This is a genomic window from Streptomyces sp. a15 (genome assembly GCF_059026085.1).
On the sequence record NZ_JBWLKM010000018.1, the window covers coordinates 57672 to 112794 of the forward strand.

The following is a 55123-nucleotide window of genomic DNA, read 5'->3' on the forward strand; positions in this document are numbered from 1 at the left end:
GCCGGCGTCGGACGGATCGGCGCCGACGCCGACAGCATCGACCATTCCGGCCGCCTCCTCGACGTACGTCATCAGCGGCGCCCCGGCCGCCACGAGGCCGAGGCCGCGCTCGACACCGCCGCCGCGATGGGTTTCCGCCCGCGCCCCGGGGACGACGGCCGTCTGCGCGTTCTGCCGCCTCCCGACACGATCGCCCTGACCGGCAACGGCCCGTACGTCGTCGTCCACCCCGGAGCCGACGCGCCCGACCGGGCCTGGAGTCCCGGCCGCTGGGCCGAGGCCGTGGCCCTGCTCGTCGAGGCTGGTCATCGTGTCGTCGTCACCGGCGGCCCCGGCGAGGCGGATCTCACCCGGCGGGTGAGCGGGGACGTGGCGGTGAACCTCGGCGGCAGGACCGCGCTGCGCACCCTGGCGGGCGTCCTGCGCTCGGCCGACGTCGTTTCGAGCGGCGCCACCGGCCCCGCCCACCTGGCCGCGGCCGTCAGAACACCGGTCGTGTCCCTGTGCACGCCCGTCGTTCCGGCGGAGCGGTGGGGGCCGTACGGCGTCCCGAGCCTGCCTCTCGGTGATCGGACCGTGCCCGGTGCGGACAGCCGGGCCCGGCACAGCTCCGTCCCCGGTCGTCCGGGCCTCGACGAGGTCACCGGCCAGGACGTGGTGTGCGCGGTGCAGAAACTCCTCACCGAGCATGACTGACCCGCCGGACGCCTTGCCCTCAACCTGACTTCAGGTTCTACGGTGCTGTCATCAGCGATCACCGACACGAGGGACCGCAGATGACAACACAGCACATCTCCGACGCCGACCTGGCCGCGCAGCCCGCTGCGTACTGGACCGGAGTGGCCCATGAAGCCCTCATCGCGTTCACCCGGACTCGGCAGGCTGAGCACGGCTTCACCCAGCCTCAGTACTGGCTGCTGCGCAACCTGTCGAAGAACGACCTCTCCCCCGACGGCCACGGTATGACCGTTCCCGAACTCCAGCAGGCCATGAGCTCCTACCTCAGACCCGAGGACGATCTGCACGCCGAGGCGGAAGTGCTGCTGGAGCGCGGCTGGCTCACTCGTGACGACGAGGGACGGCTGTGCATCACCGCGGCGGGAGACGAGGCTCGTGCACGCCTCAAGCAGCACGCTCCGGCCATCCGCGACCGCATCCACCAGGGCATCGACGACGCCGACTACGTCACCACTCTGAAGGTGCTCCAGCAGATGATCCGGAACACCGGCAAAACCATGAGCTGAGAGCACGGAGTAGGTTGGCCACCGTGGTGGTGGGCGCGGAAGAGACCCGGCTGATCGTCCTGCGGGGCAACAGCGCTTCGGGCAAGTCGAGCGTGGCGGCCGGCATCCGGGACCGTTTCGGCCGCGGCCTTGCCATCGTCGGCCTTTCCGAGCGCCCCGGTGACTCCATGGCGCTTGACCTGGGGTAATACGTCGCGAACATGTCCACGACGTGAGCGAGCGATGACGGTCCTGCAGTGAGCATCGGCATCACTCTGTCGATCACTGGAGTCCACTGTCATGTCGTTGCCGCGTATCGGGGTTGTCATCGTGACCATGGGCACTCGCCCGCGGGAGCTGGAAGCCCTGCTCGCCTCCGTGGAGAAGCAGGATGTGCCTGCGACGAAGGCGGTGCTGATCGGCAACGCGACGCCCCTCACCGACGTCTCCTCCGCCGTGACAAGGTTCCGCTGGAGGAGAATCTTGGCTGCCCTGGTGGCCGCAACGTAGGGCTGAGAATTCTTAGTGAATCGGGCGAAGTCGACGTCGTCGTCGAGCTGGACGACGACGGACTGCAGCCACGGAGCGTCACGGAGTCCACGTATTTCCGAAGCTCGATCGCCGATTACCGAAAAGTCATATTCGGCGCGGTACGGCCCCGTCCTGCCAGCGGTAGAGGTCGCGCAGCAGGGAAATCTCGGCGCCGTGATGGATCAGCTCCCTGTTGACGTGCAGGACCCTGTTCTCCATGGGAAACCGCTCGGGACCCACCGTGGGCGGATTCTCCAGGTCAGCGTCCGAGAGTTCGCGGACCCCCGCGTTCCATCTCCCATACATCTCATCGAGCTGCTTTAGCGCCTCGTCAGCGGTCCCCGCGTAGGCGAATGTCTCGGAGTCGACGTCCTGGCCGCCGAAGTACCATCCGACCCGATAGCCCAGGCACGACACGATGATGTGCGCCAGCCGCCAGGCAATCGTGGTCACCGGCGCCGGCACCGGATCAGGGGACGCGGAGTCCACCGTCCACTCTCCCGAACCTGCCGACATCGGTGCGGCCGACGTGCCACGGGGGCGGATGCTCCAGCAGCCGCGCACCGGCTCCCAGAAGTACTCCTCATCGGTAAGACCGTCCAGCCGCGGCCGCAGGTTTTTGTGCCAGTACCAGTCCAACTGCTCCGCGAGCCGCTCGCTTCTTGTCATTTCCGCACACTACATACAACGGAGACCTGGCTGCGGCCCTCGCGGACGCCGTCGCCGGCCGTGGGCCGCGAGAGCGTACCGCACCGGGAGATGACGCTGGGGGCTGATGTGCCCTTCGGGCGGTGCCGCCGCGAGCGGTTGTTTGACATGAACAACCCGGCTGGCTGGGTTGGGTTCAATGACCCAAATGTAACAGCCTCGACCGATGACATGACGGATGATCAAGACCGCAGACTCCCGCCCGTGATCAGCGTGAGTACCCCGAGCGAGCGCCACGCCAGAGCCTCCGACCTGCATGTTCGAAGATGGCGAAGCTCCGTGTGGAGAGCGCAAGTCGATGAGTTGGCGCACTGTGGGGCGGATGGCGCGGCTGGGCCGGCCTCCGATCATTTGAGTTCTGTCTGCTGGAGCTCGAGCAGTTGGGCTTCCAAGTCGGCAACGCGCTTTGCCGAGCCGGACTTCCTGGACGCGGAGTATGCCCACGATTCGCATGCGTCCCACAGCCAACTCCCTCGCCACAGTCACGTACGTGCTGAGCATGGGAAGTTACACAGTGCAAGGGAGCAACAACCGCCACGCTGGCTGGACGTCACGTACACGAGAAAGGCCAGTCGGAAAGGTCGGCCAGGACAACCTCCGCCGGACCGTGCTGAGGGAGAGGGACCTGCCGGGCGCGGCGAACATCGGCCTCATCGACACCGTCGCGCGATACGCCCTGGACGCCGGATATCACGTCGTCCTGGAGGGGATCCTGTACGCCGACCGCTACGGCGAGATGCTCGCGCGGCTGCGCGCCGACCACCGCGGCCCGACCCACGGCTACTACCTGCACGTGCCGTTCGGTGAAACCCTCGTACGCCACGCCACCAAGCCGATTGCCGAAGAGGTCGGCGAGAGGGACCTGCGCGACTGGTACCGGGAACTCGATCTGCTGCCCGGCGACGTCGAGACCGTCATCGGCACCGACAGCACCCTGCCCGAGACCGTCGACCGCCTCATGCTCGACACCGGCCTGGCCGGCCGTCCCGCACTCGATCGATGAACTCCCCGGCCCGGCACCGGTGGAGAGCCGAACACAGGTCGATCAGGAGGCGGCTCGGGGCAGTACGCCGACACGGGCGAGTCCGCCGAGCCAGGCCGCGGAGGGCTTGGGGGTGCGTTCGAAGGTGTCGGGGTCGACGGAGATGAGGCCGAAGGTGGGTTTGTAGGAGCCCCATTCGTAGTTGTCGAGTGCGCTCCAGTGGAGGTAGCCGCGTACGTCGAGGCCGTCCTCCAGGGCGGCGGAGACTTCCTGGAGCGCGCCGGTGGTGTAGTCGATGCGGCGTGTGTCGTCGTCGGTGGCGATGCCGTTCTCGGTGACGATCAGGGGGACGTCGCCGACGATCTCGGCGGTGTGGCGCAGGGCGTATCCGATGGCTTGCGGGTAGTACTCCCAGCCGGTGAGGGTGCGTTCGGCGTCGTCGGGCGCCGGGATGGGGCCGTCGGTGGTGATCCTGGTGCGGGTGTAGGACTGGACGCCGATCCAGTCGTCGTCGCGGGCGGCTTCGATGAAGACGTCTTCGCGGGGGTGGCTGTAGGCGGCGGTGGCGGCTTCGGCGCCGGGGAGGGCCTGGTAGACCTGGTTGGCGACGGACCAGCCGACCTGGATGTCGGCGGAGATCGCCTTGACGGCGGCCGTGGCGCGGTGGTGGGCCTGGATCAGGGCGTCGGTGGTGGCCTTGTCGGGCAGCGGGAGGCCCGCCGCGGGGGGTGCTTCGGTGCCCAGTTCACGGACGGCGCCGGCGACGGCGATCATGTTGGGTTCGTTGATGGTGCACACGTGCCGTACGCCGGTGCCGATGACCGGCGCGGTGGCGCGCACGTACCGCTCGAACAGGTCCACCGCCGCGTCCGCGGTCCAGCCGCCGCGCTCCGCGAACCAGCGCGGGACGGTGAAGTGGTGGAGGGTGACCATCGGGCGCAGGCCGCGTTCGATCGCCCCGTCGACCATGCGCCGGTAGTGGGCGATCTCGGCCTTGGAGAAGTGGCCGGGGGCGGGCTCGATGCGGGCCCATTCGATGCTGAAGCGGTAGTCGGTGAAGCCGAGTTCGGCGAGCAGGTCCATGTCCTCGCGCCACCGGTGGTAGCTGTCGGCGGCGTCACCGCTGGGCTCGGCGATGGAGCCGCCGCTGTGTTCCGTCTGCCACCAGTCGCTGTTGACGTTGTTGCCCTCGATCTGGTGGGCGGCGGTGGAGGCCCCCCACAGGAAGCCGTCGGGGAAGCGGAGACCGTCGGCGGTGACGTTCACGGCGGGCATGGCTGGGCCTTTCCGGATGGGAGTTCGGGTCAGCGCGGTGACGGGCCGGGCCAGATGGCGGAGGCGTCGTCGCGGTGCGGGTCGGGCAGCCGGATCGGGCGGACGGGGATGGTGCGTTCGCGTCCTTCGGTGACGGCCGTCCACGGGGCGGGGTGCCCGGAGTAGCACAGGGTCGTGAGGGCGAAGACGTTGTCGGCGTAGACCTCGACGTACTCGCCGACGGTGAGGATGCGCAGCGTGGCGGCGGGGTCCGTCAGGACGGTCTCGCCGAGCCGGGTCCCGTCGGGGCCGATGACCCAGAGGTTCTTGCCGTCGCAGCCCACGGCGAGGGCGGGACGGTCACCGTCCGGGGCGTCGGTGCGCAGGGTGATCTCGACCGGCCCGGTGATACCGATGTCGCCGACCGCGTGCAGGGCGGGGCGGTCCGTCTCCTCGCCGAGCCAGGCGTTCAGACCGGGCCACCATTCGAGGCGGGGGGCCGAATCGCCCTGCACCACAAGTGACTTCGGCTGGGTGAGCATGCCGCGGCAGCGCTCCCCGGTGTCGCTGAGCCCGACCTGGCGGGGCGTGGTGTGCAGCACGACGCGGGTGCCGTCGGGCGCGGCGATCACGCGGGGGGCGTAGGCGCCGGTCGGGCCGAGAGGGCCGCGCCGGGTCCAGGGGCCGCGCAGGCTCGGGGCCGTCCACGCCTCGAAGCCGCGGGTGGCGCCGATGGAGCCGAGCAGCAGCCAGCTGCCGTCGTCGAGGCGTTCCAGGACCGGGCACTCCAGCTCGTCGATGTCGCCGGGTGAGATGAGCGGCGGGTGGACGGTCCAGTGCTCCAGGTCGTCGGAGGTGGCCCAGGCGACGCAGCCGCCGACCTCCACCGGGAGGGAGGCATCGCTGGCGCAGACGGCCATGACCCAGCCGTCCGACGCGTCGTCGCGTACGACGAACGGGTCTCGCCAGCCCATGAGTTCACCGGTGCGGTACCAGCGCGGGTCCGCCTCGACGACCGGCGCGGTGCCATGGCGCCGCCAGCCCGTGCCGTCGGTGCGGTCGGAGTACGCCAGTCCGACCGACTGGAGCGGCCAGCCGCCCGGTGTGAGACCGGAGACGCCCGTGTAGAACATCGCCATTCCGTCGCCGTGCCGGAGGGGGTGCATGGTCCACACCGCCTGCTGGTCGAAGCGACCGGGCAGTCCGTTGCCGAAGGCGGTGCCCTGGGGCTGCCAGTGGACCAGGTCGGTGGAGGTGGCCCGGCCGTAGGAGGTCTCCATCCGCAGATGGTCGAACTCCGGTGTCCAGGGGCCCTGCAGGTGCAGCACCGCGTACGTGCCGTCCTCGTCGCGCAGGAGGGCGAAGTCGTTCACGCAGAGGCCGGGCGGGGCGTATCGCATGCACAGGTCCTGTCGGCTCCACAGCGCCCAAACGTGTGCGCTGACGCTTGATAACAAAGAGGTCTCTTGCGAATCGGCCCCAGTAAATATGAACGCAAACGCTTGCGCAACAAGGTGGTCGGGTTTACGGTCACGTCACTCACAGATCACACCGACGTGAAATCCACGGGAGGAATGCGCCGTGACGGCCAGCATCACCGATGTCGCCCGCGCCGCCGGAGTCTCGGCGTCCACCGTCTCCCGCGCCCTGCGCGGCCGGCCGGGGGTGTCCGAGGAGGTGCGGGCGCAGATCGCCGCTGTCGCCGCCCGGCTCGGCTACACCGCCTCGCGTTCCGCGTCGAGCCTGGCCAGCGGGCGCACCTTCACCATCGGGGTCGCGGTGCCGTACGTGGGCCGCTGGTTCTTCGGCACCGTGGTGGACGCCGCCGAGAAGGTGTTCAGCGCCGCCGGGTACGACGTGCTGCTGTACAACCTGGGTTCGCCGGAGACACGCAAGCGTTTCTTCACCAGACTGCCGGTCCGCAAGCGGGTGGACGCGGTGCTGTCGCTGCTCATCCCTGACGAGGAGGAGTCGGCCGCGCTGCGCTCACTGGGGGTGCCGCTGGCCACCACGGTCGGCGGCACCCGGCCCGGCTTCACCGTCGTCGGCATCGACGACCGGGCCGGCACCGAGAGCGCCGTACGGCATCTGGTCAATCTCGGCCACCGCCGGATCGGCATGATCAGCGGAACCAGCGGGCCGCTGCACTGGACCACCCCCATCGAGCGGCGCAACGCCTACCTGGACGTGCTGAGCGACGCCGGCATCGAGCACGACGCGGCCCTGGAGGCGGACGGCGACTACACCGTCGAGGGCGGCGAGCGGGCCATGACCGAACTGCTGGCCGTCTCCCGTCCGCCGACCGCCGTGTTCGCGCAGTCCGACGAGATGGCGATGGGCGCCCTGCGGGCCCTGCGGCGGCACCGGCTGAGGGTGCCGCAGGACGTGTCCGTCGTCGGCTTCGACGACCATGAACTCGCCGACGTGGTCGGTCTGACCACGGTCGCCCAGCCGGTCGCCGAGCAGGGTGCCGAGGCCGCCCGGCTGCTGCTGCGTCAGCTGGACGAGCCCGACGCCGAACCACCCGCCGAGCAGGTGCAGATGCCCATCCGCCTCGTCCTGCGCGAGACCACCGCCCCGCCGCAGCCGCGCGGACCGCAGTAACTCCCCGAGCCCCACATCCGCATGTCCGGACAGCACGTCAGCACGCCGAACCCTCGCCACAGCACGGAGGCACAGCCATGAGCTCGACCAGCAGAAAGTACCGCCGCACCGCCTGTACGGGCCTGGCCCTCCTCCCCCTGGTGGCGCTGGCCGCCTGCGGCGGGGGTGGCGGTACCGATGCCTCCGCCGAGGCCGGGAGCGGCAAGGGCGCCATCAGTGTCTGGGCCCACCAGGGCCAGAAGAACGAGACCAGCGCGCTGCAGAACGCGGTGAAGTCCTTCAACTCCTCGCAGAGCGAGATCAAGGTCGACCTGAAGCTGATACCCGAGGCCGACTACACCAAGACCATCACCGCCACCAGCGCCTCCGAGCTGCCGGACGTGATGGAGTTCGACGGTCCGACCATGGCGAACTTCGTCTACAACAAGAAGCTCGCTCCCATAGACACCTACGTCTCCGCCAAGACCATGACCAACGCCACCGACGCGAGCAAGGCGCAGGGCGAGGTCGACGGCAAGCACTACGGCCTGGGCATGTTCGACTCCGGGCTCGGGATCTACGGCAACAAGAAGCTGCTGGACGCGGCCGGGGTGAAGTATCCGACCAGTCTGTCCGACGACTGGACGGCCGCTCAGTTCACCGCCGCGCTCGAGGCGCTGAAGGCCAAGGACTCCGACGGCAAGACCCTCGACCTCCAGGAGACCGGCGGCTTCGCCAACGAGTGGGGCACCTACGGCTTCGCCCCGATCGTCTGGTCCGCCGGAGGCTCCCTCCTCAAGGACGGCAAGGCGGAGGGCGCCCTGGACACCCCGGCCGTGGTCTCGGCCATGAAGACCTTCCAGTCCTGGAAGACGTACGTCGACCCCAACACCGACGGCAACGCCTTCGCCAAGGGCCGCGTCGCCCTGAGCTGGGTCGGCCACTGGATGTACCCCGCGTACAGCGAGGCCCTCGGTGACGACCTCGTCGTGCTGCCGCTGCCCGACTTCGGCAACGGCCCCAAGACCGGTCAGGGCTCCTGGGCCTGGGGCATCGGCGCCGACACCAAGAACGCCAAGGCCGCCGGCACGTTCCTGGACACCCTCCTGGACGACACCAACGTCACCGCCATGACGACGGCCAACGGGGCGGTGCCCGCCACCAGGACGGCGCTCGCCAAGAGCAGCCTCTACAAGCAGGGCGGCCCGCTCCAGCTCTTCGCCGACCAGCTCGCCAAGCCGTGCGGCGACAAGGACATCACCAAGTCCTGCGTCGCCGTCACCCGCCCGGTGACCGCCGGCTACCCCGTGGTCACCTCGAAGTTCAGCGAGGCCCTGAGCTCCATCTACGGCGGCGCCGACCCGAAGAGCGCTCTGGAGAAGGCCGCCCGCGCCATCGACCAGGACTTCTCCGACAACGCCGGCTACCAGATCCCGTAGGACACATCGGCCGGGGCGGGAGCGCGCACGCCGCGCCCGCCCCGCCGGGAACAGGACCCTCCCGTGACATCCGTGGAACCCGCGCACACCGCGCCGCCCGGCCCGGAGCAGGCCCCATCCACATCCGTGAAACCCGCGCCGTCGACGCGATCAACACGGCCGGGCCGCAAGAACCGCGACTGGCTGCACGGACTGCTCATGTCCGCCCCGGCAGTCGTCGGACTCATCGCCTTCGTCGGCGTCCCGTTCGGCTACGCCGTCGTCCTCTCCTTCTACAACGTCCGCCTCGGCTCCCCGCTGGAACCGACCTGGTTCGGGATCGAGCAGTACCGGCGGCTGTTCACCGACCCGGACCTGTCCGGCCCGTTCCTCCGGGCGCTGCTCAACAACCTGACCTTCGCCGTGGTCGTCGTACCCGTGCAGACGGCCCTGGCGCTGGCTCTGGCGATCCTGCTCAACCGCAAGCTCAAGGCCATCGGCTTGTTCCGATCCCTCTTCTTCATGCCGGTCGTCTTCCCGATGGCGCTGGTCGCCGTGATCTGGCGCCTCATCCTCGCCCGCAGCGACCAGGGCATGCTCAACTCCGCGCTGGACGCGGTGAGTTTCGGCAACTGGGGGGCCTTCGACTGGCTCGGCGACGGCGCCACCGCGATGGCCTCGATCATCGTGCTGTCCATCTGGCAGGGCGTCGGCTTCCAGATGGTGATCCTGCTGGCCGGCCTCCAGCAGATCCCGGGTGAGCTCTACGAGGCCGCCGAACTCGACCGCGCCTCCCGCTGGCAGCAGTTCCGCCACGTCACCCTGCCCGGCATCCGCGGCACCCTGGTCTTCGTCGCGATGCTCACCTCGGTGCTCTCTTTCCGGGTCTTCGACCAGGTGTACGTCCTCGTCCGCGGCGGCGGCCTCGACGAGGACGCCACCCGCACCGTGATGTACCAGGCCGTCACCACCGCCTTCGACCAGAACAACATCGGCCAGGCGTCCGCGATCACCGTCGTCTTCTTCCTGATCGTCGTCGTCCTGACGCTCATCCAGCGCCGCGTCGTCCGGCCCGAGAACCCCGAGAACGAGGCCTGACCCATGGGCACGACCCCTACGCCCCTGCGCCGCTTCCTGGACTACGCCGTACTCAGCGTGCTGGCCTTCGTCTTCGTACTGCCGGTGATCTACCTGTTCCTGGGCAGCCTCAAGCCGTCCGACGAGGTCCTGAACGGCCTGTCCGGTTTCCTCCCGACCAACCTCTCCTTCGACAACTACACGGCCGTCCTCGACAGCCTCAACTCCGACAGCACCGGCTACTTCTGGCGCTTCATGGGCGTCTCACTGCTGCTGGCGTTCGTGGTGGTGACAGGGGGCCTGTTCGTCAACTCCATGGCGGCGTACGGACTTTCACGGCTGAAGTGGCGCGGCCGGAACGCCGTCTTCACGCTGGTCCTGCTGCTGATGCTGGTCCCGTTCGAGTCGGTGGCCGTACCGCTCTTCTACATGTTCAACGACCAGCGCAACACCCTCTACATCCTGGCTCTCCCGTTCATCGCCAACGCCTTCTCGGTCTACCAGTTCCACACGTTCTTCCGCTCGATCCCGCCGAGCATCGAGGAAGCGGCCCGGATCGACGGCGCCGGCCCCTGGCGCACCTTCTTCGCGATCATCGTCCCCATGTCGAAGCCGGCCTTCGCCTCGGTCGCGATCCTCACCTTCCTCATCCAGTGGGGATCGTTCCTGTGGCCGGTGCTGATGGTCTCCGACCCGTCGGTCCGCCCGCTCCCTCTGGAGATGAGCGTCTTCCAGGGCCAACAGCCCCCGGACTGGGGCCAGATCCTCGCCTTCGGCGTCCTCCTGGTCCTGCCCGTCCTGATCGTCTTCGCCTTCTTCCAGCGGTGGTTCGTCCAGGGCGTCGCCAGCTCCGCCGTCAAGGGCTGAGCGAGAGCCGGCGACGTGCGCGCCTCGGCAGGACCGCATCGGTGTGTGGTCCGGACGGGCTCCGACGCGCCGGGCAACTCCTCGACCCGGGATTCGTGGAGGTCGGCGAGTCTGGACAGCGGTGGACGTACGAAGCGATGCTCGCCGGACTGCCCGGTCATCCGGGCAGTCCGCTGGACACTCCCCGCTTCGAACCCTCAGACATCTCGGGTGCTGCTCGCCCCGGGGATGGTGCATCTGGCGTTCGAGACCACGCTCGGCGAGCGCAGGACCAGACACAGTTCGATCCGGCGCAGGGGGGACGGAGCCATCCCAGTGCGGGGAGACCAGTCAGCCGGCGGTCAGGGCGTCCGCGTAGAAGTGCTGCGGAGCGGCGGCCAGGGACGCCTTGACGTGGGCGCTCCACTCGTCCGCGACCACCTCCAGGTCACCGGCCTCCACCCCGTCCAGACCAGCGCGCGCGATGTCGGCCGGGTCGGCCTTCTCACCCGTGTAGGAGGCGGTGAGGTCGGTGTCCGCGGCGCCCAGGTGCAGCCCGGTCACCAGTGTCTTCTGGCCGGCCAGTTCCAGCCGCACCCCGTTGGTGAGGCTCCACTCGGCTGCTTTCGCCGCGGCGTAGGCGTTCGCCCCGTCATGTGAGAACCAGGACAGCGCGGAGAGGACGTTGAGGATCGCGCCGCCGCCGTTGGCGGCCAGGACCGGCGCGAAGGACCGCACCACGTTGAGCGTGCCGTAGAAATGGGTGTCCATCTCCCGGCGGATGGAGTCGAGTTCACCCTCGACCAGATTGGTGTACGTACTGATGCCCGCGTTGTTGACCACGAGGTCCACGTCCTGCGCGGCCAGTGCGGCGGCAGTCACCGAGGCGGGGTCGGTGATGTCGAGACGCAGCACCTCCACACCCGGAAGGGTCACGGCCTCGGGGCGCCTCGCCGTGGCGTAGACCTTCTTCGCTCCCCGGGCCAGCAGCTGCTCCGCGAAGTGGCGGCCGATGCCACGGTTCGCTCCGGTCACCAGGGCGGTTGATCCTGCGATCTGCATGGTCTGCTTCTTTCATATGGGCCGAGGCGGAGTTGTGGCGCAGTTGTTCGCCTCACCGCTCGGACACGGCTACGCTAAAACCTCACGTTGACGTGAGATGCAAGTCTTGGCAGAGGGGAAATTCAGGCCATGCGAATCGGGGAACTCGCCAAGCGCTCCGGGGTGAGCGTCCGCGCCCTGCGCTACTACGAGGAACAGAGGCTCCTGGACGCGGACCGGACCTCCGGAGGGCAGCGCGATTACGCGGACGGGGCCGTGGACCGCGTTCAGCTCATTCAGCAGCTCTACGCGGCCGGGCTGTCCAGTAAGACGATCGTGGAGCTTCTGCCGTGCGTGGACACCGGCAGGGCGACGGAGAGCATGCTCGACCGCCTCCTGACCGAGCGCGACAGCATTGGCGTCCGCATGGACGAGCTGGCGCAGGCCAAGGCGAAGTTGGACCGGGTGATCGAACACGTCATGGCCGCCGGGCTGATCCGAGACCAGGCCGACAGCGCCGCAACCGCACTGGTCGGCCCCTGACTCGGAGCCGTCCGTTCCGCACGTCCCCGACAGCAATGCCACCTCGCGACAGGGGCACGCCCCCGGCGTCGCCCCTCGCGCGGTGGCGCACTGGCGGCGCGCGGTCGCGGTCGCAGCCGGCCGCTCACGTCGACGCCAGCGCCTCCGTAGGAGGAAGGCGTGCCGCGCGGACCGACGGATAGACGCCGGCCGCCATGCCGATCGGCACGGCGCCGAGGCAGCCGCCCGTGACCGACAGCAGGGGGATCACCGTTGGCCAGCCCTGGTAGGCCGCATAGCCGACGTTGGCGAGGACGCCGAACAGGGTTCCGGTGATGGCGCCGAGCAGCGACAGTCCTATGGACTCGGTGAGGAACTGGACGCGTATCTGACCGCGGGTCGCGCCCAACGCCCGGCGGAGCCCGATGTCCCTTCGGCGCTCCAGGACCGAGATGACCATGTTGGCCACGCCGATCCCGCCGACCAGCAGGGCGACCCCGGCCAGGCCGAGGAAGAGGGAGGAGAAGGTGTTCTGCGTGGCGCGCTTGGCCGCCAGGGCGTCGGACGGGCGGTTGACCTGGACCTGTCCGGGCTGCTCCGGGAACACGGTGGCGGCGAGTACGTTCCGTACGTCCTCCAGATGGGCCTCCCGCGCCTTGCCGCGCGGCGTCAATCGCCGTATGGACGCCCTCGCCTCCGCGGCGACGACACGTCAGACCGGTGTGGCCTGAGAGAAAACGCGCAGGTCAACCGGGAACTGGCGGTGGCCGTCCGCTTCCACGGAGCCCACCGCTCCCGTCGTCAATCGAACGTCAACTCGGCGTGGAACCCCGCTCGCAAGACTCCCCCACGCATCGAGGCCGCTGAGCCCGGCCCCGAGACCTGGCCCCACCAGGTCGTGGAACGAAGGAGTACGAACGTGAGCTGGACCGTAATGGGCTCCTCGGGCGCGGTCAGCGCCAGGGAACGCGCAATGCGCACTCTTTACGACGAACGCTGCGCTGCTGGCGCACTCAGGACGTGGGTGGCAGCGAGCCTCTGCGGGGGTGGCTGTTCCGCCCGCAACATCGTGATCGACGAGTACCGGCTGCGCATGGCCCGTCCGCAGGAGGTCGACGGCACCGCCTGGCTGAACGAGTTGCTGGCGAAGCCCGACGACGTCGACCGAATATTGTCGTCAATGATCCTCAAGGGCGCGATCCAGGGGCTGTCGCCCAAGCACCGGGAGGTGCTGTGCGAGACCTACTACACCGGCAGGTCGACGCGCGAGGTGGCCCTCGTGCTCGGCGTCCCGCCCGGCACCGTCAAGTCGCGCCTGTACCACGCGGTGCGGTCGCTGCGCACGGCCCTGAGCATCGTGGAGACCGCTGATGAGGAGGTCGGGAGTAGGCCCGTCTGGTGGTACCCGTCCGCGGCATGACACGTGCCCGGCCCGTGGGCTCAAGTCCCCGCCGGGGTGTCCTGCGCGGGCCGCTGTCAGCCGTACCTGGTGTTCCGGTACGGCGCTGAGCGCGTCGCCGGTCTCGCCCGGGGGCTGGTTGCGCAGCCGGACCGCGGCGATCCCGGCGGACAGCGCCGTGTCCACGTCTGTGATCGCCATCCGGGCGAACAGGCCACGTTGGTGGTCACCAACGTGAGATCGAATGCAGCACGCACAGCGTGGTGCTGCATGCCTGTCAGGCGTCGAAACGGCCGCGCGCGCCCTCGATGTGACCGAGGTACTGGTGGGTCCAGCCGCATATGGCATCGACCGTGGCGCGCAGGGCCTGGCCCGGCTCGGTGAGGGTGTACTCGACCCGCGGCGGCACGGTGGGGTACACCTTCCGGTCGACCAGGCCGTTGCGCTCCAGCATGCGCAGGTTCTGGGTGAGCATCTTGTGGCTGACGCCCTCGACCTCGTTCCGCAACTCGCTGAAGCGCAGGGTGCGCTCGCCGAGCGCCTCGATGATCAGGAGCGCCCACTTGTTCGCGACGTCCGAGAAGATCTCCCGCGCCAGGGAGTCCGCGCGCCTCAGGTCCGCGTCCTCGGGCAGGCCCTTGAGCAGTTGCTTGGTCACCATCAGGTTCCCCAGTCACCGAAAAGTGCGTTCTTCCAGGTCAGCGTTCACTCTCCTACAGTTTCCGAGTAACCACAAGAGAGCAAACCGGAAGGGCGAGCACCATGGCCACCATTGATGTCTTCAACCACAACGTGCCGGCCGAGAGCGACTTCGGCTACTCACAGGCGATCAGGTCCGGCGAGCTGATCCACATCTCCGGACAGCTCGCGTTCGACGAGGCGGGCGAGTTCCTCTACGCGGGCGACTTCGCCGCCCAGCTCAAGCAGACCTACGCCAATACGGACAAGATCCTGGACCACTACGGCGTCACCCGGAACCAGGTCGTCTCGCAGACCCTGTACGTGGTGAACCTGCGGCAGAACGCCGCGGCGACGGCGGAGGGCAACCTGGCGTACTTCGGCGACCACCGCCCGGCCAGCACGGTCTTGGGCGTCACCGAACTGACCTTGCCCGGCCAGGTCATTGAGATCAGCTTCGTCGTCGACACGAGGCTGCCCGCCTGAGCTCGCCCGCAGCACGCGGCCCGGCTTGGTCGCCCTCCGGGATTTCCGTTCGTGGAACGGTCACAGTGACCGTTCCACGAGCGCTCCCACAACTCTCGCTTTGTGGGCCGGCCTTGGCGCGTTCCTCGGCTGGGGCCCGGGTAGGAGCGAGACGGTAGACATCTGATGCGTTTGATGCGTTTGATGCGTTTGATGCGTTCTGATGCGTCAAGCAGCGGCGCAGCGCGGGTCTTGCCCGAGGCGCGGGTCACCGGCGCGGACCCGGCATACGCAATCCCGGTCACACCGACGGCAAAGGCACCCGGTTCACGAGGTCTTCCACCGCCCTCATGTCGAGGTACGCGCTGACCTCGACCACCTGTCGTGCCTGAACCTTCATTATCCAGGCGAAGGTATTCACGTACGGGCGAAGGTATTCACTTACGGCTGACCGTCCTTGGCGGTCGCCCTTCCGTCCCACACCACGACTACGGTGTCGTGCTCGGCGTAGATCCCCTGAACGGTCGGCCACAGCGGAGTGGCCAAGCGATCCAGAACGGGACTCGATCCCTCTTTGAGAATGTCGTAGAAGTCGCCTGTGCCGCTCAGGGTTCCCTCGCGTGCGGCCCGGTCGAACGCCGCTTTGCGGTAACGGCGGCGGCCGCCGCGGTCGTACCGACGCCGAGCAAAAACTTCCGGCGATTGCGCGCGTAGCTGACCTGGCTCATGCTCAGCTCCCTCTGATTACCTGTCTCGTTCCGTGATGCTGATGTGCGGTCCGAGCACGAACCAGGGTGCAACACTCCCAGCCTCAGCCCGTTGACTGCCGGCCCGGCAGCGGTATGCGGTATGCGGTACGGCGTCGGATGCGGACCGTGGAAACGGGCGCTCCCCTGCATCCGGGGCAGCCCGCTATGCCTCCGCCTCGGCCTTCACGCCGGCCAGGGTCTGTTCGATGCCCGTGCGCAGCAGGGCGAGGCGGCCGTCGATGATCTGCTCCTCGCGGTCCGGGTACCGCTTGACGACCTCGTGCATGGGGCCGCGGGCCGAGCCGAAGCACATGCCGTGCCGCAGGCGGGTGCCGGAGCCGTCCGCGAGCGGTTCCAGGGTGTAGGTCCAGACGGCCAGCGGCTCGCCGTGGCGCCGGTCGTTGTAGTGGACGACCTCCCACTGCAAGACGCGCTCCTCCGATATCTGCGCGACACGGCTGACCGTGCGCCACTCCCCCAGCCCGCTGTTGCGGTTGCGGCCGGCGAAGGAGGCGCCGACCGCGGGTCCCTCTGCCCCGTCGAGCCACTCCACCTCCTGCAGTTCCGGGCTGTGCCGGGCCGAGGTGGCGATGTCCGAGATCAGCTCCCACACACGCTGCGGCGCGGCGGCGATCTCGGTCACGCACTCCACGCGGGCATCGGCGAGACGCATCGTTTCTTCCTCCTGGACTTGGTTGACTGCTGTGGGAATCAGGGGTGGATCGGGTGTGGCGCCGGAAGTGGTCGCGGGGATCAGGCCGCGGGGTGTTCGCCCGGTGGCGCGGCGCGGGAGGGGTGCTGTCCAGGCTGTCCAGACCTCCAGGACGCGGCCGCCTCCGCCACGACCGCGGTCGCGATCACGCCATCGGCGACGCGCCACCGGCCTGAGACCGCGGCGAACGGACCCGGCCGCCGCACCTCGGCCGTGACACCCCCGAAGAAGCCGTCGCCGTCCACCTGGAGCGCCACTTCCGCCTCCAGGAAACCGAGTTCGGTGCAGGCCAGCGGGTACCACGCCTTGAAGACCGCCTCCTTCACGCAGAACAGGACGCGCCCCCAGTGCACGCGCGGCCGGCCACCGGCCAGCATCGCCACATGGGCCCGCTCGGCGGGGCTCGCGACCATCTCCAGCACGTCCGGCGAGAGCGGGGCGTGCGGCTCTGCGTCGATGCCGAGCCCGGCCAGGCCCGCCTCCGGACAGGCGACCACCGCCGCCCGGTAGCCCGCGCAGTGCGTCATCGAGCCCACGACGCCCGCCGGCCAGCGCGGTTCTCCGCGCGGCCCCGGCAGCACGGGCACCGGCGCGAAGCCGAGAACCCGCAGCGCGCGCCGGGCGCACACCCGCACCCCGGCGAAGTCCCGCCGCCGTTTGTCCCCCGCGCCCGCCATGAGCCGCGCCTCGGCGGGCAGCAGCGCTCCCCACCAGTCCTCGTCCCCGGGCCCGAACACCTCCGCGGCCACCACCCATGGCGGGAGCAGCGAGGCCATCAACCCCCCTGTGTCGTAAGGGTGTTGCGGACCGGTCGACACCGGGCGCAGCAGCGCGCCTGTCTGCCGACGCCTCCCGTACGTCTGATACACCTCGTACGGCTCGTACGGCTCGTACGTCGTCATCGCTCACCCCCTGATCGCGCAGATCGCGGCGTCGGCGGTGAGCGCCGCGCCGGGCAGGACCAGGAGATCGGCGACCGTGCCTGCCTTGTGGGCGGTGATGGGCTGCTCCATCTTCATCGCCTCCAGGACGACCTTCATCGCCTCCAGGACGACGACGAGGTCGCCCGCGGCGACCGTCGCGCCCTCCTCGACGGCGACCTTGACGATCGTGCCCTGCATCGGGGAGGTCAGCGTGTCGCCCGAGACGGCGGAGCCGGCCCTGCGGCCGCCGGGGCGGCGTCTGATCTGGCGCGCGCCTCCCGGTGCCGTACGCGCCCGCGGCACGCCCAGCGACGCGGGAACCCTGACCTCGATCCGCCTGCCACCGACCTCGACCGCCAGGGTCTCGCGGCCGTCCGGCCCTTCCTCCCCGCCCTCAGTCGCGGGGACGAACGGCTCGATGGTGTTGTGGAACTCCGTCTCGATCCACCGGGTGTGGACCGTGAAGGGGGCTTGTGAGCCGGTCAGTTCGGGGGCGAACGCCAGGTCCTCGACCACCGCGCGGTGGAATGGGATGGCCGTTGCCATGCCCTCGACCCGGAACTCGGCGAGCGCACGGCGAGCCCGCTCCAGGGCCTCCTTGCGGGTGCGGCCCGTCACGATCAGCTTGGCCAGCAGGGAATCCCACGCCGGGCCGATGACGCTGCCGGCCTCGACGCCGGCGTCCAGGCGGACGCCGGGTCCCGTCGGCGGATCCCACCGGGTGACCGTGCCGGGGGCCGGGAGGAAGTTGCGGCCCGGATCCTCGCCGTTGACGCGGAACGCGCGGACGTGCAGCGCGTCCCGGTCGGGCTCGGCGTACACCGCCACGCTCGCGATCCCGGCGTCCCGGCAGGCCCGGGCCACGCGGACAGCGATTTCGCCACGGTTGGCGATCAGCACCTTGCGGACCGCGCCGAACCGCTCGCCCGCCGTGGGCACGGTCTCAGTCGATTCCGCGCTGGATGTGGGGCTCGTCACCACCGTCCTCCTCCCCTGCCAACAGCGCCCGCGGCGGTGCGGGCCGCTCCGTGGGCTGGATCCGTCGTCCGGCGCGGGGCGAGTCTTCGCGGGGTGTACCGACCATGTCCATCTCCTCCAACTCCACTTCTGTGTCGCTTCCTTGTGGCTTCCTCGACTCTCCCCGCTACCGTCGCCAGCTGACGGGGCGGTACGACGCGTGGCGCTCCGGGCGGTCCCACATGGGGACGGGCGGGGCGGCGGGCCGGGTCTCGGTGGCGGTGGCGGTGGCGGTGGCGCGGGAGAGCAGTGCCACGGTCAGGGCCGCGAGTTCGTCGTCGGACGGCAGGCCGCGTTCGACGCGGACCAGGAGGGATGGGGCGGTGCGCTCGGTGGCTGTGGTCACCTGGATCAGCTCCGTTCGGATGGGGGCGGGTGGGTGCGAGGTCACTGGGGCGGGTTGCCGTGCTTGCGCGAGGGCAGGTCGGCGTGCTTGGTCCGCAGCATCTGCAGGGAGCGGATCAGCACCTCGCGGGTCTCGGCGGGGTCGATCACGTCGTCCACCAGGCCCCGCTCGGCCGCGTAGTAGGGGTGCATCAGCTCGGTCTTGTACTCCTTGACCATGCGGGCCCGCATCGCCTCGGGGTCGTCGGCGCCGGCGATCCGGCGCCGGAAGATGACGTTGGCGGCACCCTCGGCGCCCATCACCGCGATCTCGTTGGTGGGCCAGGCATACGACAGGTCGGCGCCCACGGAACGGGAGTCCATGACGATGTAGGCGCCGCCGTACGCCTTGCGCAGGATGACCTGGATGCGCGGGACGGTGGCGTTGCAGTAGGCGTACAGCAGCTTGGCGCCGTGCCGGATGATGCCGCCGTGTTCCTGGTCGACGCCCGGCAGGAAGCCGGGGACGTCGAGGAGCGTCACGAGCGGGATGTTGAAGGCGTCGCACATCTGGACGAAGCGAGCGGCCTTCTCGGACGCGTTGATGTCGAGGACACCGGCCAGCGACTGGGGCTGGTTGGCCACGATGCCGACGGTCTGGCCATCCATGCGGGCCAGGGCGACGATGACGTTGCCGGCCCAGCGCTCGTGGATCTCCAGGTACTCGCCGTCGTCGACGAGGGACTCGATCACCGCGCGCATGTCGTAGGGGCGGTTGCCGTCGGCGGGGACCAGGCCGAGGAGTTCCTCGCAGCGGCGGTCGGCCGGGTCGTCGGCCGCTGCGGCCGGGGACCTCTCCCGGTTGTTCTGCGGCAGCAGCGACAGCAGATACCGGACCTCTGCGAGGCAGGTCTCCTCGTCGTCGTACGCGAAGTGGCACACGCCGGACGTCTCGGCATGTACGTCCGCGCCGCCTAGCCCGTTCTGGCTGATCTCCTCCCCCGTCACCGCCTTGACCACGTCCGGGCCGGTGATGAACATCTGGGATGTCTCGCGGACCATGAACACGAAGTCCGTCAGGGCCGGCGAGTAGGCCGCACCGCCCGCGCACGGGCCGAGCATCACGCTGATCTGCGGGATGACCCCGGACGCCTTGGTGTTGCGCTGGAAGATGCCGCCGTAGCCGGCGAGGGCGGTGACGCCCTCCTGGATGCGGGCGCCGGCACCGTCGTTGAGCGACACCAGGGGCGCGCCGGCCGCGATGGCCATGTCCATGATCTTGTGGATCTTCTCGGCGTGGGCCTCGCCCAGGGCGCCGCCGAAGATCCGGAAGTCGTGCGCGTAGACGAAGACCGTACGGCCCTCGACCGTGCCCCAGCCGGTGATCACACCGTCGGTGTGCGGTTTCTTCGCCTCAAGGCCGAACCCGGTTGCCCGGTGCCGGCGCAGTTGCTCGACCTCCTGGAAGGACCCGGGGTCCAGGAGCAGTTCGATCCGCTCCCGGGCCGTCAGCTTGCCCTTGTCGCGCTGCCGCCTGGTGGCGGCCGGGTCCGGGCCCTCGGCGATCTCGCGTCTGAGGCTCGCCAGCGCCTCGACAGCAGTGCGCATCAGATCCTCCCCCATCGTTCTTCTCCAGGGTGTTCGCCCCACCCAAGGCCGTTGTCGTCAGCACAGGCCGCTGTCGTCATCGCGCGTCCACCAGCGAGTGCTCCTCGGGCCTGCCCGCCACCACGGGCTCACCGCCCGCCGCGGCCTCGGCCAGTACGAGGTCGAGGTCCTGCGGGACGCCCAGGGCGACTGCGCGTGCCTCGGGGCGGGTGCGCTGGAGCAGCCGGGTGAGCGGTCCCGCCGGTGCCAGCTCGATGTGCAGGGCGCCGGGGGCCCGGTGGGCGATCGTCCGCGCGCACAGGTCCCAGCGGACCGGCGAGGTGATCTGGGTGATCAGCCGGCGCCGCAGCTCCTCCGGGCCGGCGACCGGCGCGCCGTCGCCGTTGCCCAGCAGCGCCGAGGCCGGCTCGATGATCCGCACATCCTCGATCGCGCGGGCGAACTCCGCCACCGCCGGCGCCATGGCCTCGGTGTGGAAGGCGCCGGCGACGGCGAGGGGCGAGACCCGGGTGCCCGGCGGCGGCGCGTCGGCAAGGGCCTCGACCCGGTCGGCCGGTCCCGCCGCTACGAACTGATGGCTGCCGTTGAAGTTGGCCACCGTCAGGCCCGCCGCGGCGACCGCGGCGACGATCTCCTCGTCCGAGGCGGGGCTCCGCTTGGACGGCATCACCGCGGCCATGCCGGTCGGCGCCATCGCGCACGCCGCCGACATGGCCGCGCCGCGCACCCGGGCGAGGGCGACCGCGTCGCGGGGGCTGAGGCAGCCCGCGCCCGCAGCGGCGGCCAGTTCGCCGACCGAGTGGCCCGCGAAGAGCACCTCGCCCGCGGCCGACGGCAGCCTGTCGTGCAGCAGTCGGTGGGCCAGCAGGGACGCGGCGACGATCAGGGGCTGTGCGTAGGCCGTGTCGGCCAGCAGCGCCTCGTCACGGCCGGCCTCGACCAGGTCGAAGCCCGCGGCCCGCGACCAGTCGTCGACCAGGGCGGGTGCCCCGGGGACGGTGTCCAGCCAGGGATCGAGCATCCCGGGCCGCTGGACTCCCTGTCCCGGGGCGGTCACGACATAGTGGTACACCACCGAACCTCCGTTTCGGACATCAGAAAGGGAAAGAGGAAATCTCAGCTCCCGCTGCCCGGGCCCTCGAACGAGTCGGTGGGGCGCAGCAGGGTGATGGCACGTTCGACTTCGAGGACGGTGCGGCCGTCCCCGGCCCGGGACACACCGGAGAACGTGGCCGTCTCCTCGTCCCGGTCGATCAACTCCACCGAGTGCACGAGCAGTTCACCGGCACGCACCGCATCGGTCACCCGCACCCCGCGCGCCGACCCGAAGATCAGCAGCCGGCGGTCGTCCGGGGCGGACTCCCGCATCAGAAGCAGTCCGCACGCCTGGAGGAACGACTCCAGGGTGAGAGTGGCGGGGAACCGGCCCGGCCGGGCGCCGCCCAGGTGGGCGTCCAGCTCGTGGTAGGTCACGGCCTTCGTGGCCTCAAGGGCGCCCGGTGTGTGCCGGACGATCCGGTCGACCTGGAGCGCCGGGTAGCCGTAGGGCAGCAGGTCGCCGGGGTCGGGAAGGGATTCGGGAAGGGTCTCGGAAAGAGAGTCGGGCTGGATCTGGGGCTGGGTCTGGGGCTGGGTCGTCATGCCCGGCTCCTCCAGGTCGCGGTGATGCGGGCGAGGCGCCGGCCGCCGCTGCTGCACGTCGCCTTGGTGACCAGGCGCGTACGGTCGCCGCTGACCGCGACCTCGAACATCACCGCGTCCCCGGCCAGCGCCGGCCGGCTGAACCGGACCGAGCCGATCTCCACCAACTCGACCCCGCCGAGCGCTCCATCGAGGTGCAGCTCGACCATCTGCTGAAGGCTCTCGATCAGGAACACCCCCGGATACACCGTCAGGGACGGGAAGTGCCCGGCGAGATAGGGGTCGTCGGCGACGACCGTCTTGCGGCCGATGAAGCCTCCGTCGACCGCCTCGACGTCGTCCACGGCCACCAGTGGCATCCTGCGCGCGTCGGCTCGTACGGGGAACGCCTTGGCGCGTACGGCGGACGCCTCGGCCGGTACGGGAAACGTCGTCGCGCTCATCAGACGCCCATGCCGACGCCGCCGCCGATCGGGATCGAGGCGCCGGTGATGAACCCGGCGTCCTCGGAGACGAGGAAGGAGACCAGTGCGGCCACCTCCTCGGGCCGTCCGGTGCGGCGCAGCGCCGTCTGGGAGACGATCTCCTTCCGCCGCCGGTCCGACAGCTCGGCGATCATGTCGGTCTCGATCAGACCCGGCAGTACGACGTTGGAGGTGATCCCGGCACGCCCCAGTTCCCAGGCGAGGGAGCGGGCGACGCCGATCAGGCCGCTCTTGGAGGCCGAGTAGTTGACCTGACCGGGCGATCCCCAGAGGGCGACGATGGAGGAGACGAAGACCATGCGGCCCCACTTGTTGGCCATCATGTCCGGCACGGTCTCGCGCGCCACGTTGATGGAGCCGGTGAGGTTGGTGTCGAGGACCTCCTGGACGCCCTCCTGCGTCTGGGTGAGCAGCAGGCCGTCGTTCATGATGCCGGCGCAGTTCACGACGATGTCGATCTCGCCGAGGATCTCGCGGGCCTGCTCCACCGCCGTGCGCACCGACTCCGGGTCGCGCACGTCGCACTGGACGAAGGAGACGCCTTCGAGTTCGGGCCGGGTGGTGCGGGCGGTGCCGACCACGCGGTAGCCCTGCTTGTTCAGATCGCCCGCGATCGCCGCGCCGATGCCCCGGCTGGCTCCCGTGACGAACACCGATCGACTGGTCATCGTTTGGCTCCTTGTCCTTGGTGTGCAGGCATTTCGGGGAGTGCGCCGGAGCGCACGATCGAGTCGATCCGCTCGATGGCGGCACGCGTGGACCCTCCGCCACCGATCACGCCGACCCAGCCCGCCCGCCGCGCACCGGCGACGTTGTCGTCCAGGTCGTCGACGAGGACGTTGGACTCGGGGGGAAGGCCGGAGCGCGACTCGGCGTGGCGGAACATGCCGGCGTCGGGTTTGCGGGTCTCGAGGTCGCAGGAGAGCAGGACCTCGTCGAACTGCTCGTCCCAGTCCAGGAATTCTGCGAAGTGGTCCTTCCAGTCGACGGGGAGGTTGGAGATCACGCCCACGAAGGCGCCCGCCCGCCGCCATGAGCGCAGGGCGGCGAGCCACTCGGGGTCGACCCGGCGGTCGCTCCACCACTCGGGGCCGAGACCGGACAGGTCCGCGTCCAGGCCGAACCGGGAGGACAGCTCCTGCTCGATCTCCGCCGTCCACTCCCGCTCCGAGAGGATCCCGGAGTCCAGTACGGCCATCCCGTCCGGGCTGCCGTAACGGTCGGCGATGGCGCGCAGACACTGCCCGAGCTGTTCGGGGGTGAACGGCTTGCCCTCGCAGTAGGCGCGCAGTCCCTCCCGCAGTGGCGGGGTCATCACCCCGCGGAAGTCGGTCCAGATCGCGGTCCTCATCACGCCTGCCCCTCGTCGGCGGGGGCCGGTGCCAGCACGAACGACATGCGGGTGACGACCAGGTCGCCCTGGACGCAGTTCACGTCGGCCCACCGCTCGCCGTGGTGGGCCACGAGCCGGATCGGCGCGTCGAGCTCGGCGAAGTGCTCGAAGGTGGTGCGCACCGCGGTGACCAGATGCCCGGCGGGGTCCGGGGTGCCGGACAGCGCCAGCTGCCGGCCGGCCTCGATGAGCACCATCGCCGGATAGTGGTCGTAGTCGTGGTCGAAGAGGCCGGCGTTGGCGAAGTCCGGGGCCAGGTCCGCGACCAGGGTGCCCGCCTCGGACCGTACGCCGGCGATCGCCACGTTGGTGGCCTGCGTACGGCCCACGCTCTCCGGCGGGCTGAGGGCGGCCCGGGTGCCCGTGGTGGAGAGCAGGCCCGCGGTGGTCGGCGCGGCCGAGCCGCCCCGCTGGTAGGCCCGCAGTTCCGGGTAGCGGCCCTTGGGCAGGCCCTGCACCGCCATCGATGTACGCACCACCGTCCGGCCGGAGCCGTCCGTGCCACGCTGGTTGTAGGTGATCTGCTTCGGCGAGCCGTCACCACGCAACCGGAGCTCCTCGAACTCCGACCGGATCGTCAACTCACCGTCGACACGTGCCAGTTGCTCGAAGTCGGTGATCTCCATGTCGATCGAGTTGAAGAAGAACGCGATGTCGGGCGAGAGGCCCTCGAACTCGTGCGCCGCGCTGAGCGCCGCCTGGCGGCAGGCCTCGATCAGCAGCAGGGCGTCCAGCCAGTGCGTTCGGGGGTGGTCGCGGTAGTACGGGCTGAGGGCCGTGGTGACGGTCGCAGCGCCGTAGCCACCGTCCTCGGCCCGCCAGGGCGGCGAGACCAGGATCTCCTGATCGTTGGCGCGGTGGACCAGCTCCCGGCGCACCCGGGTACCGGCAGTCAGCACGCTCATACTTGCTCCTTGATGGTGAGCACGGCCGCGGCCACCGCCCCGGAATCGTCGATCCCGGTGATGAGCACGCCGGTGCCGGGCCGGCCGAGGGCCACCGCGGCGGCGAGCTGCATGGCGCCCAGGGCGCCGCCGCACTCGCCGACCACGGCCCGCACGTCCACGCGCTCGGCGTCGCAGCCGTCGAGAGCGGACTCCTCGGCGGTGTGCAGAGTCGTTCCGACGTTCCCGGGCAGGACCAGGCCGATGCCGATGCCCGCGGCCTCGGCGGCCGCCCCCGCCCGGTCGACCGCGCGGCGCAGCGCAGCGCTGTAGCCGGCCTGGGTGCGCTCCGGTGCGAACATCACCTCGCAGGCCGTCACCGTGGCCACGGCCGGTGGTGCGCCCGCGCCCGCGGGTTCGAGGGCGACCAGGGCCGCGCCCTCGCCGATGAAGACGGACTCCTGCACCTCCTTCTTCAGCCGGATCCCCCACGCGGTGTGGGGCGACAACTCCTCGACACCCCCGACGAGCATCCGCTCGGCGTGACCGCAGCGGATCAGCCGGGCCGCGTAGCGCAGCGCGGACAGGGCGCTGACTGTGCCGTTGGCGAGGGTGGAGTTCGGGCCGCGGAAGTGGTGCCAGATCGCGATCTGGCTGGCGCAGCAGTTCATCGTGGTGTTGGGGAAGACCGCCGGGTTGACGAGGTCGGTCCCCTTGCCCTCGATGATGTCGACGTTCAGGTCGACGCTGCTGCGCAGGCTGCCGACGGCCGTGCCCATGGCGATCCCGGTGGACTCCCAGGACGCCTCGCCGATCTCGGCCCGCTCGCCCAGCGACTGCTTGAGCAGGGTGGCGGCCGCGAGGCCGAGCTTCGTGGTCCGGTCGAGGTTCTTCGTGCCCTTCCTCGGCACATAGTCGGTGATCTCGAAGTCCGGCACGGCCGCGACCCCGCCGGGCAGGCCCTCGTAGTGGGCGGTGTCCGGTAGGGGTCCCCCCGGTCGACTCGGTTCAAGACTGAGGGAGGGTTCGCCGCCGGGGGCCGCGCCCGGCTCACGGAGCCGGGCGCGCAGGGAGTCCAGGCCGACACCGGCCGCGGACAGCACCGACACATCGGAGATCTGGAGTTCTGCTGCTCCGCTCATCGCGGTCCCTCCCCCGCGCCGACGGGCTCGCCGTCGGCATAGGCGCCGAAAATGGTGATGGCGTTGTTGCCGCCGAAGGCGAAGCCGTGGTTCTGCGCGACCCGCACCGCGGCGGCCTTGGCACCCGTGCCGACGAAGTCGATGCCCTCGCCGAACGCCGGGTCGACGGTGCGCAGGTTGATGGTGGGCGGCAGGAAGGCGTCCTCGATCGCCTTGCAGCAGGCGATCGCGCCGAATCCGCTGGCCGCGCCCATCGTGTGACCCAGCATCGACTTGATGGAGCTCATCGGCGGATGCTCGTCGCCGAACACCAGACGGGTCGCCGTGACCTCGGTGATGTCGTTGGTCGGCGTGCCGGTGCCGTGGGCGCAGATGTAGTCGACGTCCTGGGCGACGATGCCCGAGTTGGCGTGCGCCCGCCGGATGCAGGTGGCGATGCTCTCCGCGTCCGGGTGCACGATGTGGTGGGCGTCGCAGCTGAGCCCGTAGCCGAACAGTTCGGCGTAGATGTGGGCGCCGCGCCGCCGGGCGTGTTCCAGTTCCTCCAGGACCAGCACCGCGCCGCCCTCTGCGGTGACGATGCCCGAACGGTCCTGGTCGAACGGCCGGGGCACCCCGTTGGCCACCGCGCCGAGGCTGAGGAACCCGGCGTGGGTGAACCGGTTCACGCTGTCCGCGCCGCCGGACACCATCACATCGGCCTCACCAGCGATGATCTTGTCGGCGGCGCTTCCGATGGCGTAGTTGGCGGCTGAGCACGCCGTCGGGATGACGACGGTCTCGCCGTACAGGCCCAGTTCCGTCGCCGCGGCGGCGGCGATGTTGCCGGCCGGGATCCTGCGGGCCACGTCGGCGGAGAGGGTGCTGGGGCCGCCGTCCAGCCACTGCTGGGTCAGGGTGTCGACGGAGGGCGCCTCACCGTTGGTGGTGCCGATGATCGCGCCGGCCGTCGCACGGGTCTCCTCGTCGAGGTCGAGCCCGGAGTCGTCCATCGCGAGCCGGGCCGCGGCGGCCGCGAAGTGGGCCGTACGTCCCCAGTCGTCGAGGTCGATGTTCCGGACGATCGAGGCGGGGTCGAAGCCGTGCACCTCGCCGGCCAGCCGGGCCGGGAAGTCACCGGCGTCGAAGGAGCCGATCTCGGAGATTCCGCTCAGGCCGGCCTTGATGCCCTCGGTGAACTCCTCGACGCCGGTCCCGATGCTGCTCACACATCCCAGGCCGGTCACCACGACCCTGCGGGCGTGCGTCACTTGCCGCCGCCCTTGCCGTCGCGGATGTCGATGATGCGCTGCACGAGCAGCTCGACGGTGCGCAGGTCGACGGCCTGATCGCGGGGCACCCGGATTCCCAGCTGCTTGTTGACGCGGGCCAGGACCTGTATCAGGCCGAGGGAGTCGGCGCCGTAGAACTCGATCAGGTCGGCGCCGCCGTCGACCTGATCGGGCTCGACGTCCAGCTCCAGCTCGTCGACGATGATGTCGAGGGTCGTCTCACGGATGGTCTCGTCGGAAACGAAAGTAGTGGTCATTGTTCTTTTTCCTTCCGGTGAATGGGTCTTCTCTGGTGAAGGGGTCTTCTCTTCGGCTGGGTGGGTCAGGCGACGGACTCCAGCACCAGGCAGGACCAGGTGTAGCCGCCGCCCGCGTTCACCACGACGGTGATGTCGCCGGGTTCCAGCGCATGCTCGTCGCGGGTGTCCTCGATGTTCGCGCCGACATCGGCGACGCCCAGGTGGGCCGTCCGGTCGCCCCACCACACCAGCTTCTGGGCGCCGAAGAACGGGGCGAGCTGGGACCGGTAGACGGTCTCGAAGATCTTGCCGCTGAGCCGGGGCACCGAGACGACGCGGATACGGCTCTCGCTGCCGTCGAGTCCGGCCTCCTCCAGGGCCTGGCGCACGCACCCCGTGAGGGCCTCACGGGAGCGCCCCATGAATCCCTCCATGCCGAACTCGGTGAGGTACGCCTTCTTGGCCGCCTTCAGATCCACCCGGCCGCCGTCCCGCAGCGCGGGGCCGGGAGTCGCGGTGTATCCGGCCCGGTTCATGGCTTCGAGCTCGGGGGCCGCCTTGCTGGCGATCGAGACGATACGGAAGGCGTTCCGCGCGGCCGGCCCACGCGAGACAAGCATCGCGGTGCCCGCGTCGCCGTGCACACAGCCGTAGTTGAGATTCCAGCGGTCGACCTGCGGGAACTGCATGGCGTCGGCCGCCGTGACGGCGCCGGTCCGGATGGCGCCGTCGGCCCGCATCGCCCGGACGGTGAGTTCGAGCGCCGCCATGGGCGCGTTGCAGCCCTGCGAGAGATTCATCGGGACGGCGCCCAGGGCACCGGTCCGGTGGGCGACGTAGTGCGCCGCGCTCCAGATGTCGAAGCCCTGGTGCCACCAACCGCAGTGGATCAGCAGGTCCACGTCCGAGGCGTCCGTGCCGGTCGACTTGAGCGACCGGCGCAGGGCCTCTACGGCCATGTCGGCGGCCGGCGCCTGCTCGTCGAAGACGGGCACGTCCGGGTTTCCGATGGTCTCGTCGAAGTCGCGGACCAGCCCTTGCGCCAGGGCCTCGGCCACCGGGACGCGCGTGGTGGGGTAGGACACAGCGCAACCGTTGAGATACAGGTCGCCGATGAACATGTCTGCCACTTCCTGCCGTTGGGGAACCCGGGTCCGCCAGGCGGGGATCCGGGACGGGCGCGTCAGTCGCCGGTCTTCTGGGTGAGGGCCGCGCCGCCGAAGAAGAGGAGAAGGGCACCGACCGCGAGGTAGACCGCGGTCACGGTGACGAACCCGAGGTTCATGTCGCCGACGGCGGAGAAGCTGATGAACACCTGGCCGAGGACCGCGGTGCCGACGGCGACCGAGGTCTGCTGGGTGGTCGACATGATCCCGCTGCCCGCGCCGGCCTGGTCCGGCGGCACGGAGGTCAGGATCGTGCGGAAGACCGGCGGGATGAACAGCCCGTTGCCGACACCGATGAGGAACATCGCGACGACCAGCTCGTAGAAGTGCAGGTGCGGCCACCACGCCTTCGCGGCGACGATCAGCAGGGCCAGACCGACGACCAGGAAGCCGCCGCCGATGTTCACGGTGCGCATACCGAACTTGCCCATGACCTTCGGCGCCCGCAGGGAGCCGAGGAAGGCACCCACGGCCAGCGGGGCGACGGACAGACCCGACTCCATCGCGCTCATGCCGTTGCCCTGCTGGAGCGCCAGCGGGACCGCGAAGGAGAAGCCGCTGAAGACCAGGAAGCCGCTGCCGAGAACGAGCAGCCCGCGGTTGACCGGACGCAGCCGGACCAGCGACGGCGGGATCAGCGGGGTGCGCCCCTGCTGCTCCAACTGGCGCTCATAGCGCCACAGCACGACCCCGGCGACGACCGCGAGTGCGATCAGCGCCCAGCACCACACCGCCCAGTGCACCTGCCGGCCGACGCTCAGCGGGATGAGCAGCGAGAGCACGCCGACGCCGAGGAGGACCGTGCCGCCGAGGTCCATGCGCTGGCTGCCGACGGCCTTGGTGTCGGGCACCAGGGACTTCGCGCCGATCAGGGCCAGGATGCCCAGCGGAACGTTCACGAGGAAGATGGGCCGCCACTCCAGGCCGGCGATGTTCGCCCAGACCAGGACGCCGCCGAGCAGCTGGCCGGCCGCGGCCGACAGGCCGCCGATCGCGCCGTACAGGCCGATGGCGCGGGTCTTGGCCGACTCGGCCAGGGACGTCTGGATCGTGGAGAGCGCCTGCGGGAGCAGGAACGCGGCCGCTCCGCCCTGGAGCACCCGGGCCGCGATCAGGAATCCGATGCTCGGTGCCAGCCCGCAGGCCAGCGAGGTCAGGGTGAACGCCAGGACGCTGATCTGCAACAGGCGCCGGCGGCCGTAGCGGTCACCGAGTTTGCCGCCCAGCACCAGAAGGATGGCGTAGGCGATGACATAGCCGCTGACCACGAACTGCGACACCGAGGCGTCGGTGTGCAGGGTCGACTGGATCGACGGCAGGGCGACGTTGACGATCGACGCGTCGATCATCGTCAGTGCCGCGGCGACCAGGACGATGGTCAGTCCCAGCGTGCCCATGGTCGATTGCGTTGCGCCTGGGGGGGATTTCGACACCACGGTCGACATGGAAATTCCTTTTTTCTCTCTGCGGGGCCAACGGTTGGGGGGAACGGGGACTACAGGCGGTCCCCGCAGGCGGCGTCGAGGTGTTCGCGCAGCCGCGGATTGATGGCGTAGCTCTCCTGTTTGCCGAGGTCGAACATCACCATCCGGCTGACGGCCTTGACGCTCACCTGCCGGGAGTTGTCCAGGATCCGGAAATTGAACTCGAAGCTGGACCGCCGGACATTCGAGGTCCACACCTCGACGTTGACCGGGTCGAGCGAGTACCGGAGCGGACGCAGATATCCGATCTCATGGGCTGCGACGACCGCGGTCTCCCCGTCGAAGACTCCACTCGACATGAGCCATCTCATGCGGGCTTCTTCGATGATCCGTACGATCTCGCAGTTGTTGACGTGACCGTAGGAATCCATGTCGCCCCATCTGAGCGGGATCTCCACGGGCATCGATTTCGTGCTCATCGACTCACCTCGTCTCGGCGTGGCCGGCTCGGCTCAGCAGTAGGCCTGGTAGACGAACTGCCGCAGGCGATTGGTGACCGGCAGGGTGCGGGACGGGAACAGCTGCGGGGAGACCAGGGCGGCCACGCCCGAGGCGGGGTCGATGAAGAAGTTGGCGCTGCTCATCGAGAGCCAGAAGTACTCGCCCTGCCGCGTCAGCAGGTGGGTCTCGCGCGGCGACTCGACCGTCATGAAACCCAGTCCGAAGCCGGCGCCGGGCATCAGTTCGTTGACGGCGGGCACCGCCCAGTTGCCGAATCCGGAGCCGAGCGTGATGTTCCCCGGCAGATGGTTGCCGCGGATCGACTCGACGGTCAGCGGCGACAGATAGAAGTCGGAGCCGCCGATCCTGCCGTTGTCCGCCAGCATGCCGAGGAACTTCATGTAGTCGGCGACCGTGGTGTAGATGCCGCCGCCGCCCGACAGGAAGACCGGGTCCTCGGCAGGGTAGACGCTCGCCTGCGGGTTGTGCTCGATGCCGCCGTCGGCGGTGGGGCTGTAGGTCTCGGCGCAGCGGTCCTTGTTCCGCGCGTCCACGCGGAAACCGGAGTCCTTCAGGCCCAGCGGCTCGAAGAACGACTCGCGCATGAAGACGTCGAGGCGCTTGCCGGAGACCACCTCGATGACCCGGCCCAGGACGTCGGTGCTCACCCCGTAGTTCCAGCCCGTGCCCGGCTGGAACCGCAGCGGGAAGGAGGCCCAGGCGTCGACGGCCTCGGCGAGAGAGGTGCCGGCCGGCGGCTCCACCGTGTAGCCCTGGTTGACGTACACGGTGTCCACGGCGTGCGACTGGTGGGCGCCGTAGCCCAGGCCCGCGGTGTGGGTCAGCAGATGCCACATCCGGATCGGGTCCAGCAGGCCCTCGGTGACGGGGGCCGCCGGCAGTCCGGTGCGGTAGACACGCTGGTCACGGAAGGCCGGCAGATAGTCCGCCAGCGGGTCGTTCAGACCGACGAGGCCGTCCTCGACGAGCTTCATGAAGGCCACCGAGGTCATCGGTTTGCTCAACGACCACGTACGGAAGATGCTGTCCGCCGTCATCGGAATTCCCTCGGCTGTGTTCGCCATTCCGCCGGACGATTCGTATACCACCTCCCCGCGCTGCGAAACCATGGCCGAGTATCCAGGGATCTTTCCCTCGGCTGTCAGCCGGCCGAAGTACTTTCCCAGACCATCCAGACGATCCGCCCTCAACTCCATGACTTTTTCTGCCCTTTCCGGGAATTGTGTTCTCGACCGCGAGCTCTACGTTACGAGGGGTCCGGCCCCGCCGGTTCGGATCTGCACCCTAGGGTGCATGGGAAATTTCGTTGATCAGTTCTGCCGGCCTTCCGGCCCGAACTCACTGCTCCGGGGGAGAACATGGAGAACATGACCGAGACCCGTATCGCACTGATACTCATCGACCTGCAGCACTCGATCCTGGGAATGCACCCGTGGGAACCGCGGACCGCTTCGGCCGTCGTCGATGCCTGTGCCCGGCTGCGGGAGGGCTTCACGAACGTGGTTCTGGTCCGTCACCTGCACGCCGACGAGCTGCACGAGCGGGTCGCACCGGGACCGGACGACCTCCTGGTCGTCAAGCACGGCCTCGACGCGTTCGAGGGGACGGATCTGGGTGCGCGGCTGGCCGCGCTGGGGATCACCGACGTGGTGATCGCCGGCCTGTCGACGGCGCACGGAGTCGCCGCCACGGCCCGGACGGCGCTGGCATCGGGCTACCGGCTCACCCTGGTCTCCGATGCCACCACCACGGTCTCGGCCGCGGAACAGGACCGAGTCCTGGGTCGGTTCGCCGCGGCGGGTGCCGCGGTGCGCACGACCGAGGAGGTCCTCGCCGGGCTCGTCACTGGTAGCTGACGGCCGTCGGCCGGACCACGTACACCACGCGGTCCTTGACGTCCGGGGGCAGCCGGCCGCCCAGCTCCCTGCTGTAGCGGTCGGCCAGTTCGACGAAGAGCGTGCCGGAGGAGTCGTCGTCGATGCGCTCGACGACACCGCGGATCTCCAGATAGCGGTACGGCTCCTCCGGATCGTTGATGGAGACGGCGACCCGCGGATCGGCCGCCACGTTCCGGTACTTGAAGCGGGTCCTGGTGCTCGTGAAGCGCAGATGGGTGCCGTCCCAGGAACACCACATCGGATTCACCTGCGGGCCGCCCCGGTTCGGCCGCATCGTCGCCAGATGGGCGAAGAGCGGCCGCTCCAGGAGGTCGCGGTGACTTTCGGGGATGAGACTCATCAAGTGCCTTCGTCGCGTTGCCCGTTCGGGCGGATTGCCCGTTCGGGCGTACGGTCTCCACGGTCCGGGTGAACCGGGTGGTCAGCGCGCCGGGCCGAACCAGGTCGTCAGCGCGTGGGGCAGTGTCACGTCGGTCGGGGCAGCCCAGGCCACGTAGCCGTCGGGGCGCACCAGCACCGCGTCCACGCCGTCCAGGCGCGTATCCGTGTGCCGCGCCGGCACGAGGTCCACACGGTCGGCCCACCCCGCCGCGGCGGCGCGCAGCGCGGGGCCCTCGGTCAGGTCGAGCAGGACTCCCCGGCCGGAGTGCAGCAGCCGGGACACCTGGGGGTCACCGTCGGAGGTCTTGAGGTCCGCGTCCGGCACGCGCGCCCCGGTCAGCGGGTGGGCGCCGTCGATCGGGCAGCGCACATCGAGCGCGCTGACCAGGCCGGTGAGCAGGCGGTTGACCTCCTCGACGTGGATCAGCTCGGCGAACAGCTCCCGCAGCGCGTCCACCGCGTGCCCGGGGCGGCTCAGCGCGACCTGGGCGTGGGTGTTCTGCAGGACGCGCGCACCGACCGGGTGGCGCTCGGTGTGGTAGCTGTCCAGCAGTTCCTCGCCCGCGTGTCCGCGTACGACGGCGGCCAGCTTCCAGCCGAGGTTCACCGCGTCCTGCACACCGAGGTTCAGGCCCTGTCCGCCGGACGGGTTGTGAATGTGCGCGGCGTCCCCGGCCAGCAGGACCCGGCCCACCCGGTACCGGTCGGCCTGCCGGGCGGCGTCGCCGAACCGGGAGACCCAGATCGCGTCGCGCATGCCGTGATCGGTGCCGGCGATCCGCCGGAAGGTGGCCTTGAACTCGTCGAAGGTCGCCGGCACGTCCGGGTCGGCCACCGTGTCGTACTCGATGGTCATCGCCCGGTACATCCCCGGACCGTACTCCAGCACCCCGGCCTGACCTCCCGGGTGCCGGGCCAGCAGCCGCGGCTGGGCCGGCGGTTCGTCGAGGGCGACGTCGGCGATCATCGCGGTGAGCGTGGCGGGGGTGCCGGGGAACTCCACGCCGAGCAGCCGGCGCACCGTGCTGCGACTGCCGTCGCAGCCGACCAGGTACCGCGCCCGCAGCGGCGCACCGCCGGCCACCTCGATGTCGACGCCGTCGGCGTCCTGGGCGAGGCCGGTGACCTCGGTGCCGTACCTGATCCGCACGCCCAGTTCGGCGGCGCGCTCGGCGAGCAGCCGTTCGGTGTGGGCCTGCGGTATGACCAGCATGTACGGGTGCCGGGTGGCGGAGGCGTCGAACTCGAGCGGCCGGAGCCCGGCGAAGTGCGTGGTGGGCGCCCGCTTGTGCCCTTCCAGGAAGCGGTCGGCGAGGCCGCGCTGGTCGAGCACCTCCAGGGTCCGCGCGTGCATGCCGAGCGCCTTCGAGTGCGGTACGCGCTCGGTGAGTCGTTCCAGCACCAGCACGTCCGCTCCGCCCAGCCGCAGCTCGCACGCCAGCATCAGTCCCACCGGGCCGCCGCCCGCGATGACCACGTCCGCCATGGCCCACCTCCCAAACCTTTTTCGGTCCAACGGCGTCAAGGCTTCGGTGAATGCCTCGACGGTCATGGTGGCGGCTTCCGGGCCCGGTGCACGGCTCATAAGGGGCCGACTGCAACCAAGGAACCATGCGGGGAATTCGGGGGATGCACCCTAGGGTGCAGATGCGTCACCCGGCGCCGGAAAGCCTCGTACGTTACGGCCGTGGCAGAGATAACCGACGCGATACTCACCTCCAAGGCGCAGCCCCACCTGGTCTTTCGTTACGCACGTCTTTCTCTGGTGGAGGCACGCCCGACCGTTCAGATCGTCTTCCTTCAGCGGTACGCATTGGGCACCGCATTCACCACGCGGCACCACGCACCGCACCCTGTGCAGTTAGCCGTCGGCGCCCTCGCCTGGTGGCTGTCCGTGGTCGCCGCCTACCTCATCAATGGCGTCATGGACGTCAAGGAGGACCGCGCCAATGGGTCGGTCCGGCCGATCGCGCGGGGGGATCTGCCGGAAAGGACGGCCGCTTTCATCACGGCGGGCGCGGCTGTGGGTTCGCTGCTTCTTTCGCAATTCGTGCCCGGACTCACGATCTGGACGGCAGCATTCCTCTTGTTGGGCTGGATCTATTCGGCACCTCCTTTTCCCGCGAAGCGCTGGAGCAGCACGTGCGCGGTGGTGGTGTTCGGTCTCGGCTGGGCCTCGTTCGCGGGCGGTGCCGCCACCGCCGGCGGCGGGCTGAACACGGCCGGACTCGTCTTCGCCACCGTCATGAGCGCCTGGATGGCGCTGGTGGGATCGGTGGTGAAGGACCTCAGCGACGCCGACGGGGACGCCACCGGCGGACGCCGTACCGTGGCGGTGCGCCATGGTGCCTGGCTGGCGCGTGCGCTCGGTGCGGCGGGTGCGCTGGCGGTCGGTGCGGGCGGGCTCCTGGCGGCGCTGCGCTGGGCGCCGTTGACGCTGGTGGCGATGGTGCCGGTGGCCGTCGGAGCCGTCTGTGTGGTGGTGCAGATCGTGCGCACCGCCCGGGTCGAGGGCGCGGACAAGCGGACACACCGCAGCGCCTACCGCGCCTTCATGCGCACCCAGTACACGGCGAACCTCGTCATGGCGGCGACCCTGGTGCTGCACGCGACGATGCAGTGAGCCCAGGGCCCTTCTGACGGATCTCCGTGGGAGAAGGAGCGGCGTTCGGTCGGCCTGCGGCGAGTGCGTGCCCGGCGTCGCGACGCCACGGAGATCCGTCAGAGGGCCCTGGGCCTGAAGCCGGACCGGACAACACCGAAGCCCCGGCCGGAGCGCGGGAGATGACCCTCGCGCCCCCGGCCGGGGCCCGGCCGTCTCGGACCCGTCGGCGCCCGCCACCCGCACGTCGCGGGCCGGCACCCCGCACGCCGCCGGTTCAGCGCCGTCCGTAGGCCTTGTTGATGGCGTCGATCCGGGACTCCGCCTGGAGCTTGGCGTAGATGTTGTTGAGGTGCCGCTTCACGGTCGCCGTCTCGATGCCGAGGTCACGGGCGATCTGGCTATTGGTCATGGCCCTCGCCACTCTCTCCAGCACCTGTCTCTCGCGCTGCGACAGCCCTGCACAGGCGGCCGACTGGACCAGGCCCCCGACGGGGGCGCCGGAGCGGGACTCCTCCTCCGCCGCCTCGTCGGCCAACTGGGGCGGAGCGGCGTCGTACCCGACGGCGCCGGCGTAGAGACGGCCGCCGGAACTGGATCGGAACACCGTGCTGATCAGCAGCAGCGCGGAGGTGCGCCGGGCCGCCGCCTCGCAACTGACGGCACTGCGCACGGCGGGCTGCATCGCGCTCCACAGGATGTCCACGGCACGCACCGACTCCGCCACCGCGATCCCTTGCGTGGCCCGGTCGACGCCCACCAGATGCGAGTACCTGCGGGCCTCGGTGGGCGCCGGCGGCTGCTGCCCCATCAGCGCCGTGACGCAGTCCTCGACGATCGCCTGGGCCTGGTCGCGGCACTTCGGCCACGCCTCCTTGCGCGTCGCCAACGGGCTGCGGATCGCCCGCAGCGCGCTCTGATAGGAGCGGATGATGTCAGGAATCGCTGTTCGCAGAAACTGCGCTGCAGCCGGATACGGCACGGGTCCCCCTGCTGTCTAGATACCGCAACCCCAATCGGGGCGTTCTTGCCCATGGCGCCGCATTCCGGCGCATCGCCGGGCCGGAATGCAGCCGCCCACAAAGGTAGCGCCGCACATATCGCCTTAATATGATCTTGTGATCCACCTCATGAACAAAATGGGAATTCAGGCACCACATCAGCACGAACTACCCGTCTGGCGCGCATCCAGGGCTGATGCACAGTCCTGGTGATCATGTGGCGTTGCTGGTGTGCAGTCCCATCAAGTCCAGCGGCCGGGTGAAGGCGTGCAGGACACCTCGCGCAGGCCGTCGGCGATGCCGTGATGCCCAGCGGTGCGCAGCGTGGCCACGTTGGGGTTCCGCCCCATTGGGTGGCACGGCGGTCGGCGCGGTCGGAGACCAGGCCGGCGACCGCGCGACAGGTCTGTGCGAAGCATGCCCGGCGGCCGGTGTACCGCTGCAGCGGGCGCCACTGCTTGTGTTCGGCGTTGGCGTGCTGGACGCAGATCCGGCACGACCTCAGAAGATCTCCTCGCGCTTCAGCACCACGACCATTGCAGAGCGACCCTCTACCGGAGAGCGACTCGCGCGGTCACGGCGGCGCATGAATTCAGGATGGGGTGACGGCCAGCACGCGATTGAGCGCGCCGCCGGGGCGTGTGGTGAGGTCGTCCCAGGTGCCTTCCTCCGCGATGCGGCCGGATTCGAGGACGGCGATGCGGTCGGCACGGCGGATCGTGGCGGGGCGGTGGGCGATGACGATGGTGGTGCGGTCGCCCTTGGCGAGCGCGGTGGCGAGTTGGGCGTCTCCGGCGTTGTCCAGGTGGGCGGTGGTCTCGTCCAGCACGAGGACCCTCGGCTCGGCCAGCAGGGCGCGGGCGAGAGCGATCCGCGCGCGCTGGCCGCCGGAGAGGGTTGAGCCGCGCTCCCCGACGAGGGAGTCCATGGGAGCGATCCGGTCGACGCCGCACAACCGGGCAGTCTCGGCGAGGAGTTCGTCGTCCGCGTCCGGTGCGACCAGGCGAAGGTTCTCGGCGAGGGTCCCGTGGAAGAGGGGGGTGTCCTGGCCGACGACGGCGACGGCACGGCGCAGTTCGGCGTCGGCCAGGTCGCGCAGGTCGACGGGGTCACCGCCGCGGGGCACCAGGCTGACGGCTCCCTCGGACGGATCCCAGAAGCGGGCCAGCAGGTGGGCGCAGGTCGACTTGCCTGCGCCCGAGGCGCCGACCAGGGCGAGGGTCTGCCCCGCGGGCACCGTCAGCTCGACCCCGTCCAGCACGGACCGGCCACCGTAGTCGAAGCTCACCCGGTGCAGCCGGACGCCCAGTGGGCCCGGTGGGAGCGGGCGGGGCGAGGCGGGCGGCGGGGCGAGGGCGGGGGCCTTCACCGCCGCGTCGACGCGGGCGGCCGCGGCGCGCAGTCCCACGGCCTGGCTCAGCGCCCTGGCCGACTCGGCGACCGGGCCCAGCACCGACAGCGCGAGCGCCATCGCCGCCGGGGCCCAGGCGCCGTGCAGCCGTCCGGAAGTCACGGACTGCGCGGCGGCGGTCACCACGCCGAGCACCGCGAGCACGATGAGAGCGTCGCGGACGGCGGCGGCCATGGCCTCCCAGGTGGCTTCGGCCCGCTGCGCCTCGCCCACCCGACGGCCCTGTTCGGCGAGACGGCCGCGCCGCTCGCTCAGCGCGCCGAAGGCGAGCAGTTCGCGCAGCCCGTCGACGGTCTCCACGGTGTCGGCCGAGAGCTTGGCGGCGGCCGCCCGGGTACGGGCCCCGCGTGCGGCGCGTCCGCGCGCGTCGGCGAAGGGCGCGGCGGCGAGCAGCGCGGCGACCGGCAGCACCGCCGCCAGCAGCCACGGCTCCACCGTGGCCAGTGCCGCGGCTCCGCCGGTGAACACCACGCCGGATGCGAGGAGTTGGGCCGTGGTGTGGGCGTAGAAGAACTCCAGCGCCTCCACGTCGGCCATCGCGGTGGCGGCGAGGTCCCCGCTGCGCCTGCCGGCCACGCGGGCCGGTGCGCTGCGGGCGAGCCCGTCGAAGACCCGCACGCGCAGCTCGGCCAGCACCCGGTAGGCCAGGTCGTGCGAGAGGTCCATCTCCCGCCAGGTCATCAGGGCACGTACGAGCACGAGGGCGACCAGGGCGGTGACCGTACCGGCCGAGGGGCCGCGGCCGTCGATGACGGCGGTTCCGACGGTGTGCGCGGCCAGCGTCAACAGCGCGACCAGAGAACCCTGTTCGACGAGTGCGGCGACGCAGGTGCGGGCCATCATGACCCGATGCCCGCCGAGGGCCGGCAGCAGGGCGCGTAGCGAACCCCGCGCGGGCACGGTCGCGTCGACGTTACCGCTGGGGGTGATGTCGGCGTCGGCGTCGATGGTGCTGCTCATGCGGCGAGCCCTCCTTGATACGTGTGGCCCGCCTTGACGAGCTCGGCGTAGACGCCCCCGGCCTCGATGAGGGCGGTGTGGTCGCCGACGGCGTCCACGCGTCCGCCCGCCAGCACCACGATGCGGTCGGCATGCCGGGCCGCGGCGAGCCGATGGGCGACCACCAGGACGGTCCGGCCGCCCGCGGCGTCCAGCAGTTCGCGGACGATGTCCGCCTCGCGGCGTTCGTCGACCGCGCTCGTGGCCTCGTCGAGGACGAGGACCGGAGCGTCGGCCAGCAGGGCGCGGGCGAGGGCGAGGCGCTGCCGTTGCCCGCCGGACAGGGTGGCGCCCCGTTCGCCGAGGACGGTGGCGTAGCCGTCGGGGAGGGTGGCTATCTCGTCGTGGATGCCGGCGGCCCGTGCCGCGCGTATCAGGTCGTCGTCCGTGGCGGTGGGCCGGGCGAGGCGCAGATTGTCGGCGATGGTGGCATGGAAGAGGTAGGTCTCCTGGGAGACGACGGCGATGCCGTGCCGCAGCGAGTCGAGCGTGTACTCGGCCACGTCGCGGCCGTCGAGGGTGATCCGGCCCTGTTGCGGGTCGCGGTGGCGCAGGAGCAGGGCGAGCAGTGTGGACTTGCCGGCGCCCGAAGGGCCGACGATCGCGGTCGTGCGCCCGGCCTCGGCGGTGAAGGTGACGCCGCGGAGCGCGGGCGCCTCGGCACCGTCGTAGCTGAACTGCACTTCCTCAAACTGCACTTGGGGCGGGCCCGGCCAGTGTGCTGGGGCCGTTCCCGTGTCGGGGACCGAGGGTTCGGCGGTGCGCAGCGCCCGGAGCCCGTCCGCGGCCGACACGCCCAGGTACCCGGCGTGCCACTCGCGGGACAGGTCGCGCACGGGCCGGAAGCACTCGGAGGCCAGGAGCAGCACCAGATAGGTGCCCGTCGCCGTGGTGGATCCGGTGACGGCCGACCAGCAGGCGAGCAGGGCGGCGGCCACGGTGCCGCCCTGGATGGCCAGGTCGGTGAGCCCGGTGTCGACGAGCGACACGCGGAGCTTGGCGACCGTGGCCCGGTGCAGGGCCGCCGACCGTGCCTCGAGCCGCTCCCGGGTACGCCCGACGGCGCCCGCGGCCCGCAGCGCGGGCATGCCCTGCAGGGCTTCGAGGTAGTCGGCGCCCAGTCCTTCGTAGGTGTCCCAGTGCTCCTTGCCGCGCTTGGCGAGGAGCCGGTCCCAGGCGCGCGGCCCGAACAGGGCGAGCAGCAGGGCGGGTACGAGGCCGAGGAGGGCGCCCGGTTCGACGGCGGCCAGGGTGGCGAGCAGCAGGGGTGGCACGGTGAGGGTGATGAGGAGCTGGGGGAGGTAGCGGGAGACGTAGGCGTCGACGCCCTCGACCCCGTCGACGAGGGTGGTGCGGACGGCCCCGGCGCGGGCGGTGGTCAGGTGCGCGGGGCCGAGCCGTCCGAGGTGGGCGAGGAGTTCGTCCCGCAGGTGCACCCTGACCCGTGCCCCGGCGCGCGTGGCGGTACGCCGCTGCCGGTGGCCGAGTCCGGCACGTGCGGTGACGACGCCGAGAACTGCCCCAAGGAGCAGGGGGAGCCGGTCAGTGTCGCCCCGGGCCACGTCGGCGAGGGCGACGGCCAGCAGTACGGCCTGTGCGAGGTGGGTGAGGGCGACGGCCGCCTGTAGGAGGGTGGCCGCGAGCAGGGTGCGCCGTGCGTGCCGTGCGGCGCGGCGCAGCTCGGGGTGGACGATCACGAGGTCCCCTCTTCGGAGTGGGTGGTGCCGAGGGCCAGGCCGTGAACGATCCAGTCCCTGCCCGGCGGGGCGCCGAGCGCGGCTCCCAGATCTGCCTGCTGCCAGGAGCCGACGGGCCGGCCGGCCAGGCCCTGTCGTACGGCGGTCACGTGGGCCAGTCCCACGGCGAAGCCGGCGCGCAGGTGGGTCCGGCGGATCCGCGGGGCTTCGGCGTCCGCCGGGCAGCCGTAGCCGAGCAGGACGGCGCCCGCGTCCGCGATCCATGCCTGGCCCGCGGCCCAGGCTGCGAGCGTCGGCCGGGCCTCTCCCGCGGCGAGACGCCGCAGGGTTCCGTCGGGCGCCGACTCGACGAGTTCGGGCCGGGGTTCGCCGACGGCCGCGCACCAGGCGAGCTCACCGGCGCTCGCCTCCACGGCGGCGGCGAGCACCGCCCGCAGGGTCTCCCGGGGTGGTGTGCCCCGCAGGGGTGGGCCGGCGCTTCGGCGGGCCAGCAGCTCGCGGGGCGTGGGCGTGTCCGCAGCGCGGCGTGCCGCCTCGGCAGGGGAAACCCGGCGTGCCCCCTCGGGCGGGGCGAAGTGAAGTGCGGCGAGCGGTTCTTCGGCACGTCCGTCGAGGCGAAGCCCGGTCGGAGTTGTGCCCATGGAGCCCATCGAGCCCATCGTGCCGATCGCGTGCGCCGCGAGCCACAGCGCCGCGGCGGCGTGCCCGGTGTCCAGCAGGATCAACGGCCAGGCGCGGTGGCCGTAGTGCGAGAGCGTGCGCTGCGGGGTGACGGAGAGCTCGACGGTCGCCCCGGGCGGTGTGTCGTCGGGTTCCGGGCCGAGGCGGTGCACGCGGTGGCGCAGCGGGTCGTAGCCGTAGCGGCCGGGCGACAGTGGGCACCGGCTGCCCACGACGAGCTGGGCGTCCACCGGGTGCAGCGCGCCCGCCGACGGGGCGGGCCGCAGCCGTCCGGTACCGTCCGAGGCGGCCAGGGACAGGCGGAGCAGCCCGCGCAGGTCCAGCTCTCCGGGGCCTGCCTCCGGCAGGGAGCGCGGCGGTCCGGGCCATTGGCGGACGGCGGGCCCGGCGGGCGTCTGCGGTCCGGGTTTCTCGGGGGAACGGGCGCGGGCGAGAGCGGTGACGAGATCCACGAGGGTCCTCACATATGGGGCGGAGGAGCCAGCGTGAAGTCCTCCGGTGCGCGCGGCGCGGTCGTGCGCCAGCCGCGGCCGGTGGCGGCGTCGGCGAGGCGCGGTGAACCGAAGTAGCCGAAAGCAGCGGGGGCGTTGGGGATGAGCCCGGAGACGAGTACCCGGGCGACGCGCAGCGGCGTTTCGGCCACGTCCTCGGTGGTGAGGTCGAACGTCATGACGCGGTGGCCGCCGTCGTGGAGGGCGCGCTCCAGCCGGTCCCGGCTACCGGGCTCGACCGCCCCGATGGGTACGGTCCCGTGGGCGGGCTCGGTGAACCGCCGGGCCTCGGGCGCCATCCGCTCGTCGAGCCACACCTGGACGTGCGCGCCCAGATCCCGCACGTGGGCGAAGTGTTCGCCGCATGCGTCGAGGTAGCGGCCGTCGTCGCGGTGGTCCAGGTAGAGGCCGCGAGCGAGCAGCCCGGCCTCGACAGCCTGGAACACCCAGCCGTCGGGGTCGGTGAGGCCCTGGGTGAAGACCCAGGTGTGGACGGCTTCGAGCACGGCCTTGCGGGCGGCCTCGGCCGGGTCGTACTTGCAGGCGAACCCGGCCGCGTAGAGGCCGAGCCGGGGGTCGTGGACGAGCGCGGCCATGCAGGGGGCGAACTCCGAGGGCATTTCGACGAGATGTACGTCGAGCGCGGCTCCGGCGAGGTCGTCGGTGAGGCCGGGAACGCTGGCCGGGTCGATCCCGCGCGTCGGGCCGTCCAGGTGCCACCACAGTTCCAGCGCGTCGCGTTCGACGATCTCCAGCAGGCCGCGCGCGACCGCGTCGTCGAAGCCCTGCCCGGTGGCGATGCCCGCGTAGTTGAGGTGGTGGGTGCGGGGCAGTGAACGCAGCTCGCCCTGGCGCCAGTTGAGGTGGGTGAGCGCGACGGGCGCCCAGACCTCGGCCCTCTCCCCGTCCGGCAGCCGTTCCTCGCCGCGCGTCCACAGGGAGGGCGTGTCGGGGGTGAGGGGGCGGTAGGGGAACTTCTCGCGGGCGTACTGCCAGTCGGCGTAGGCGGGCAGCTCGTCCGGTCCGTACAGCCGAAGGCCCTTGCGGGTCAGCTCGGCGGCCGTGGCCCGCAGGGGCGCGGCAGGGTGGCCTGGGGGCGGCACGCGGTTGCCGCAGTACCGCTCGATTCCCTCCGCTATCGCGGCGATGCGGGCGCCCTCGGGGTCGCCGAAGGTGGTGCCGAGCGACACCCGGTCGGCGGGCCACAGACCGAGCCTGCGGGCGTCGGCTATCTCGGCGGTCAGCGCGGTGTAGCGGGGCGGCGCGCCCGCGGGGTGCTCGACGGGCTTGACCTTGCGGACGATGCCGCACACGGGGTCGACCAGGGCTTCCAGCGGCAACGCCGTCATCGCAGGATCTCCTGTACGGGATCGGTGGGGGCGGGGCGGGAACGGAGCACGGGCAGCCGGAGCGCCACGCGCCCGGGGTCGACCTCGCGTCGGGAGGCGAGCAGCCGGGTGGCCGTGACCGGGTCGTCGCCGGTGTGCGGGTTCCGGGCGTGGGCCGGGAAGTGGTGTCCGGCGATCTCCAGGCGGAGCCGGGTGCCCGCGGGCAGGCGCCGTGCGAGCCGGCCGAGCCCCACGGTGAACTCGGCGGCCGTCCCGGGGAGTTCCGTGCGTCGGACGATGCCGACTGCGAGCCGCTCGGCCGCCCCTTCAGGGGTGACCGCGACGAGCCGGGCGGCCCAGTCGGCGGACGGCGTGTCGGCGGTGGCACGCAGCCGCACCTCGGCGGGGCCGATGAGGTCAAGCGGGCGGGGCAGCGGCGGGGTGACCAGAAGGCAGCGGTCGGGGGTGGCGTCCGTGGGAACGGTCAACTCGCTGGACGACACGGGCAGTTCCGGATCGGCCGTGAAGGAGGCGCCGTGCAGCAGCCGTACGGGCTCGGTGCGCGGCTCGCCCTCCAGACCGGCGGGCACCCACAGCGGGCTGTCGCCCAGCCCGACCGCACCGTGGTGCCCGGACGCGAGTTCCCCGGCGAGGGCGAGGCGGGCCCAGTGCGCGTAGAGCTCGCCGAGGCTCACCCGGTGCGCGGGCCGGGCGTCGGGCCCGGGTGCGGCGACGAGGCCGTGCCCCCAGGGCCCCAGCAGCAGCCGAGCCGAGGGACCGCCCCAGCTGCGCCACAGCGTGACGGTGTCCTCGGTGAAGTGGTCGTGGTGCCCGCCCACCGCGAGCAGGGGCATCCCGGCGTGCCGCGCCCGTGCGGCGACCCGGCCGCGCTCACGGTGCTGCCACAGCGCCGGCCAGGAGGGGAGGCTCCGGCCGAGCCGACGGGGGAGGTCGCTCAGCGGCAGGTGGGCGAGCAGGCCGGGGTCCGCGGCAAGAGCCTTCTCGAGTGCGTCCTCGTCGGAGTCGTGCCGGTCGCCGTGGGCGGCCCACCACCCCGCGCGGGCCGACAGCCGTTCCACGCCCGAGGGTTCGCGAGCCGTCTCGGCAGTGGCCAGCGCGGGCACCGCGGCGATGACGGCGTCGGGCCGGGCGTCCTCGGGCGCGTCCAGCGCGAGGGCGAGGGCGCAGTGGCCCGCGTAGGAGGCGCCGACCGCCACGAACCGCCCGTCGTTCCAGGGCTCTTGACGGATCCAGCGGGCGGTCGCCGCTCCGTCGGCCGCCTCGTTCTCGTACGGGTGCCACTCCCCCGGCGACGCGTGCCGGCCACGCACGTCCTGGACCAGTGCGACGAAACCGTGCCGGGCCCACCCGCCCAGCTCGGCGTGGTGCCGGCGTCTGTCGTAGGGGGTACGGATGAGGACGGCCGGGAAGGGTCCGTCGCCGTCCGGGAGCCGGACATCGGTGGCGAGACCCTCGACGGCCACGGTGAACATCGTCATCCGGTCTTCCCCGGCATCGGGGCGACGTCGGGGACGGGCAGCACGGGGTGTTCGGTGACGCTCAGGGTGCGCAGGTCGACGCGCCGGAGCCGACGCCGGGCGGGGAGCCCGCCGGTGTCGGGGGCGCCGGTGGCCCACCGGGCGAGGTCGTCGGCGAGCAGAGCGGCGAGCAACCCGGCCGCGGACGCGGTGAGTTGGACGGGCGCACCGGACGCGCGAGGGCCGTTCCAGTAGGCGGCCAGCTCGCGGTGCGCGGGCGTGGCGGCGAGCCTGCGGGCGCGGACGTGTGCCGAGGTCACGTCCCCAGGAGCGGCCGCGAGGGGTTCGAGGTAGGCATGCCAGCCCTCGCGGTGACAGCGCAGCCAGGCGGTGCCGCGCTCGGGCAGCAGATCGGCGGCGTCCCACAGCCCTTCGGGGACGGGCCCGTCGAGACACCACACGACGGCGGCGGGCTCGCCGTCGGCCGGGGCGTCGGCCGCCGCCTCGTTCGCACGGGCCGGGTCGTCGGGGACAGCGGGGTTTTCGCCGACCGGGGCGAGGGGCGCCGCCGGGTCCGTATTGGCTCGACCGCCGGGCACAGCGGGGCTTACGCCGAGCGAGGCGAGGGGCGCCGCCTGCTCCGCACCAGCCCGACCGCCGGACACAGCGGAGCTTACGCCGACCGAAGCGTCAGCCGCCGCCGGGTCCGCACCGGCCCGACCGCCGGGTGCTACGGGGCTCGCGTGGACCAAGTCGCCGGCCGCCACGGGGTGTGCGCCGGCCAGGTCACCGGGCTCCGCCGACCTCGGTTCGGCACCCAAGGTCCGCAGGAGTGCGGCCAGCGGCTCGGTCAGTACGGGGTCGCCCAGCAGCCGGATGTCCCGGCGCCCGGCGGGCCACGGCGCGCGCTGCGGCCCTTCCGCCAGGTATCCGGCGCTGTCGAAGGCCCGTACGAGCCGGTCGAGTTCGGCGTCCGGCTCCGGCTCGCCGGAGGCCCGGCCGGAGAGCAGGGACAGCAGCGCGCCGTCGTCCGTGTCGCCCGTCCGCACGCTGAGGAACTCCCCGTCGGCCGTGCGGACGGCAAGCCCCCGCCCGGGCACGGCGACGACCTCTACACCGGATGCGAGCTGGCTGCGGGACACGTCGATTCTCCTTGGAGGAAGGGGCCTTGGAGGAAGGGGCCTCGGAGGGCGTGGGCCCGCCCGCGAGGAGGCGGGCGGGCCCACGGTCGAGGGCGGCCGGCCCTCGCGTGCTCCTTGCTTACTCCTCGGTGTCGTCGTCGAAGGGGTTCTCGACGAGCGCGTTGGAGTGGGAGGCGGAGTCGTGGGCCAGCTGGCCCGGGTCAGCGATCGGCGCGAAGACCTGTTCGTTGTCCATGAACTCTCCTTCTTCACAAGGGACGTGCGGCGTTCTGGTGAGCGCCGCCCATCAACCTAATGAATATGATTTTCATATTCTAGTCCTGGGAGGGGGTGATCTGGGTAACACACCGGCCAGCCGCCCTCGGGGTCCTGGCCGACCCGGCCCGCCACCTTGAGGACGTCCGCGAGCAGGCCGGGGGTGACGACCTCCTTCGGGGTCCCGTCGGCCACCACGCGGCCGTCCCGCAGGGCGACGATCCGCTCGGCGAACCGGGCGGCATGGGCCAGGTCGTGCAGCACCATCACGACGGTGAGGCCACGCTCCTCGCGCAGCCGCACCACGGTCTGCAGCACGTCGAGTTGGTGATGCAGGTCCAGATAGGTGGTCGGCTCGTCGAGCAGCAGGACCTTGGTGTCCTGGGCGAGCGCCATCGCGAGCCGGACCCGCTGCCGCTCTCCCCCGGACAGCGCGTCGACGGGACGCTCGGCCCACTGCTCCACGCCGACATCGCGCAGCGCCCGGCGTACGACGGGGTCGTCGCCCTCGCGCAGCATGCCGAGCGGGCCGCGCGCCGCGTACCGCCCCTGCCGGACGAGGTGGCTCACGGTCATGCCGGGTACGGCCGGGGCCGACTGGTGCAGCAGTGCCACCCGGCGGGCGGTGGCGCGCCGGGAGAGCCGGGCGACGTCGTCGCCGCCGAGCAGTACGCGTCCCTCGTCCGGCCGCAGCAGCCCGGCGGCCAGCCGCAACAGCGTTGATTTGCCGCAGCCGTTGAGGCCGATGAGGGCGGTCAGTTCGCCCGGTTCGACGCTCACGTCGACGCCGCGCAGCACGGGCCGGCCGGGATAGCCGAAGCGGACTCCCTCGACGCGGATCCCCACGGGTTCGGTCATGTTCTGTCCTTCGTCGACATCAGAACGATCGGCTCGGCGCGCGGCGTACGACGACCAGCAGCAAGACGGCCCCGAGACAGGTGGTGAGCGCCCCCACCGGCAGAGTGAGCCCGTCGGCGTCCAGCGCGACCGCCAGCAGCCGCGACCCCAGTTGCGCCGCCGCGTCCGCCCCGCACACCACGGCCGCACCCACGAGGGCGGCACCGGGCAGCGTCATCCGCAGGTCCGCACCGAACACGGCCACCGCGAGGTGCGGCACGAGCAGCCCGACGAAACCCAGCGCCCCCACCGCGGCCACCGCACCAGCCGTCAGCGCCACCGCGCACAACAGGGCGAGGGTGCGGGCCCGCGCGGCGGACAGCCCGGCGGCACTGGCGATCTCGTCGCCGCAGCGCAGCAGGGTCAGCGGCCCGGCCAACAGCCACGCCGCGGCGCCCCAGGCCAGCGCCCAGGGCCACAGCAGGTGCCAGTGCTGCCACACGCGGCCCTCTGTCGTGCCGAGGAGCCACTGGACGACGCTGCCGAGCTCACCCGGCGCGACGAGCAGCACCATGGCGGTGACCCCGCCGAGCACCGCCGACACGAGCACGCCGTGCACGGCGGTCTGCGCGGGGTCTCCCCCGCCCCTCCCGGCGAGCAGCCACAGCAGCGCGGCCCCGGTGCACCCGCCCACGCACGCAGCGACGACGACGGCGAGGGGCGATTCCCACCCCGCGAGTCCGAGAGCGGTCGCGGTGACGGCTCCAAGTACCGCGCCCGGCGTCACGCCGGTGACCTCGGGACCGGCGAGGGGGTTGCGCAGGGCGGACTGCAGGACCAGGCCCGCCACACCGAGGCAGGCCCCCGCGCCGAGGGCCACCAGCAGCCGGGGCAGGCGGAGTTGGAGCAGAATGTGCCGCTCCGTCGCGTCGCCGCCCCCACCGAGCACGTCCCAGACGACGGCCGGGGACATGCCCCGTCCGGCCAGCAGTTCCACGCAGGCGCACACCACCACGAGTGCGCAGAGCACCCCGAAACGCCGCCTCACCGAGCCTCCTCCGCCGCGGGAGCCCCACCGGGTGGGAGCGGAACGCCGGAAGGACCATCGCCCCGGGGCTTCTCTCCAGGTCCGGGCGCCCGGGCTGCCGGGGAACGTTCCTCCCCCGGCGGCTCGGCGTGCCCGGCTCCGGGACCGGTCCTCCGAGACTCCGCACGAGCGGAACCGGAACCCGCCGCTTGTCGCGGAGCCGTCGGCCGCCGCTTGCCCGACCGGAGCAGGGCGACGCCGAGGGGCACACCGAGGAGGGCCGTCCAGGCACCGGCCGGTGTCTCCACGGGCGCCAGCGCGAGCCGGGCCGGGATGTCCGCGACGGCCACCACGACGGCGCCCCACGCCGCCGACCAGGGCAGCCAACGCACCGCGCCGGCCGCCGGGTTGACCCATCGCGCCAGGTGCGGGGCGAGGAAGCCGACCCACGCCACCGGACCGCACACCGCGGTCACGGGCGCGATCAGCACCACGGCGATGGCCAGCGCGGCGAACCGGGCCCGCTGCGCGCGGACGCCCAGCGCCTCGGCGTCCTCGTCCCCCAGCCGCAGCACCGAGAGCACCGGCGCGCACAGCACGAGCGCGGGCACCGCGACGAGCAGCCAGGGCCACAGCCCGGTGACGTCCTCCCAGGTACGGGCGGAGAGCGAGCCGAGCAGGTATCGGTAGATCAGCTGGAGGTCGAGCTGGTCGGCCATCACCATGAGCACGAGCAGCGCGGCCTGCAGGGCGGCGGCGACGGCGGCCCCGGTGAGCAGGACGGCGGACGGGCTGCGCCCCAGTCCGGCGGCCAGCAGCGTGAGGCCGCCGCCGAGCGCGGCCCCGCCGATGGCCAGCAGGGGCTGGACGGCGGCGGGGATGGCCACGGCCAGCACCAGGGGCGCGGCGACCCCCAGTGCGGCCCCGGACGATATGCCCAGCATCTCGGGGACGGCCAGGGGGTTGCGCAGCGCCTCCTGCAGTACGAGTCCTGCCGCGCCCAGGCAGGCCCCGGCGATCAGCGCCAGCAGCAGCCGGGGCACGCGGAGTTCGGTGACGACGATCCCGGCGAGTGTGCTGTCCGCGTCCCGCAGCGCACCGGGCAGTTGGTGCAACGGGACGTACGGCGTGCCCAGGCTCAGCGCGCAGCAGGACGCCGCGACCAACAGGGCGATCACTACGGGGAGTTGCCACCGTGCTCCGGGCCGCGGGGCTCGCCCCGACCGTCGCTCTCCCGAAGTCGCGCCACCTGCCGCGGTTTCCGTCGCGGTGGGCGCGCTCACCGCAGCGCGGCCGTGGCCTCGTCGAGGACGATGCCCAGCGAGCGAGTACCGCGCCCCTTGGCCCACACTTCGGAGTCCACCTCGTGGACGTCGCCGTTCCGCACCGCCGGGATCTTCCCCCACAGCGGGTTCTTCGCCAGCTTCTCCGACAGCTTGCCGTCCGCCTCGCCGAAGCTGATCGTCTCGACGAACAGCACGTCCACGTCACGCGCGAGGATCTCTTCGAGGCTGTAACTGCCTTCCACTCCACGGGATTTCCAGGGGTAGTTGGCCAGCTTCGGGAACAGCCCGGCGGCCACGTCCGTCCCCGGGGTCGCGACGCCGAAGTTCTCGTCGCTGCCGTAGATGACGAGTGCGGTCTTGTCGCTCTTGGCCCGCTCGGCCTCGGCGAGCTTGGTGCGGAAGGTCTTCTCGGCCTTCTCGCCTTCGGCGGTACGGCCGGTGAGCGCCGCGACATCGCGCAGGTAACCCACGCTGTTCTGCCACGTTTCGGGCTGCATCGGCCAGAACGTGGTGGCGCCCTTCAGGGCCGGGGCGAGCTTGCCGTGGGTGTCCTCGAGGCCGATCACGAGATCGGGCTTGTGGGAGAGGATCGCCTCCACCTCGGGAGCGATGAACCCGCCGGGAATGACGTCGACCTGCTTCGCCTTCTCCTTCCCCAGGAAGTCGGGGTGGGCGAGGAGTGCGCTGTTCGTGGCCGTGGGGACGATGCCCAGCTCGGTCAGGATGTCGTCGCAGAGCGCGAACAGGCAGACGATGCGCTCGGGTTCCTTCTTCAGGGAGATCTTGACGCCGTTCGCGTCGGTCAACTGCCGTGTCGCCTTGATGGTTTCCACGGTGACATCGGTCTTCGCGCCGGCCGCGGCCTCTTCGCCCGCGGGTTCGGCTTCGGTGGACGCGCCGCATCCGACCAGGACGGAGCCCACTATCGCTGCGGTGATCCAGCTTCGAACGAATCTCGACGGTGAGCGCAGCATCGATGCCCTCGCTTCTTCTCATGGGACCCGGAACGCATCGAAGATACATGATAATCGTTTTCATCAGACCCCCTTTTCATGGAGACCCCGATGAACACCGACCCGCTGCTGCTCGTCTCCGACCATGTCGGGGGAACCGTCCACGTGCTGACCGTGCCGGACGGCATCGAGGCGCACTGCCTCACCGGCCGTCACCTCTCCGAGCACGCCGGATTCCTGGCGCTGCCGGGCGGACGGACGGCCTGCGTCGACGACCGCAGGGGCGAGTTGCTGGTGCTCGACCCGTTCGGCCACGAGCTGGTGGAAGCCGCGATTCCGGTCGCCGTACCGGCCGAGCATCTCGCCTGCGACCCGTCCGGCCGGTGGGTGGCCGTCACCACAGGACTGGGCAAGAACGGCAGCCCGTGGTCGGATCTGCTGACGGTCGTCGACCTCGCCACGGGTGACGCGGCCCGAGTCCGTACGCGCGTGGGTGAGCCGGGCGTGACGGTCGTGGGCAAGGGCGACCCCCTCGTCGTCCTGAGGCACCGGGAACCCGGCTCGCTGACCGTCCACCGGTTCGCCGACCTGCTCGACTCACCGCCCGGCTGCCCGCCGGTCACGCCGCACGCATGCCTCGCCCTACCGGACGACGGGCACGGCGACGCCCATGTCCCCTACGACGGGCAGGTGTTCGCGGCCACGGGAGAGGGGGTGCATCGGGCGCGCCGCGCGGGCGACGCACTCGTTCCGGAGCCGGCGATTCCGTGGGGGTCGCCCGCCCGGGGCTGGTATCTGCGGCTCGATCCACGGCGACGGATACTGTGGTCGACCCTGCGGGGCGGTCCCGCGGACCCGCTGCGATGGCCGGAGTGGACGAACCAGGCGTGGCGCCACGACCTGGAATCGGACCGTACGACCCTGCCGGAACTCGGCCCGGGACTCGTCTTCCGGCTGGCCCTCACCAAGGACCACACCGCATTCACCCGCATACACCCGGACGGCGACGAACTGATCCTGCTGGCCGCCGACGAGACCGTCCGCCGCGCCCCCCTCCCCGCCATGGATGGCGCTCCCCGCCGCGGAGGCACCCCCTGGGAGGGCGTCCAACGCCGTGCGGTGGCCGCCTCACCGGGTACGGACTGGGTCGCCGTCACCCGCGGCGGCCACGGCGAGGTCCACGTCTTCGACGCCCGAACAGCCCGCGAGGCAGCCCGCTTGAAGCTGGGCACACCCTTGCATCACGGCGGCCACGCGACGCTGCGCACGCGGGACGACGGCGCCGAAGGCGATCCCGTAGGCCGGTGACAGCACTGGAAAGGCTCACCCTTCGCCGCCTCCGTTTTGACTGTCCTGGCCGAGCCTCACCCAGAACATGAGTCAACTTGCGAGCTGGTCACGCCGGGTTGGCCGGGCCACTACTGGGGCTGCTCGGCTACTGCTCGGCGAAGAGTTCGGCGTACCAGTTCGTCCACGCCGTGCCGTGGTACGAGTCCGTCGGCGGCGGCTCGCAGGCCCGTGTAGACGGTGCTCCAGATCATCAGCTCTATCCACCTCGCGGGAACTGCCGAGTCGAGTGCCCCTTCACGCTGGCCTCGTTCGATCTCGGCGAGGATCAGCTCATCGACCTCTCGTGCGATACCGGCGTCAGCCTCAGAAGGCGTGCCTTCGGTGGTGGTGAACAAGAAGCTCATCTGATCACCAGCGTGCACCATCGCCGTGATGATGCGTTGGATCACCTCGAGCGCCGAGTCTGTGGCGGGGCCGGCATGCTCGATCGCCGCTCGTAGCGTCGTCCACGAGTCGGTGATGAGCGCTGTGTGAAGGACCTGACGGTCGGAGAAGTACCGGTGAATGGTTGCTCGCCCCACGCCGGCGGCGGCGGCGATGTCACCAAGGCCGACGGTGGGATCGCGAGACCACTGCGCTGCTGCGGCGTCGAGGATCGCCCGACGGGTCCGTACACGTTGAGGAGAGAGGTCCATTGCAGCATGATACGTCGACGTCTTATAGTGAGAAACTATGTCTCATTTAAAGAAGATCCTTCCCATTGTGGTCGCCGGGGCCACTGGGACGATCGGCCGTCTGGTCGTCGCAGGGCTGCTTGATGCCGGTCACACAGCGCGCGGATTGTCGCGACACCCGCAACGTGCCTCGCTCCCGGATGGTGCGGATGTGGTCTTCGGCGACCTGGACGACCCGTCCACACTGAGGCACGCATTCGACGGTGCCGCGCAACTCGTCCTGATCGCGGTCCCCGAGACCATTGAGGCGGTCGCCTCTCGCGCAAAGCAGGCGGGCGTCGAGCACGTGGTCGTGGTCTCCTCCGCCGCCGTAACGGCCGGCTACGACACCACGTACAACGCGGTCGTTGAGCAGGCCGTCATGGACTCGGGAGTGGACTGGAGCATCGTGCGTCCCGGTGAGTTCGCGACAAACTCACTCCTCATATGGGGACCAGCGATCAAGACAAATCGGCGAGCTGTGGAGCCCTTTCCTGATCAGATCGGGCATCCCATCCATGAGGCCGACATTGCCGACGTCGTCCTGGCCAACCTGCTCGACCCACGCCGCCGCGGACGGATCGACACGATCATTGGACCGGACAGTCTCACCAAACGCGAACAGGTTGCAGTGATCGCAGAAGCGATCGGAGAACAGATCACGCTCGATGAGGTCTCCGCCGAACAAGCCCGCGGCTTCTACCGAGCCCAAGGCGGCTTCGCGGCCGCGAACGCAGACTTCCTGTTCGGCTTCGAAAGCTACGACGGCGTCGAAGGCATCACAGATGAACCCCATGACACGAGCGCCCGGGACGACGATGCCTACCTCACGCTCGACCAGATAACGGGAACTCCAGCTCGCACCTTCCGCAAATGGGCGCATGATCACGCCCCCGACTTCATTTGAGCGATGCTCAAGGCTCCCACGTACAAACCCACTGGCTTCGATGCCCTCCCCGAGCCGCGTCACCGCTCCCTCGCCCCCGCCCGGCCCGTTGCACATCTATTGCACACTTGGCCGGGAACTCCGCAGCTCAGGCCCAAGCAGTCACCGGCACGAACGAACTGTCCCGGCGGAACAGATCCGTCCCGTCGGTCCGTTCCACCCGGAGTTGGTAGTTGTAGTGGCGCAGGTAGTAGCCCGGGTAGTTGTACGACTCGAAGCGCAGGGAGCCGCTCGTCGTGCCGGTGCGGGCGATGAACGTGGCGTCCTTCGCGAAGGTCGACGTTCCGTTGTTCGCGTCGAAGCGGGCGCGGAAGTCCCAGTGGCGCAGGTAGTTGCCGGAGGCGTCGCGGAAGGAGTAGCCGTTCGCGTCGGCGAGGCCGGCGACGACCGTGAAGGTGGAGGCCTGCTTCTCGGAAGTGGGGCTGGAGCCGCTGACCACGGGGAGGTTGAGCAGGGACGACTGGGACTGCCAGTAGCGAGTGGAGAAGTTGGCCGACTGGAACGAGCGTGTCACGCCCTTCGCCAGACTCGGGCCGCCCGACACCGTCTCCTTGACCACTGTGAAGTGCCGGGCCGTACCGGAGACGACGGGCAGCGCGGCCGGGGCGGACCAGGTGGCGAAGGTGTCGTAGCTGTCGCTGTAGTAGTAGGTGCCGTCGCCGTAGCCGTCGAAGAAGATCCGCCAGCCGCCGTTGTCGAGCTGCACCAGCGCCGGGCCCTCGCGGTAGCTGCCCCAGCCCGCCCAGTCGCCGGTTCTCCTGATCGTGTAGGGGCCGGTGAGGTTGGAGGCCGTCGCGTACTCGATGTATTTCGCCGTCTCGTTCTTCGTGAAGGCGTGGTACGTCGAGCCGATCTTCACGAGGTACGTGTCGATGTGGTTGGCGCCGATGCCGGACAGGGCGACCGGTGAACTCCACGCGGTGAGGCCGGAGTTCGTGGCCTTCAGCAGATACGGGGTGAAGATCCACTCGTCGTTGGCCGTCGAGCAGGACACGATGACGTTCACGCTGCCGTCGCTGTCGACGAACCACTCCGGCGCCCACGCCCGGGACAGGTTGGCGATCGGGACCGTGTAGTCGTACAGGAAGGTCCAGTTGACCCGGTCGGAGCTGCGCGCGAAGCCGATGGTGGTGCTCGGGTCCTGCCAGGTGTGGGTCGTGTAGGTGATGTAGTAGTAGCCGTTGGTGTGCTTGAAGATGCTCGCGTCGCGGATGCGGTTGCTCGGCGGCGTGTAGGCCGACGACTTGGCCAGGCGGAAGTCGGTGGCGTCGTCGGACTGGTAGACGTTCACGGTGCCGTCGTTGCTGTTGAGGAACGGCACGATGGTGTAGCGGGTCGCGGAGCCGCTCGGCGGGGCGGCGGCGGAGGCGGTGCCGAGCAGTCCGGGCGCCTCGCCCAGGACGAGCGCCGAGGCGGGCAGGACGGCCATCGCCCGCAGCAGTGTGCGGCGCGACGGCGTGGGGGGTCGAGTGGTCACGGGCGGCTCTCCCTCGGACACAAGCACATACGGCTCTGGCGTTCGATATTCCGAACTCGGTTCGGAAAGTCGATCAGAAGGTAGGGGTGAGGGTCGGGGGCGTCAATGGTTTGCGCACGAGTCCGTGGGCCCTGTGGGAAAGCTGTGGCGTGCACCGATGCCGACCGTGCGCCAGCCCTGCCGCGCGGGGCGTTCCGTCGCGCCCCGCCGGACGTTACCGTTCAGTAGACAGCGCCGTCCCGGAGGTGCCCCGCATGACGTCCGACCGTTCCGCAGGCCTCGCGGAGTCCGCCCGTGCGCTCGCCGACGGGGAGGTGACGTCCCGGTCGCTCGTGGAGGCGGCGCTGGCCCGGATCGAGGCCACGCAGACCTCGCTGAACGCCTTCCGGATCGCACGGACCGAGGCGGCGCTCGCCGAGGCCGAGGCCGCGGACAGGGAACTGGCCGCGGGGGTGCGCAAGCCGCTGCTCGGGGTGCCGGTGGCGGTCAAGGACGACATGGACGTGGCGGGCGAGCCGACCGCGTTCGGCTGCCAAGGGGAGTTCCCGCCGGTCGCGGAGGACGGCGAGGCGGTACGGCGGCTGCGCGCGGCCGGCGCCGTGATCGTCGGCAAGACCAACACCTGCGAGTTCGGGCAGTGGCCGTTCACCGAAGGGCCCGCCTTCGGTGCGACGCGCAATCCGTGGAGCACGGAGCACACGCCGGGCGGCTCGTCCGGCGGTTCGGCCGCCGCGGTCGCCGCCGGTCTGGTGCCGGCCGCGCTCGGTTCGGACGGCGCCGGTTCGGTGCGGATCCCCGCCTCCTGGACCCACCTGATCGGCATCAAGCCGCAGCGCGGCCGGATCTCCACCTGGCCGCGCGGCGAGTCCTTCCAGGGCATCACGGTCAACGGCACGCTGGCCCGTACGGTCGCGGACGCCGCCCTGCTCCTGGATGCGGCGGCCGGCAACCACGACCTCGACCCGCACCGGCCGCCGGCCGTCGACGCCCTGCAAGCCACCCG

General features: G+C 70.9%; 55 protein-coding genes and 3 pseudogenes (2 of these 58 only partly in view). 17 read left to right on the forward strand and 41 right to left on the reverse strand.

The window, feature by feature from the left end; translation table 11 throughout:
- The 4 genes and pseudogenes from AC5P09_RS20280 to AC5P09_RS20295 all read left to right on the forward strand — a co-directional run.
- On the forward strand, window positions 1–696 hold the 3' portion of the coding sequence (locus AC5P09_RS20280) for a glycosyltransferase family 9 protein (protein WP_493875238.1). Its footprint begins 318 nt before the window's first position; only the last 696 of its 1014 coding nucleotides appear in the window; its start codon lies beyond the left edge, outside the window; the stop codon is at window positions 694–696.
- Window positions 697–776: 80 nt separating this feature from the next.
- On the forward strand, window positions 777–1244 hold the full coding sequence (locus AC5P09_RS20285; RefSeq protein WP_493875239.1) for a MarR family transcriptional regulator: 468 nt from the start codon (window positions 777–779) through the stop codon (window positions 1242–1244).
- A 14-nt stretch (window positions 1245–1258) separates the two neighbouring features.
- Window positions 1259–1387: pseudogene (locus AC5P09_RS20290) on the forward strand (kinase); the annotation flags it as partial.
- 136 nt (window positions 1388–1523) lie between these two features.
- Window positions 1524–1798, forward strand: a pseudogene (locus AC5P09_RS20295) (glycosyltransferase family 2 protein); the annotation flags it as partial.
- A 61-nt stretch (window positions 1799–1859) separates the two neighbouring features.
- Here AC5P09_RS20295 and AC5P09_RS20300 read toward each other — a convergent pair.
- Window positions 1860–2423: a DinB family protein gene (locus AC5P09_RS20300; protein ID WP_493875240.1), complete on the reverse strand. Its 564-nt coding sequence runs from the start codon at window positions 2421–2423 to the stop codon at window positions 1860–1862.
- Window positions 2424–2913: 490 nt separating this feature from the next.
- On the opposite strand from AC5P09_RS20300, the gene AC5P09_RS20305 reads away from it, so the two are divergent.
- Window positions 2914–3465: a P-loop NTPase family protein gene (locus AC5P09_RS20305; protein ID WP_493875241.1), complete on the forward strand. Its 552-nt coding sequence runs from the start codon at window positions 2914–2916 to the stop codon at window positions 3463–3465.
- Window positions 3466–3507: 42 nt separating this feature from the next.
- On the opposite strand, the gene AC5P09_RS20310 is transcribed toward AC5P09_RS20305, so the two are convergent.
- Entirely contained in the window at window positions 3508–4719 is a 1212-nt protein-coding gene (locus AC5P09_RS20310) for a glycoside hydrolase family 1 protein (protein ID WP_493875242.1), read from the reverse strand.
- Between the two features lie 29 nt (window positions 4720–4748).
- Window positions 4749–6098 (reverse strand): glycoside hydrolase family protein, encoded by a 1350-nt coding sequence (locus tag AC5P09_RS20315; protein ID WP_493875243.1) that lies wholly within the window; start codon window positions 6096–6098, stop codon window positions 4749–4751.
- A 181-nt stretch (window positions 6099–6279) separates the two neighbouring features.
- Here AC5P09_RS20315 and AC5P09_RS20320 point away from each other — a divergent pair, with 181 nt between their 5' ends.
- The 4 genes from AC5P09_RS20320 (at window position 6280) to AC5P09_RS20335 (ending at window position 10643) form a co-directional block, all read left to right on the forward strand.
- Window positions 6280–7302: a LacI family DNA-binding transcriptional regulator gene (locus tag AC5P09_RS20320; RefSeq protein WP_493875244.1), complete on the forward strand. Its 1023-nt coding sequence runs from the start codon at window positions 6280–6282 to the stop codon at window positions 7300–7302.
- Between the two features lie 77 nt (window positions 7303–7379).
- Window positions 7380–8720: an ABC transporter substrate-binding protein gene (locus AC5P09_RS20325; RefSeq protein ID WP_493875245.1), complete on the forward strand. Its 1341-nt coding sequence runs from the start codon at window positions 7380–7382 to the stop codon at window positions 8718–8720.
- Window positions 8721–8918: 198 nt separating this feature from the next.
- Window positions 8919–9797 (forward strand): carbohydrate ABC transporter permease, encoded by an 879-nt coding sequence (locus tag AC5P09_RS20330; RefSeq protein ID WP_493875246.1) that lies wholly within the window; start codon window positions 8919–8921, stop codon window positions 9795–9797.
- 3 nt (window positions 9798–9800) lie between these two features.
- On the forward strand, window positions 9801–10643 hold the full coding sequence (locus AC5P09_RS20335; RefSeq protein ID WP_493875247.1) for a carbohydrate ABC transporter permease: 843 nt from the start codon (window positions 9801–9803) through the stop codon (window positions 10641–10643).
- A gap of 330 nt (window positions 10644–10973) precedes the next feature.
- Here AC5P09_RS20335 and AC5P09_RS20340 read toward each other — a convergent pair whose 3' ends face one another.
- A complete protein-coding gene (locus AC5P09_RS20340; RefSeq protein ID WP_493875248.1) occupies window positions 10974–11684 on the reverse strand; it encodes an SDR family oxidoreductase in 711 nt (236 codons plus the stop codon).
- A 129-nt stretch (window positions 11685–11813) separates the two neighbouring features.
- Between AC5P09_RS20340 and AC5P09_RS20345 the strand changes: the two genes are divergently transcribed.
- Window positions 11814–12206 carry a MerR family transcriptional regulator gene (locus AC5P09_RS20345; RefSeq protein WP_493875249.1) on the forward strand — a complete coding sequence of 131 codons (393 nt, stop codon included), beginning with the start codon at window positions 11814–11816 and terminating at the stop codon, window positions 12204–12206.
- Window positions 12207–12330: 124 nt separating this feature from the next.
- On the opposite strand, the pseudogene AC5P09_RS20350 reads toward AC5P09_RS20345, so the two are convergent.
- A pseudogene (locus tag AC5P09_RS20350) lies at window positions 12331–12843 on the reverse strand (ABC transporter permease); the annotation flags it as partial.
- Between the two features lie 261 nt (window positions 12844–13104).
- Between AC5P09_RS20350 and AC5P09_RS20355 the strand changes: the two are divergent.
- Complete coding sequence (locus tag AC5P09_RS20355; RefSeq protein WP_493875250.1) at window positions 13105–13605, forward strand: sigma-70 family RNA polymerase sigma factor; 501 nt, start codon at window positions 13105–13107, stop codon at window positions 13603–13605.
- A gap of 256 nt (window positions 13606–13861) precedes the next feature.
- On the opposite strand, the gene AC5P09_RS20360 is transcribed toward AC5P09_RS20355, so the two are convergent.
- Window positions 13862–14245, reverse strand: a complete 384-nt coding sequence (locus AC5P09_RS20360; protein WP_307678804.1) for a winged helix-turn-helix transcriptional regulator — start codon at window positions 14243–14245, stop codon at window positions 13862–13864.
- A gap of 101 nt (window positions 14246–14346) precedes the next feature.
- Between AC5P09_RS20360 and AC5P09_RS20365 the strand changes: the two genes are divergently transcribed.
- Window positions 14347–14748, forward strand: coding sequence for a RidA family protein (locus AC5P09_RS20365; protein WP_493875251.1), 402 nt, complete (start codon window positions 14347–14349; stop codon window positions 14746–14748).
- An 891-nt stretch (window positions 14749–15639) separates the two neighbouring features.
- On the opposite strand, the gene AC5P09_RS20370 is transcribed toward AC5P09_RS20365, so the two are convergent.
- The 19 genes from AC5P09_RS20370 to AC5P09_RS20460 form a co-directional block, all read right to left on the reverse strand.
- Window positions 15640–16149, reverse strand: a complete 510-nt coding sequence (locus AC5P09_RS20370) for an SRPBCC family protein (protein WP_493875252.1) — start codon at window positions 16147–16149, stop codon at window positions 15640–15642.
- A gap of 80 nt (window positions 16150–16229) precedes the next feature.
- Complete coding sequence (locus AC5P09_RS20375; protein WP_493875253.1) at window positions 16230–17090, reverse strand: 4'-phosphopantetheinyl transferase family protein; 861 nt, start codon at window positions 17088–17090, stop codon at window positions 16230–16232.
- Between the two features lie 3 nt (window positions 17091–17093).
- Window positions 17094–18092 carry a biotin/lipoyl-containing protein gene (locus AC5P09_RS20380; RefSeq protein ID WP_493875254.1) on the reverse strand — a complete coding sequence of 333 codons (999 nt, stop codon included), beginning with the start codon at window positions 18090–18092 and terminating at the stop codon, window positions 17094–17096.
- Window positions 18055–18195, reverse strand: a complete 141-nt coding sequence (locus AC5P09_RS20385; protein WP_493875255.1) for a hypothetical protein — start codon at window positions 18193–18195, stop codon at window positions 18055–18057. The genes AC5P09_RS20380 and AC5P09_RS20385 overlap by 38 nt, the downstream gene beginning before the upstream one ends.
- Before the next feature lie 60 nt (window positions 18196–18255).
- Complete coding sequence (locus tag AC5P09_RS20390; RefSeq protein WP_493875256.1) at window positions 18256–18474, reverse strand: acyl-CoA carboxylase epsilon subunit; 219 nt, start codon at window positions 18472–18474, stop codon at window positions 18256–18258.
- A 41-nt stretch (window positions 18475–18515) separates the two neighbouring features.
- Window positions 18516–20060: an acyl-CoA carboxylase subunit beta gene (locus AC5P09_RS20395; protein WP_493875257.1), complete on the reverse strand. Its 1545-nt coding sequence runs from the start codon at window positions 20058–20060 to the stop codon at window positions 18516–18518.
- A gap of 76 nt (window positions 20061–20136) precedes the next feature.
- The gene (locus AC5P09_RS20400; protein ID WP_493875258.1) at window positions 20137–21117 is read right to left on the reverse strand and encodes an ACP S-malonyltransferase; all 981 of its coding nucleotides are present in this window, start codon (window positions 21115–21117) and stop codon (window positions 20137–20139) included.
- A gap of 59 nt (window positions 21118–21176) precedes the next feature.
- Window positions 21177–21701: a 3-hydroxyacyl-ACP dehydratase FabZ family protein gene (locus AC5P09_RS20405; RefSeq protein WP_493875259.1), complete on the reverse strand. Its 525-nt coding sequence runs from the start codon at window positions 21699–21701 to the stop codon at window positions 21177–21179.
- The gene (locus tag AC5P09_RS20410) at window positions 21698–22144 is read right to left on the reverse strand and encodes an ApeI family dehydratase (protein ID WP_493875260.1); all 447 of its coding nucleotides are present in this window, start codon (window positions 22142–22144) and stop codon (window positions 21698–21700) included. The genes AC5P09_RS20405 and AC5P09_RS20410 overlap by 4 nt, the downstream gene beginning before the upstream one ends.
- Window positions 22144–22854: an SDR family oxidoreductase gene (locus tag AC5P09_RS20415; protein ID WP_493875261.1), complete on the reverse strand. Its 711-nt coding sequence runs from the start codon at window positions 22852–22854 to the stop codon at window positions 22144–22146. The genes AC5P09_RS20410 and AC5P09_RS20415 overlap by 1 nt, the downstream gene beginning before the upstream one ends.
- Window positions 22851–23537 carry an HAD family hydrolase gene (locus AC5P09_RS20420; protein WP_493875262.1) on the reverse strand — a complete coding sequence of 229 codons (687 nt, stop codon included), beginning with the start codon at window positions 23535–23537 and terminating at the stop codon, window positions 22851–22853. Before AC5P09_RS20420 ends, AC5P09_RS20415 begins: the two co-directional genes overlap by 4 nt.
- Entirely contained in the window at window positions 23537–24484 is a 948-nt protein-coding gene (locus tag AC5P09_RS20425; RefSeq protein WP_493875263.1) for an AfsA-related hotdog domain-containing protein, read from the reverse strand. The genes AC5P09_RS20420 and AC5P09_RS20425 overlap by 1 nt, the downstream gene beginning before the upstream one ends.
- Window positions 24481–25605 (reverse strand): beta-ketoacyl synthase N-terminal-like domain-containing protein, encoded by a 1125-nt coding sequence (locus tag AC5P09_RS20430; RefSeq protein WP_493875264.1) that lies wholly within the window; start codon window positions 25603–25605, stop codon window positions 24481–24483. The genes AC5P09_RS20425 and AC5P09_RS20430 overlap by 4 nt, the downstream gene beginning before the upstream one ends.
- On the reverse strand, window positions 25602–26855 hold the full coding sequence (locus tag AC5P09_RS20435; protein ID WP_493875265.1) for a beta-ketoacyl-[acyl-carrier-protein] synthase family protein: 1254 nt from the start codon (window positions 26853–26855) through the stop codon (window positions 25602–25604). The genes AC5P09_RS20430 and AC5P09_RS20435 overlap by 4 nt, the downstream gene beginning before the upstream one ends.
- Entirely contained in the window at window positions 26852–27133 is a 282-nt protein-coding gene (locus AC5P09_RS20440; protein ID WP_493875266.1) for an acyl carrier protein, read from the reverse strand. The genes AC5P09_RS20435 and AC5P09_RS20440 overlap by 4 nt, the downstream gene beginning before the upstream one ends.
- Window positions 27134–27198: 65 nt before the next feature.
- On the reverse strand, window positions 27199–28236 hold the full coding sequence (locus AC5P09_RS20445) for a ketoacyl-ACP synthase III family protein (protein WP_493875267.1): 1038 nt from the start codon (window positions 28234–28236) through the stop codon (window positions 27199–27201).
- 62 nt (window positions 28237–28298) lie between these two features.
- A complete protein-coding gene (locus AC5P09_RS20450) occupies window positions 28299–29678 on the reverse strand; it encodes an MFS transporter (protein WP_493875268.1) in 1380 nt (459 codons plus the stop codon).
- A 98-nt stretch (window positions 29679–29776) separates the two neighbouring features.
- The gene (locus AC5P09_RS20455) at window positions 29777–30184 is read right to left on the reverse strand and encodes an acyl-CoA thioesterase (protein ID WP_493875269.1); all 408 of its coding nucleotides are present in this window, start codon (window positions 30182–30184) and stop codon (window positions 29777–29779) included.
- Window positions 30185–30217: 33 nt separating this feature from the next.
- Window positions 30218–31423, reverse strand: a complete 1206-nt coding sequence (locus tag AC5P09_RS20460) for a serine hydrolase domain-containing protein (RefSeq protein ID WP_493875270.1) — start codon at window positions 31421–31423, stop codon at window positions 30218–30220.
- A gap of 171 nt (window positions 31424–31594) precedes the next feature.
- On the opposite strand from AC5P09_RS20460, the gene AC5P09_RS20465 reads away from it, so the two are divergent.
- Window positions 31595–32083: a cysteine hydrolase family protein gene (locus tag AC5P09_RS20465; protein ID WP_493875271.1), complete on the forward strand. Its 489-nt coding sequence runs from the start codon at window positions 31595–31597 to the stop codon at window positions 32081–32083.
- Here AC5P09_RS20465 and AC5P09_RS20470 read toward each other — a convergent pair.
- Both AC5P09_RS20470 and AC5P09_RS20475 read right to left on the reverse strand, forming a co-directional pair.
- Window positions 32070–32465 carry a PPOX class F420-dependent oxidoreductase gene (locus AC5P09_RS20470; protein WP_493875272.1) on the reverse strand — a complete coding sequence of 132 codons (396 nt, stop codon included), beginning with the start codon at window positions 32463–32465 and terminating at the stop codon, window positions 32070–32072. The two genes, AC5P09_RS20465 and AC5P09_RS20470, sit on opposite strands and share 14 nt — an antisense overlap.
- Before the next feature lie 81 nt (window positions 32466–32546).
- Window positions 32547–33992 (reverse strand): FAD-dependent monooxygenase, encoded by a 1446-nt coding sequence (locus AC5P09_RS20475; protein ID WP_493875273.1) that lies wholly within the window; start codon window positions 33990–33992, stop codon window positions 32547–32549.
- A 201-nt stretch (window positions 33993–34193) separates the two neighbouring features.
- Between AC5P09_RS20475 and AC5P09_RS20480 the strand changes: the two genes are divergently transcribed.
- Entirely contained in the window at window positions 34194–35129 is a 936-nt protein-coding gene (locus AC5P09_RS20480) for a UbiA family prenyltransferase (RefSeq protein ID WP_493875274.1), read from the forward strand.
- Window positions 35130–35385: 256 nt separating this feature from the next.
- On the opposite strand, the gene AC5P09_RS20485 is transcribed toward AC5P09_RS20480, so the two are convergent.
- From AC5P09_RS20485 to AC5P09_RS20540, 12 genes are all read right to left on the reverse strand, one after another.
- Window positions 35386–36090, reverse strand: coding sequence for a helix-turn-helix transcriptional regulator (locus tag AC5P09_RS20485; RefSeq protein ID WP_493875275.1), 705 nt, complete (start codon window positions 36088–36090; stop codon window positions 35386–35388).
- A gap of 611 nt (window positions 36091–36701) precedes the next feature.
- Window positions 36702–38480: an ABC transporter ATP-binding protein gene (locus tag AC5P09_RS20490; RefSeq protein WP_493875276.1), complete on the reverse strand. Its 1779-nt coding sequence runs from the start codon at window positions 38478–38480 to the stop codon at window positions 36702–36704.
- A complete protein-coding gene (locus tag AC5P09_RS20495) occupies window positions 38477–40216 on the reverse strand; it encodes an ABC transporter ATP-binding protein/permease (protein WP_493875277.1) in 1740 nt (579 codons plus the stop codon). The genes AC5P09_RS20490 and AC5P09_RS20495 overlap by 4 nt, the downstream gene beginning before the upstream one ends.
- Complete coding sequence (locus AC5P09_RS20500) at window positions 40213–41349, reverse strand: nitroreductase family protein (RefSeq protein ID WP_493875278.1); 1137 nt, start codon at window positions 41347–41349, stop codon at window positions 40213–40215. Before AC5P09_RS20500 ends, AC5P09_RS20495 begins: the two co-directional genes overlap by 4 nt.
- An 8-nt stretch (window positions 41350–41357) precedes the next feature.
- Entirely contained in the window at window positions 41358–42737 is a 1380-nt protein-coding gene (locus AC5P09_RS20505; protein ID WP_493875279.1) for a YcaO-like family protein, read from the reverse strand.
- Entirely contained in the window at window positions 42734–44215 is a 1482-nt protein-coding gene (locus AC5P09_RS20510) for a CocE/NonD family hydrolase (RefSeq protein WP_493875280.1), read from the reverse strand. Before AC5P09_RS20510 ends, AC5P09_RS20505 begins: the two co-directional genes overlap by 4 nt.
- The gene (locus AC5P09_RS20515) at window positions 44212–45072 is read right to left on the reverse strand and encodes a hypothetical protein (RefSeq protein WP_493875330.1); all 861 of its coding nucleotides are present in this window, start codon (window positions 45070–45072) and stop codon (window positions 44212–44214) included. Before AC5P09_RS20515 ends, AC5P09_RS20510 begins: the two co-directional genes overlap by 4 nt.
- Before the next feature lie 382 nt (window positions 45073–45454).
- Window positions 45455–45571, reverse strand: coding sequence for a streptamidine family RiPP (amiA, locus tag AC5P09_RS20520; protein ID WP_363104830.1), 117 nt, complete (start codon window positions 45569–45571; stop codon window positions 45455–45457).
- Between the two features lie 56 nt (window positions 45572–45627).
- Window positions 45628–46449, reverse strand: coding sequence for an ABC transporter ATP-binding protein (locus tag AC5P09_RS20525; RefSeq protein WP_493875281.1), 822 nt, complete (start codon window positions 46447–46449; stop codon window positions 45628–45630).
- Between the two features lie 19 nt (window positions 46450–46468).
- Window positions 46469–47476 carry a FecCD family ABC transporter permease gene (locus AC5P09_RS20530; RefSeq protein ID WP_493875282.1) on the reverse strand — a complete coding sequence of 336 codons (1008 nt, stop codon included), beginning with the start codon at window positions 47474–47476 and terminating at the stop codon, window positions 46469–46471.
- Window positions 47473–48621, reverse strand: a complete 1149-nt coding sequence (locus AC5P09_RS20535) for a FecCD family ABC transporter permease (protein WP_493875331.1) — start codon at window positions 48619–48621, stop codon at window positions 47473–47475. The genes AC5P09_RS20530 and AC5P09_RS20535 overlap by 4 nt, the downstream gene beginning before the upstream one ends.
- Before the next feature lie 113 nt (window positions 48622–48734).
- Window positions 48735–49715, reverse strand: coding sequence for an ABC transporter substrate-binding protein (locus tag AC5P09_RS20540; protein ID WP_493875283.1), 981 nt, complete (start codon window positions 49713–49715; stop codon window positions 48735–48737).
- Window positions 49716–49805: 90 nt separating this feature from the next.
- On the opposite strand from AC5P09_RS20540, the gene AC5P09_RS20545 reads away from it, so the two are divergent.
- The gene (locus AC5P09_RS20545) at window positions 49806–51002 is read left to right on the forward strand and encodes a hypothetical protein (protein WP_493875284.1); all 1197 of its coding nucleotides are present in this window, start codon (window positions 49806–49808) and stop codon (window positions 51000–51002) included.
- Window positions 51003–51112: 110 nt separating this feature from the next.
- Here AC5P09_RS20545 and AC5P09_RS20550 read toward each other — a convergent pair whose 3' ends face one another.
- On the reverse strand, window positions 51113–51679 hold the full coding sequence (locus AC5P09_RS20550) for a TetR/AcrR family transcriptional regulator (RefSeq protein ID WP_493875285.1): 567 nt from the start codon (window positions 51677–51679) through the stop codon (window positions 51113–51115).
- A 37-nt stretch (window positions 51680–51716) separates the two neighbouring features.
- On the opposite strand from AC5P09_RS20550, the gene AC5P09_RS20555 reads away from it, so the two are divergent.
- Window positions 51717–52604 (forward strand): SDR family oxidoreductase, encoded by an 888-nt coding sequence (locus AC5P09_RS20555; RefSeq protein ID WP_493875286.1) that lies wholly within the window; start codon window positions 51717–51719, stop codon window positions 52602–52604.
- A gap of 127 nt (window positions 52605–52731) precedes the next feature.
- Here the strand turns inward: AC5P09_RS20555 and AC5P09_RS20560 are convergent, their stop codons facing one another.
- Window positions 52732–54120 carry a glycoside hydrolase family 43 protein gene (locus AC5P09_RS20560; protein WP_493875287.1) on the reverse strand — a complete coding sequence of 463 codons (1389 nt, stop codon included), beginning with the start codon at window positions 54118–54120 and terminating at the stop codon, window positions 52732–52734.
- 254 nt (window positions 54121–54374) lie between these two features.
- On the opposite strand from AC5P09_RS20560, the gene AC5P09_RS20565 reads away from it, so the two are divergent.
- A protein-coding gene (locus tag AC5P09_RS20565) for an amidase (RefSeq protein WP_493875288.1) crosses the window boundary here: on the forward strand, window positions 54375–55123 show its 5' portion. Its footprint extends 676 nt past the window's final position; the window shows 749 of its 1425 coding nt (coding positions 1–749); it begins with the start codon at window positions 54375–54377; its stop codon lies beyond the right edge, outside the window.

Excerpts from the sequence above, each read along its gene's own strand:
- AC5P09_RS20285 (WP_493875239.1), top strand. The coding sequence starts at position 777 with ATGACAACACAGCACATCTCCGACGCCGACCTGGCCGCGCAGCCCGCT.
- AC5P09_RS20300 (WP_493875240.1), bottom strand. The coding sequence starts at position 2,423 with ATGACAAGAAGCGAGCGGCTCGCGGAGCAGTTGGACTGGTACTGGCAC.
- AC5P09_RS20305 (WP_493875241.1), top strand. The coding sequence starts at position 2,914 with ATGCGTCCCACAGCCAACTCCCTCGCCACAGTCACGTACGTGCTGAGC.
- AC5P09_RS20310 (WP_493875242.1), bottom strand. The coding sequence starts at position 4,719 with ATGCCCGCCGTGAACGTCACCGCCGACGGTCTCCGCTTCCCCGACGGC.
- AC5P09_RS20315 (WP_493875243.1), bottom strand. The coding sequence starts at position 6,098 with ATGCGATACGCCCCGCCCGGCCTCTGCGTGAACGACTTCGCCCTCCTG.
- AC5P09_RS20325 (WP_493875245.1), top strand. The coding sequence starts at position 7,380 with ATGAGCTCGACCAGCAGAAAGTACCGCCGCACCGCCTGTACGGGCCTG.
- AC5P09_RS20330 (WP_493875246.1), top strand. The coding sequence starts at position 8,919 with ATGTCCGCCCCGGCAGTCGTCGGACTCATCGCCTTCGTCGGCGTCCCG.
- AC5P09_RS20335 (WP_493875247.1), top strand. The coding sequence starts at position 9,801 with ATGGGCACGACCCCTACGCCCCTGCGCCGCTTCCTGGACTACGCCGTA.
- AC5P09_RS20340 (WP_493875248.1), bottom strand. The coding sequence starts at position 11,684 with ATGCAGATCGCAGGATCAACCGCCCTGGTGACCGGAGCGAACCGTGGC.
- AC5P09_RS20345 (WP_493875249.1), top strand. The coding sequence starts at position 11,814 with ATGCGAATCGGGGAACTCGCCAAGCGCTCCGGGGTGAGCGTCCGCGCC.
- AC5P09_RS20360 (WP_307678804.1), bottom strand. The coding sequence starts at position 14,245 with ATGGTGACCAAGCAACTGCTCAAGGGCCTGCCCGAGGACGCGGACCTG.
- AC5P09_RS20365 (WP_493875251.1), top strand. The coding sequence starts at position 14,347 with ATGGCCACCATTGATGTCTTCAACCACAACGTGCCGGCCGAGAGCGAC.
- AC5P09_RS20370 (WP_493875252.1), bottom strand. The coding sequence starts at position 16,149 with ATGCGTCTCGCCGATGCCCGCGTGGAGTGCGTGACCGAGATCGCCGCC.
- AC5P09_RS20375 (WP_493875253.1), bottom strand. The coding sequence starts at position 17,090 with ATGACGACGTACGAGCCGTACGAGCCGTACGAGGTGTATCAGACGTAC.
- AC5P09_RS20385 (WP_493875255.1), bottom strand. The coding sequence starts at position 18,195 with ATGGTCGGTACACCCCGCGAAGACTCGCCCCGCGCCGGACGACGGATC.
- AC5P09_RS20395 (WP_493875257.1), bottom strand. The coding sequence starts at position 20,060 with ATGCGCACTGCTGTCGAGGCGCTGGCGAGCCTCAGACGCGAGATCGCC.
- AC5P09_RS20405 (WP_493875259.1), bottom strand. The coding sequence starts at position 21,701 with ATGACGACCCAGCCCCAGACCCAGCCCCAGATCCAGCCCGACTCTCTT.
- AC5P09_RS20410 (WP_493875260.1), bottom strand. The coding sequence starts at position 22,144 with ATGAGCGCGACGACGTTTCCCGTACCGGCCGAGGCGTCCGCCGTACGC.
- AC5P09_RS20415 (WP_493875261.1), bottom strand. The coding sequence starts at position 22,854 with ATGACCAGTCGATCGGTGTTCGTCACGGGAGCCAGCCGGGGCATCGGC.
- AC5P09_RS20420 (WP_493875262.1), bottom strand. The coding sequence starts at position 23,537 with ATGAGGACCGCGATCTGGACCGACTTCCGCGGGGTGATGACCCCGCCA.
- AC5P09_RS20425 (WP_493875263.1), bottom strand. The coding sequence starts at position 24,484 with ATGAGCGTGCTGACTGCCGGTACCCGGGTGCGCCGGGAGCTGGTCCAC.
- AC5P09_RS20430 (WP_493875264.1), bottom strand. The coding sequence starts at position 25,605 with ATGAGCGGAGCAGCAGAACTCCAGATCTCCGATGTGTCGGTGCTGTCC.
- AC5P09_RS20440 (WP_493875266.1), bottom strand. The coding sequence starts at position 27,133 with ATGACCACTACTTTCGTTTCCGACGAGACCATCCGTGAGACGACCCTC.
- AC5P09_RS20445 (WP_493875267.1), bottom strand. The coding sequence starts at position 28,236 with ATGTTCATCGGCGACCTGTATCTCAACGGTTGCGCTGTGTCCTACCCC.
- AC5P09_RS20450 (WP_493875268.1), bottom strand. The coding sequence starts at position 29,678 with ATGGGCACGCTGGGACTGACCATCGTCCTGGTCGCCGCGGCACTGACG.
- AC5P09_RS20455 (WP_493875269.1), bottom strand. The coding sequence starts at position 30,184 with ATGAGCACGAAATCGATGCCCGTGGAGATCCCGCTCAGATGGGGCGAC.
- AC5P09_RS20460 (WP_493875270.1), bottom strand. The coding sequence starts at position 31,423 with ATGGAGTTGAGGGCGGATCGTCTGGATGGTCTGGGAAAGTACTTCGGC.
- AC5P09_RS20465 (WP_493875271.1), top strand. The coding sequence starts at position 31,595 with ATGACCGAGACCCGTATCGCACTGATACTCATCGACCTGCAGCACTCG.
- AC5P09_RS20470 (WP_493875272.1), bottom strand. The coding sequence starts at position 32,465 with ATGAGTCTCATCCCCGAAAGTCACCGCGACCTCCTGGAGCGGCCGCTC.
- AC5P09_RS20475 (WP_493875273.1), bottom strand. The coding sequence starts at position 33,992 with ATGGCGGACGTGGTCATCGCGGGCGGCGGCCCGGTGGGACTGATGCTG.
- AC5P09_RS20490 (WP_493875276.1), bottom strand. The coding sequence starts at position 38,480 with ATGAGCAGCACCATCGACGCCGACGCCGACATCACCCCCAGCGGTAAC.
- AC5P09_RS20505 (WP_493875279.1), bottom strand. The coding sequence starts at position 42,737 with ATGACGGCGTTGCCGCTGGAAGCCCTGGTCGACCCCGTGTGCGGCATC.
- AC5P09_RS20510 (WP_493875280.1), bottom strand. The coding sequence starts at position 44,215 with ATGACGATGTTCACCGTGGCCGTCGAGGGTCTCGCCACCGATGTCCGG.
- amiA (WP_363104830.1), bottom strand. The coding sequence starts at position 45,571 with ATGGACAACGAACAGGTCTTCGCGCCGATCGCTGACCCGGGCCAGCTG.
- AC5P09_RS20525 (WP_493875281.1), bottom strand. The coding sequence starts at position 46,449 with ATGACCGAACCCGTGGGGATCCGCGTCGAGGGAGTCCGCTTCGGCTAT.
- AC5P09_RS20540 (WP_493875283.1), bottom strand. The coding sequence starts at position 49,715 with ATGCTGCGCTCACCGTCGAGATTCGTTCGAAGCTGGATCACCGCAGCG.
- AC5P09_RS20545 (WP_493875284.1), top strand. The coding sequence starts at position 49,806 with ATGAACACCGACCCGCTGCTGCTCGTCTCCGACCATGTCGGGGGAACC.
- AC5P09_RS20550 (WP_493875285.1), bottom strand. The coding sequence starts at position 51,679 with ATGGACCTCTCTCCTCAACGTGTACGGACCCGTCGGGCGATCCTCGAC.
- AC5P09_RS20555 (WP_493875286.1), top strand. The coding sequence starts at position 51,717 with ATGTCTCATTTAAAGAAGATCCTTCCCATTGTGGTCGCCGGGGCCACT.